At 67.1% G+C, this 56,829-nt stretch carries 53 protein-coding genes (2 of these 53 running past the window's edge); 17 read left to right on the forward strand and 36 right to left on the reverse strand.

Annotation, left to right across the window (positions count from 1 at the left end; all coding sequences use genetic code 11):
* A protein-coding gene (locus EDF74_RS07090; protein ID WP_123729402.1) for an isocitrate lyase/PEP mutase family protein crosses the window boundary here: on the forward strand, positions 1-439 show its 3' portion. The gene continues 386 nt to the left of window position 1, outside the view; 439 of the gene's 825 nt are visible here — the last part of the coding sequence; its start codon lies beyond the left edge, outside the window; the stop codon is at positions 437-439.
* A 6-nt stretch (positions 440-445) separates the two neighbouring features.
* Here the strand turns inward: EDF74_RS07090 and EDF74_RS07095 are convergent, their stop codons facing one another.
* Entirely contained in the window at positions 446-766 is a 321-nt protein-coding gene (locus EDF74_RS07095) for a DMT family transporter (RefSeq protein WP_123729403.1), read from the reverse strand.
* Positions 763-1,134: a DMT family transporter gene (locus EDF74_RS07100; RefSeq protein ID WP_123729404.1), complete on the reverse strand. Its 372-nt coding sequence runs from the start codon at positions 1,132-1,134 to the stop codon at positions 763-765. The genes EDF74_RS07095 and EDF74_RS07100 overlap by 4 nt, the downstream gene beginning before the upstream one ends.
* 109 nt (positions 1,135-1,243) lie before the next feature.
* On the opposite strand from EDF74_RS07100, the gene EDF74_RS07105 reads away from it, so the two are divergent.
* Positions 1,244-2,107, forward strand: a complete 864-nt coding sequence (locus tag EDF74_RS07105) for a LysR family transcriptional regulator (protein ID WP_123729748.1) — start codon at positions 1,244-1,246, stop codon at positions 2,105-2,107.
* Between the two features lie 121 nt (positions 2,108-2,228).
* On the opposite strand, the gene EDF74_RS07110 is transcribed toward EDF74_RS07105, so the two are convergent.
* From EDF74_RS07110 to EDF74_RS07125, 4 genes are all read right to left on the reverse strand, one after another.
* Complete coding sequence (locus EDF74_RS07110; protein WP_184997105.1) at positions 2,229-4,772, reverse strand: autotransporter outer membrane beta-barrel domain-containing protein; 2,544 nt, start codon at positions 4,770-4,772, stop codon at positions 2,229-2,231.
* 395 nt (positions 4,773-5,167) lie between these two features.
* Positions 5,168-6,088, reverse strand: a complete 921-nt coding sequence (locus EDF74_RS07115; RefSeq protein ID WP_123729406.1) for a M14 family metallopeptidase — start codon at positions 6,086-6,088, stop codon at positions 5,168-5,170.
* A 63-nt stretch (positions 6,089-6,151) separates the two neighbouring features.
* A complete protein-coding gene (locus EDF74_RS07120) occupies positions 6,152-6,808 on the reverse strand; it encodes an SDR family oxidoreductase (RefSeq protein WP_123729407.1) in 657 nt (218 codons plus the stop codon).
* Between the two features lie 78 nt (positions 6,809-6,886).
* A complete protein-coding gene (locus EDF74_RS07125; protein WP_123729408.1) occupies positions 6,887-7,351 on the reverse strand; it encodes a (R)-mandelonitrile lyase in 465 nt (154 codons plus the stop codon).
* A 199-nt stretch (positions 7,352-7,550) separates the two neighbouring features.
* Between EDF74_RS07125 and EDF74_RS07130 the strand changes: the two genes are divergently transcribed.
* Entirely contained in the window at positions 7,551-8,444 is an 894-nt protein-coding gene (locus EDF74_RS07130) for a LysR family transcriptional regulator (RefSeq protein ID WP_123729409.1), read from the forward strand.
* Positions 8,445-8,457: 13 nt separating this feature from the next.
* On the opposite strand, the gene EDF74_RS07135 is transcribed toward EDF74_RS07130, so the two are convergent.
* Together EDF74_RS07135 and EDF74_RS07140 are read right to left on the reverse strand one after the other, a co-directional pair.
* On the reverse strand, positions 8,458-9,435 hold the full coding sequence (locus EDF74_RS07135) for a zinc-binding dehydrogenase (protein WP_123729410.1): 978 nt from the start codon (positions 9,433-9,435) through the stop codon (positions 8,458-8,460).
* 52 nt (positions 9,436-9,487) lie between these two features.
* The gene (locus EDF74_RS07140; RefSeq protein ID WP_123729411.1) at positions 9,488-10,258 is read right to left on the reverse strand and encodes a hypothetical protein; all 771 of its coding nucleotides are present in this window, start codon (positions 10,256-10,258) and stop codon (positions 9,488-9,490) included.
* A 116-nt stretch (positions 10,259-10,374) separates the two neighbouring features.
* Between EDF74_RS07140 and EDF74_RS07145 the strand changes: the two genes are divergently transcribed.
* The gene (locus EDF74_RS07145) at positions 10,375-11,715 is read left to right on the forward strand and encodes an Nramp family divalent metal transporter (RefSeq protein WP_123729749.1); all 1,341 of its coding nucleotides are present in this window, start codon (positions 10,375-10,377) and stop codon (positions 11,713-11,715) included.
* Positions 11,716-11,800: 85 nt separating this feature from the next.
* On the forward strand, positions 11,801-12,634 hold the full coding sequence (locus tag EDF74_RS07150; protein WP_123729412.1) for a class I SAM-dependent methyltransferase: 834 nt from the start codon (positions 11,801-11,803) through the stop codon (positions 12,632-12,634).
* 43 nt (positions 12,635-12,677) lie between these two features.
* On the opposite strand, the gene EDF74_RS07155 is transcribed toward EDF74_RS07150, so the two are convergent.
* Genes EDF74_RS07155 through cyoA form a run of 6 tightly spaced genes read right to left on the reverse strand, consistent with a single transcriptional unit; the run spans position 12,678 to position 17,622 of the window.
* Positions 12,678-13,235, reverse strand: coding sequence for an SCO family protein (locus EDF74_RS07155; RefSeq protein ID WP_123729413.1), 558 nt, complete (start codon positions 13,233-13,235; stop codon positions 12,678-12,680).
* Complete coding sequence (locus EDF74_RS07160) at positions 13,232-13,714, reverse strand: copper chaperone PCu(A)C (RefSeq protein WP_123729414.1); 483 nt, start codon at positions 13,712-13,714, stop codon at positions 13,232-13,234. Before EDF74_RS07160 ends, EDF74_RS07155 begins: the two co-directional genes overlap by 4 nt.
* The gene (gene cyoD, locus EDF74_RS07165; protein WP_121036963.1) at positions 13,711-14,034 is read right to left on the reverse strand and encodes a cytochrome o ubiquinol oxidase subunit IV; all 324 of its coding nucleotides are present in this window, start codon (positions 14,032-14,034) and stop codon (positions 13,711-13,713) included. Before cyoD ends, EDF74_RS07160 begins: the two co-directional genes overlap by 4 nt.
* A complete protein-coding gene (gene cyoC, locus EDF74_RS07170; RefSeq protein WP_123729415.1) occupies positions 14,031-14,669 on the reverse strand; it encodes a cytochrome o ubiquinol oxidase subunit III in 639 nt (212 codons plus the stop codon). The genes cyoD and cyoC overlap by 4 nt, the downstream gene beginning before the upstream one ends.
* On the reverse strand, positions 14,666-16,645 hold the full coding sequence (gene cyoB, locus EDF74_RS07175; protein ID WP_123729416.1) for a cytochrome o ubiquinol oxidase subunit I: 1,980 nt from the start codon (positions 16,643-16,645) through the stop codon (positions 14,666-14,668). The genes cyoC and cyoB overlap by 4 nt, the downstream gene beginning before the upstream one ends.
* Before the next feature lie 2 nt (positions 16,646-16,647).
* Entirely contained in the window at positions 16,648-17,622 is a 975-nt protein-coding gene (gene cyoA, locus EDF74_RS07180) for a ubiquinol oxidase subunit II (protein ID WP_123729417.1), read from the reverse strand.
* A gap of 190 nt (positions 17,623-17,812) precedes the next feature.
* Between cyoA and EDF74_RS07185 the strand changes: the two genes are divergently transcribed.
* On the forward strand, positions 17,813-19,180 hold the full coding sequence (locus EDF74_RS07185; RefSeq protein WP_123729418.1) for a PLP-dependent aminotransferase family protein: 1,368 nt from the start codon (positions 17,813-17,815) through the stop codon (positions 19,178-19,180).
* A gap of 19 nt (positions 19,181-19,199) precedes the next feature.
* Here the strand turns inward: EDF74_RS07185 and EDF74_RS07190 are convergent, their stop codons facing one another.
* Positions 19,200-19,469 (reverse strand): hypothetical protein, encoded by a 270-nt coding sequence (locus EDF74_RS07190; RefSeq protein WP_121036968.1) that lies wholly within the window; start codon positions 19,467-19,469, stop codon positions 19,200-19,202.
* 173 nt (positions 19,470-19,642) lie between these two features.
* Here EDF74_RS07190 and EDF74_RS07195 point away from each other — a divergent pair, with 173 nt between their 5' ends.
* On the forward strand, positions 19,643-20,242 hold the full coding sequence (locus EDF74_RS07195; protein WP_123729419.1) for a TetR/AcrR family transcriptional regulator: 600 nt from the start codon (positions 19,643-19,645) through the stop codon (positions 20,240-20,242).
* A 96-nt stretch (positions 20,243-20,338) separates the two neighbouring features.
* A complete protein-coding gene (locus tag EDF74_RS07200) occupies positions 20,339-21,016 on the forward strand; it encodes a type 1 glutamine amidotransferase domain-containing protein (protein ID WP_123729420.1) in 678 nt (225 codons plus the stop codon).
* A gap of 61 nt (positions 21,017-21,077) precedes the next feature.
* On the opposite strand, the gene EDF74_RS07205 is transcribed toward EDF74_RS07200, so the two are convergent.
* The 3 genes from EDF74_RS07205 to EDF74_RS07215 all read right to left on the reverse strand — a co-directional run bounded on the left by EDF74_RS07205 (position 21,078) and on the right by EDF74_RS07215 (position 23,798).
* On the reverse strand, positions 21,078-22,385 hold the full coding sequence (locus EDF74_RS07205) for a PQQ-dependent sugar dehydrogenase (RefSeq protein ID WP_123729421.1): 1,308 nt from the start codon (positions 22,383-22,385) through the stop codon (positions 21,078-21,080).
* The gene (locus tag EDF74_RS07210; protein ID WP_123729422.1) at positions 22,382-22,798 is read right to left on the reverse strand and encodes a DUF2231 domain-containing protein; all 417 of its coding nucleotides are present in this window, start codon (positions 22,796-22,798) and stop codon (positions 22,382-22,384) included. Before EDF74_RS07210 ends, EDF74_RS07205 begins: the two co-directional genes overlap by 4 nt.
* Positions 22,799-22,868: 70 nt before the next feature.
* Entirely contained in the window at positions 22,869-23,798 is a 930-nt protein-coding gene (locus EDF74_RS07215; protein WP_123729423.1) for a LysR family transcriptional regulator, read from the reverse strand.
* Positions 23,799-23,945: 147 nt separating this feature from the next.
* Between EDF74_RS07215 and EDF74_RS07220 the strand changes: the two genes are divergently transcribed.
* A complete protein-coding gene (locus EDF74_RS07220; protein WP_123729424.1) occupies positions 23,946-25,103 on the forward strand; it encodes an alkene reductase in 1,158 nt (385 codons plus the stop codon).
* A 73-nt stretch (positions 25,104-25,176) separates the two neighbouring features.
* On the opposite strand, the gene EDF74_RS07225 is transcribed toward EDF74_RS07220, so the two are convergent.
* Positions 25,177-26,748, reverse strand: coding sequence for an arylsulfatase (locus tag EDF74_RS07225; RefSeq protein ID WP_123729425.1), 1,572 nt, complete (start codon positions 26,746-26,748; stop codon positions 25,177-25,179).
* Positions 26,749-26,851: 103 nt separating this feature from the next.
* Positions 26,852-31,630 (reverse strand): ATP-dependent helicase, encoded by a 4,779-nt coding sequence (locus tag EDF74_RS07230; RefSeq protein ID WP_123729426.1) that lies wholly within the window; start codon positions 31,628-31,630, stop codon positions 26,852-26,854.
* Between the two features lie 249 nt (positions 31,631-31,879).
* Here EDF74_RS07230 and EDF74_RS07235 point away from each other — a divergent pair, with 249 nt between their 5' ends.
* Positions 31,880-33,667, forward strand: coding sequence for an FAD-dependent oxidoreductase (locus tag EDF74_RS07235; protein WP_123729427.1), 1,788 nt, complete (start codon positions 31,880-31,882; stop codon positions 33,665-33,667).
* A gap of 18 nt (positions 33,668-33,685) precedes the next feature.
* Here EDF74_RS07235 and EDF74_RS07240 read toward each other — a convergent pair whose 3' ends face one another.
* Positions 33,686-34,870 carry a pyridoxal phosphate-dependent aminotransferase gene (locus EDF74_RS07240; protein ID WP_123729428.1) on the reverse strand — a complete coding sequence of 395 codons (1,185 nt, stop codon included), beginning with the start codon at positions 34,868-34,870 and terminating at the stop codon, positions 33,686-33,688.
* Positions 34,867-37,542 carry a TonB-dependent receptor plug domain-containing protein gene (locus EDF74_RS07245; protein ID WP_123729429.1) on the reverse strand — a complete coding sequence of 892 codons (2,676 nt, stop codon included), beginning with the start codon at positions 37,540-37,542 and terminating at the stop codon, positions 34,867-34,869. The genes EDF74_RS07240 and EDF74_RS07245 overlap by 4 nt, the downstream gene beginning before the upstream one ends.
* 425 nt (positions 37,543-37,967) lie before the next feature.
* Here EDF74_RS07245 and EDF74_RS07250 point away from each other — a divergent pair, with 425 nt between their 5' ends.
* The 5 genes from EDF74_RS07250 to EDF74_RS18215 all read left to right on the forward strand — a co-directional run bounded on the left by EDF74_RS07250 (position 37,968) and on the right by EDF74_RS18215 (position 42,460).
* Positions 37,968-39,860: a DUF885 domain-containing protein gene (locus EDF74_RS07250; protein ID WP_123729430.1), complete on the forward strand. Its 1,893-nt coding sequence runs from the start codon at positions 37,968-37,970 to the stop codon at positions 39,858-39,860.
* A gap of 155 nt (positions 39,861-40,015) precedes the next feature.
* The gene (locus EDF74_RS07255) at positions 40,016-40,798 is read left to right on the forward strand and encodes a DUF2092 domain-containing protein (RefSeq protein WP_123729431.1); all 783 of its coding nucleotides are present in this window, start codon (positions 40,016-40,018) and stop codon (positions 40,796-40,798) included.
* A gap of 455 nt (positions 40,799-41,253) precedes the next feature.
* Positions 41,254-41,421: a DUF6515 family protein gene (locus EDF74_RS18285; protein WP_221180332.1), complete on the forward strand. Its 168-nt coding sequence runs from the start codon at positions 41,254-41,256 to the stop codon at positions 41,419-41,421.
* Complete coding sequence (locus tag EDF74_RS07260) at positions 41,418-42,236, forward strand: transporter (RefSeq protein ID WP_123729432.1); 819 nt, start codon at positions 41,418-41,420, stop codon at positions 42,234-42,236. The genes EDF74_RS18285 and EDF74_RS07260 overlap by 4 nt, the downstream gene beginning before the upstream one ends.
* A gap of 47 nt (positions 42,237-42,283) precedes the next feature.
* Positions 42,284-42,460, forward strand: a complete 177-nt coding sequence (locus tag EDF74_RS18215) for a hypothetical protein (RefSeq protein ID WP_184997109.1) — start codon at positions 42,284-42,286, stop codon at positions 42,458-42,460.
* A 15-nt stretch (positions 42,461-42,475) separates the two neighbouring features.
* Here the strand turns inward: EDF74_RS18215 and EDF74_RS07265 are convergent, their stop codons facing one another.
* From EDF74_RS07265 to EDF74_RS07310, 10 genes are all read right to left on the reverse strand, one after another.
* Positions 42,476-44,638 (reverse strand): patatin-like phospholipase family protein, encoded by a 2,163-nt coding sequence (locus EDF74_RS07265; protein ID WP_184997111.1) that lies wholly within the window; start codon positions 44,636-44,638, stop codon positions 42,476-42,478.
* A gap of 125 nt (positions 44,639-44,763) precedes the next feature.
* A complete protein-coding gene (locus EDF74_RS07270) occupies positions 44,764-45,903 on the reverse strand; it encodes an outer membrane protein assembly factor (protein WP_260232203.1) in 1,140 nt (379 codons plus the stop codon).
* A gap of 155 nt (positions 45,904-46,058) precedes the next feature.
* Positions 46,059-46,607 (reverse strand): DUF4136 domain-containing protein, encoded by a 549-nt coding sequence (locus tag EDF74_RS07275; RefSeq protein ID WP_123729435.1) that lies wholly within the window; start codon positions 46,605-46,607, stop codon positions 46,059-46,061.
* A 75-nt stretch (positions 46,608-46,682) separates the two neighbouring features.
* Complete coding sequence (locus tag EDF74_RS07280) at positions 46,683-47,216, reverse strand: hypothetical protein (RefSeq protein WP_123729436.1); 534 nt, start codon at positions 47,214-47,216, stop codon at positions 46,683-46,685.
* 1 nt (position 47,217) lies between these two features.
* Positions 47,218-48,042 carry a DUF2092 domain-containing protein gene (locus EDF74_RS07285; protein WP_123729437.1) on the reverse strand — a complete coding sequence of 275 codons (825 nt, stop codon included), beginning with the start codon at positions 48,040-48,042 and terminating at the stop codon, positions 47,218-47,220.
* Between the two features lie 35 nt (positions 48,043-48,077).
* Complete coding sequence (locus tag EDF74_RS07290; protein ID WP_184997113.1) at positions 48,078-49,067, reverse strand: SphA family protein; 990 nt, start codon at positions 49,065-49,067, stop codon at positions 48,078-48,080.
* Positions 49,068-49,110: 43 nt separating this feature from the next.
* Positions 49,111-49,488 carry a DUF1622 domain-containing protein gene (locus tag EDF74_RS07295; RefSeq protein ID WP_123729750.1) on the reverse strand — a complete coding sequence of 126 codons (378 nt, stop codon included), beginning with the start codon at positions 49,486-49,488 and terminating at the stop codon, positions 49,111-49,113.
* Positions 49,489-49,530: 42 nt separating this feature from the next.
* Positions 49,531-50,457 carry a formylglycine-generating enzyme family protein gene (locus EDF74_RS07300; RefSeq protein WP_123729439.1) on the reverse strand — a complete coding sequence of 309 codons (927 nt, stop codon included), beginning with the start codon at positions 50,455-50,457 and terminating at the stop codon, positions 49,531-49,533.
* A complete protein-coding gene (locus tag EDF74_RS07305; RefSeq protein ID WP_123729440.1) occupies positions 50,454-50,966 on the reverse strand; it encodes a YidH family protein in 513 nt (170 codons plus the stop codon). Before EDF74_RS07305 ends, EDF74_RS07300 begins: the two co-directional genes overlap by 4 nt.
* 23 nt (positions 50,967-50,989) lie before the next feature.
* Positions 50,990-51,394, reverse strand: coding sequence for a hypothetical protein (locus tag EDF74_RS07310; RefSeq protein WP_123729441.1), 405 nt, complete (start codon positions 51,392-51,394; stop codon positions 50,990-50,992).
* A gap of 147 nt (positions 51,395-51,541) precedes the next feature.
* On the opposite strand from EDF74_RS07310, the gene EDF74_RS07315 reads away from it, so the two are divergent.
* Positions 51,542-52,723 (forward strand): hypothetical protein, encoded by a 1,182-nt coding sequence (locus EDF74_RS07315; protein ID WP_123729442.1) that lies wholly within the window; start codon positions 51,542-51,544, stop codon positions 52,721-52,723.
* Positions 52,724-52,733: 10 nt separating this feature from the next.
* Here EDF74_RS07315 and EDF74_RS07320 read toward each other — a convergent pair whose 3' ends face one another.
* The 4 genes from EDF74_RS07320 to EDF74_RS18220 all read right to left on the reverse strand — a co-directional run bounded on the left by EDF74_RS07320 (position 52,734) and on the right by EDF74_RS18220 (position 55,041).
* Entirely contained in the window at positions 52,734-53,141 is a 408-nt protein-coding gene (locus EDF74_RS07320; RefSeq protein WP_123729443.1) for a response regulator, read from the reverse strand.
* A 116-nt stretch (positions 53,142-53,257) separates the two neighbouring features.
* A complete protein-coding gene (locus tag EDF74_RS07325; protein WP_123729444.1) occupies positions 53,258-53,908 on the reverse strand; it encodes a response regulator transcription factor in 651 nt (216 codons plus the stop codon).
* Positions 53,909-54,070: 162 nt separating this feature from the next.
* Positions 54,071-54,451: a helix-turn-helix domain-containing protein gene (locus EDF74_RS07330; RefSeq protein WP_184997115.1), complete on the reverse strand. Its 381-nt coding sequence runs from the start codon at positions 54,449-54,451 to the stop codon at positions 54,071-54,073.
* Positions 54,448-55,041, reverse strand: a complete 594-nt coding sequence (locus tag EDF74_RS18220) for a hypothetical protein (RefSeq protein WP_184997117.1) — start codon at positions 55,039-55,041, stop codon at positions 54,448-54,450. Before EDF74_RS18220 ends, EDF74_RS07330 begins: the two co-directional genes overlap by 4 nt.
* A 189-nt stretch (positions 55,042-55,230) precedes the next feature.
* Here EDF74_RS18220 and EDF74_RS07335 point away from each other — a divergent pair, with 189 nt between their 5' ends.
* On the forward strand, positions 55,231-56,829 hold the 5' portion of the coding sequence (locus tag EDF74_RS07335; RefSeq protein ID WP_123729446.1) for a sensor histidine kinase. The gene runs 87 nt beyond the window's last position; only the first 1,599 of its 1,686 coding nucleotides appear in the window; the start codon lies at positions 55,231-55,233; its stop codon lies off the right edge, out of view.

The following is a 56,829-nucleotide window of genomic DNA, read 5'->3' on the forward strand; positions in this document are numbered from 1 at the left end:
GGACGACGCGGTAGCACGGGTACGTGCCGCCCGCCACGCGATCAACGCGTCCGGCGAAGATGTGCTGCTGATCGGCCGCGCCGAGAACTTCTTCGTCGGTCGCCCCGACCTGGACGATACGATCAGCCGTCTGCGTGCCTATGCCGAGGCCGGTGCGGACTGCCTGTACGCGCCGGGCATCACCACCCGCGAGCAGATCGAAACGGTGGTGGCCGCGGTGGCGCCACGCCCGGTCAACCTGCTGGTGGGCAGCGCGCTGCCGTTCACCCTGCAGGACATCGCCGGCATGGGCGTTCGACGTGTCAGCGTAGGTGGTGCGATGGCGCGGACCGCATGGGGCGGGATGATGCGGGCCTCGCAGCTGCTGATGGACGAAGGCCGCTTCGACGGGTTCGCCGATGCGGCCTCCGGGGCGGTGCTGAATCAGCTGTTCCGCTGATCGGAATCAGGGGCTCGACAGCACCACCACCGCACCGGTGACCAGCGCGATCCCCACCCAGCCGATCGGGCGCAGGCGGTTGCCGAACAGCACGCGCCCGCAGAGGGCCGTGCCGATCACCCCGATGGCACCCCACATCGCATAGGCCGTGGCCAGGTCCATCGTCTTGACCGCCTGGCCAAGCAGCGCGAAGGCGATCCAGACCAGCGCGATCGCGGCGAAACCCCACGCTGGCTTACGGAAGCCGTCGGATTTGGCCACCATCATGTTGGCGGCGATGTCGATCAGTGCCGAACACAGCACAAACAGGAAGGCGGTGAGGTTCATGACGTGTGCGCCTCGCCGAGGGTGACGCAGACGATGCCGACCGCCGCCATCACCAACCCGATCATCTGCTGCACGGACAGGCTGTCCTTGAACACGAACATGCCGACCAGCGTCAGCAGGGTCAGGCCCAAGCCTTCCCACACGGCGTAGGCCACGCCCACCGCGATACCGCGCACCGACAGCGCCAGGAAGTAATAGGAAATGGCCAACGCCACGGCCATGACAACATAGCCTGCATAGCCCCCATGACGGGCGGCATCGGCCATGAACGAGGTGCCGACCACTTCAGCGACGATCGCGACGGTCAGGCAGGCCCAGGCGATCAGACCGCCACGGGCACGGGGTTGCGAATGCACCTGTGTGTGCATGGAAAGCTCCTTGATTGCGGCCGGGGCATGACACCCAAGCGACGCGCCCATTATCATCGCCTTTTCCATCAGACCCAAGATGGAACCCATCGGCAAAGGCGATACATCCATGCGTTACAGCCCCGAATCCCTGCACGCGTTCGTGGAAGCGGCTGCACTTGGCTCGTTCTCCGCCGCCGCGCGCCGCCTGAAAAAGACCCAATCGACCATCAGCACGGCGATCGCCACGCTGGAGGCCGATCTTGGCCTCACCCTCTTCAACCGCAGCGGCCGCTATCCGGTCCTGACCGAGGACGGCCGCAAGGTGCTCGGCCATGCGCAGGAAATCCTCGCTGCCGCCGACCGTCTGGAGCAGCTCAGCATCCGCTTGGCGGATGAGGTAGAGCCACGCCTGAGCCTGGTGTTTTCAGACATCTATCAGCTCAATCCGGACCAGCATCTGCTGCGCCGGTTCGAACAGCGTTTTCCAGATATCGAACTGGAGTGGCTGGATGCTGAAGGCAGTGACGTGCTCGATGTGGTGCAGCGTGGGCGTGCCCATCTCGGGCTGATGCCGCATCAGCCGGCCTACCCGTCCGAACTGGCGGTGCGCGCCCTGCCCCTGCGCGCAGAGATGGCGGTGTTTGTTGCCACCGGTCATCCGCTGGCCGCACTGCACGCGCCGGAAGAATCCCACCTGGCCAGCCACCGCCAGATCTGCCTCAGCGGCGATGCGACGCGCGAGGGCCACGCGCGCGGGCGCACGTGGTCGGCCTCGGACTATTTGATGGTGCTGGAGATGGCCGAGGATGGCTTCGGATGGGCCGAACTACCGCGCGCGCTGGTGGCGCGGTACGGCAGGGGCATGCTGGTCGAACTGCCCTTGCCCGGCTGGCCGCGACTGGTCTCTACCGATGCGGTGTGGCGCAAGGACGCACCGCTGGGGCCAGCGGCGCTGTGGTTGCTGGATCAGTTTCAACTGCCGGCACCTTGATACCGCTCAGAACAGCACATGCCACGCAGCCTGCATGGCACCCCGTATGAGCGCACCGCTTGCAGACACGCGCTGATCGGGACAGCAGGGCACCTACCGTGCCCTGCCCGTCCTGCATCGATTACCAGGCGCGACGCAGACCAATCTGGCCCGCCACTTCCCTGTAGCCACCATCGCCACGCTGCACGCGCATATCGCCCCATGCCGACCACTTGAGGCCGAGCTTGAGCTGTGCACCGGCCTGCGCTTCATAGCGGTTGGTCGGCAGCGTCGCACTGATCCGCTCGCCATCGAACAGCAGCGAGTTGCCATGGTCGCCGCGCAGCCAGTTCACCGCGAAGAACGGCTGCACCCGGTTGCCGATGGCGTTGTCGTGCCCGAACAGGCGTACGCCGACGCGCGACTCAAGCCCACCCGCACGGCCGTCCTGGACGATCGTGCCGTTGGCTTCCTGCAACGTGTCGCCCTTGTAGTCGGTGTAGGTCAGCTGCACCTGCGGCTGGATGAACCACGCGCTGCGCTCCCGGTTGACCAGCGTCCAGCTGTAACCGGCTTCCAGCGACGCAGCACGGGTGGTGGCGTCGTACTTTTCCTTCGCCAGTGCCTCGCCCTGCACTTCATTATCGAAGCGCGCGTACTGCAGCCAACCGTCCACGTAGGCGCCGGTGCTGTCATTGGCACGCTGCACCCAGGTGCCATAGACACCCACCGCATCGCCCTTTACCTTGCCGCGCGTGCTGTAGCCGGTCACGTTGGACACGGCCTGCGTGTCTGCACGGCCGCTGGCCAACATCACACCGATCTGGCCACTGCTGGTGGTGCCCCAGCGCGCCACATCACTGCCGATCTGCAGCACGTTGCTCTGGCTGCGCGCATCGATCTGACCCAGGACATCGCCGTGGACCTGATCACGGGCCACCCGCACCCAGGCACCGGCACGCTCGCCATCGAAGGCCCGCTCGCCGCGGTCATGGGCGCGCTGCTGGAACATGCGTGTGGCGATCGCCTGATTGGCGAGGTACGCGCCGGGTTCCGGGCGCAGGACCGGTACCGGGTCGACGGGATCGACCGGACCCGGACCGGGGTCCGGATTGGGATCCGGATTGGGGTCCGGATTCGGATCAGGGCCCGGACCAGGGCCAGGACCCGGATCGACCGGCGTGCAGGCAGGCAGCGTCGGATCGAGATCGCACGGATCTCCGGTGTAGGAGGATCGCAGGTACCAGCCACCGTCACCCGGTGTGCTCACACCGCCTTTGTAGAGGAAGTACTCGTAGGCACCGCCTACTGCGCGGCCGGACAGCGCAAACGCTGCATCCGACGCACCGGCAACCGAAATCAGCTGGATGCCTTCCACCGTCTGTGCGCCAGTTCCCCCGATGTTGTTGACCGCGATGTTGCCGCTGCCCGTGGTGTTGCCGCCCACCACCAGCTTGTCCGAGGGCGAGGTGTCATCGCCCAGCGGGCTGTTGAAGACCAGCGTGCCGCCGTTGACGGCGAAGTCGCCCGCGACCGTCACCGTCTTGTAGCCCGGCGACGGTGCGGCAAAGGCCAGCGTGCCCGAGCCGATATCCAACGTGCCGACGGTGGAATCGGCGGTGACATCCCAGCGGGAGGTATCGGCGAGTGCCATGGAGGTCACGTTGGTCAGCGCACCGGCGAGGCTGGCGTTGTTCTGGAAGCTGAGGTTGGCCGTATCGGTGACACCCGCAATGACATTGCCGACCAGCGCAGAATCGTCCACCCGCAGATTTGCGGTCTGGCCCCCGGAGACGTCCAGCAGATTGCCATTGCCCCCCACCAGCGACGAACCGTTGCGCACGTCGATATTGGCGGTCCAACTGGCCGGGAGGGTGCCCAGCGCCATCACGATGGCCGCGCCGTTCTGACCGACGATGCTGGAGCGATCAACCAGCAGCGTGACGTCCGCCGGCCGACCGGCCGTGTTGAACGTCATGATGCGCACGCCGCTGTCGATACCGGTCACCGTGGTGCCGTTCAACAGATTTGCCGTGCCGCTGAGATGCACCAGTCCATGGCCACCTGTCAGTGGATTGGTGCCCACTGCCTGCACCGCGGTGAGTTGGGTGTTATCGAACGTCACGGTGCTGCCCGAAGCGACACTGGCCCCCAGCCCGACCCCGGTCATACTGCTGTCGGCAACGCTTACAGCGCTGCCTTCGGCAGCGGCGAGGGCCCTGCTCACCGACGAGGTGACTGTGGCGTTGGTGACTGCCAGCGTGGTCTGGTTGGCCGTGATGGCGTTCGTGCTGCCGGCGTTGACGTTGACAGTGCTGTTGCTGAGGGTCGCATCGGACGCCATGAAGCGCACGGCGCCGGTAATCGTTGAACTCTCTATCTGCGTCGCCGTAAGTTGCGCGAGGATCGTCGGCCCTGAGGGCGCCGAGCTGGCGATCACCGCGCCATTGATGTCCAGTCGTGAGTTCTGCGCTTCGATCCAATCCGATTGTCCGCCGGGATTGATGGTCAGCAGTGCATTGGAGCGCAACGTCCATGTTTCCGGCACATCGCCCGGGTTGACGGTGGCGCTGCCACCTACCAGAGATCCAGCCAACACGGCCGGCGAACCCACCAGCAGGGCCAACGCCACGGCGCCGGCGAGTCTCCTGGGCACGCGGGATTGCGCAAGATCAGGATGCGACATGATGAAATCCTCGAGATGATCAGTGGGGGGCCAATCTCCCGATAGGCCTGACTGCCGCGATGCTCCGCGTTTCGATATGGGACTTCTATGCAACTTGTCCGAAAGCTTGCCTGCGTTCGCCGGCATTCACTTGGGAGTCAGATCGCCGCAGGCGGTCGCCTACACTGCTTCTTCGCATTGTGAAGCACGTGTGTAGGTGCAAGCACAGGGCGGCCAGAAGCACTGGTTCGTCACCGCCGGGAGGGCATTTGGTCGCGCTGGAACGACCCAGGCGGGCAATGGATGAACGAGTGTCGGCCGCAGGCAAAACATGCCTGCCGACTCCCGATGCGCGCTCGGCGTACAGGTTTGGCCATCAGGCCGGAAAGGTCCGGCGGCGTTGCCGCCGACCGGGCTCAGGGATGCGCCAGCGCGTAATCGATCGCCGCGCAGATCGCCGCCACCTGCGCGTCATCGCACTGCTGCGGGGTGGCGCGCGGGCTGTCCGGATACACCTCGGTGGTGGTGGTGTATTTCGCGCCGCTGACGCTGGCGCACAGGCCCAGCTTCTCCAGCGGATATTGGATGACACCCGGGGCCACTACGGGCGAGCCGATGATCTCGCCCTTCTCATCCGCCGGGGCGATGTGGGTCACCCGCTCGACGGCGGCATTGACCGCGGTCTGGAAGGCCGGTTGCGGGTTTTCAGTGTCATCGACCAGATAGAAACCATCCGGGATCAACCCCGGCTCGAACGGCTTGCCGTCGCGCGCGGCCAGCGCCGGGCGGAACTCGGTTTCATCGGTGTCGGTGGTTTCGTGCAGATCGATATGCATCACGATGCTGCCGCGCAGGGGGGCGACCAGGGCGATCAGCGCCGCCGATTCGGCGGCCGGGCTGTTGGCCATGAATGAGCGGTTCGGATCGATCGCCTCGGCGTTCCAGCGCTGGATGCGCTCGTAGCCCCACGGGCTGACGCAGGGCACGACCAGCAGATTCGCACGGCCAGCGTACCCAGCCGCGCGGGTCTGCAGGAACTGCAAGGCGCCCTGCACGCCACTGGTTTCGTAGCCGTGGATGCCACCGGTGACCAGCACCGTCGGCAGTGCGGCGTTCCAGTCGCGGCTGCGCACGGCGAACAGCGGGTACTGGTCCGGCGCGTAGTCGAGCGTGCCGTACTGGGTCACCTCGAAGCTGCCGCGGAGCGCCTCGACGGCCGGCAGTACGTCATCGGCATAGCGGCGCTGCGCCACCTGGCGAGCGCGCCACTGCGCCTTCTCCGCTGCGCCCCAGGGCTGGCCGGGGGTGCCGATGGGATAGAAGGTCGCATTGGTCATGGCGTGCTCGTCTGCTGCAGGGTGGAAATGTGATTTTACCATTGCCGCACACGGCGGCCCGGGTTACGCCCTGCCAAGCTGCGCGACCGCCTCGTCGACCTGCCGGTCGCCTTCGGTCAACTCGATGATCGTGCGCCGCACCTCGGAATGCTCCACCAGCGACACCAACGTGGCGGCCACATCCGCACGTGGCACATCGCCGTACGCGATCGCCGGGCCAGCCGTGACGCGGCCGGTGCCCGGCGCATCGCTCAAGGTGCCGGGGCGCAGGATCACCCAGTCCAGATCGGTCGCGGCCAGATACACATCGGCGCGCTTCTTGACCGTCATGTAATTCTCGAAACCCTCGCCCATGTCCTTGTTGCGGCCCGCTTCCGGGAATGCCGAGACCAGCAGGAAGCGGCGCACGCCCGCCTGCCGGGCGGCATCCACCGCGAGCTCCAGGCCGCGGCCGTCGATGGCGTTCGTCACCTCCACCCCTGCGCCACCGGCACCGGCCGTGAAAACAACCACGTCACTGCCGCGCATCTGGCCGGCCAACGTGTCCACGTCGATAGCGGTGAGATCACCGCTGACCGGCATTGCGCCGAGGTCGCTCAGTTCAGCGCCCTGCTCGGCGCGGCGATGCAGCGCACGTACGTGATGCTGTTTGTCGGCCAACTGCTTGACCAGGTGACGGCCGACCTTGCCGGCCGCGCCGACGATGAAAACGGTACTCAAGACGGTTCTCCTGTTTCGATCCGGCTGTGAGGGTACGCAGGTGGATGTGACACGGCCGTCCCCATCGCGGGGCCTGGTTCAGTTGCCGCTGTACTGCGCGTCGCTGACCTGCTCCATCCACGTCACCGGTGAGCCATCGACCGCTTCGGCGATCGCGATATGCGTCATCGCGGTGGCAGCCTTGGCACCATGCCAATGTTTGACGCCCGGCGGAATCCAGACGATGTCGCCCGGACGGATATCGCGCGCGGGTTTGCCCCATTCCTGCACGCTGCCCACCCCTGCGGTGACGATCAGGGTCTGACCCAGTGGATGGGTATGCCAGGCGGTGCGTGCGCCGGGCTCGAAGGTGACGGTAGCGCCGCCGACGCGTGCAGGGGCATCAGTCTGGAACGGCGCATCAATGCGCACACGACCGGTGAAATAGTCCGCCGGGCCGGCCGCCGAAGGGGCGGTGCCTGCGCTGGTGATGCGGATCGGTGCCGTTTCGGCGGGTACGACGGCGGCCATCGAAAGCGACAGTGCGGCAGTGAACAGGTCCATGGAGGCCTCTCCTGAAGGAACGGCGGCGCCCGCCGGGGACACCCACTGTAGGCCTGCCCCCGCGCGGGCACTAGCCGCCCCGATCGGCATGCAGCCATAACCGCAGCTCATCAATCACGAAACAAAGCCGCTTGAGTTCATCAGTCGGCCGCGCTCATCATGGGCGCGCATGACTGCCATGCGCTGTTGGCCCTGCCCCATGGCCCGCGAGAATTTCAACGATCTGCAGGTGTTCGTCACCGTCGCGCGCGAGCGCAGCTTCACCCGTGCCGCGGCGCAGCTGGGCGTCTCGCAGTCCGCGCTCAGCCACACCGTGCGCGGGCTGGAAGAGCGCCTCGGCGTGCGCCTGCTGACCCGCACCACGCGCAGCGTCTCCATGACCGAGGCCGGTGAACGGCTGTACGACACCGTCGCACCGCGCATGCGGGAGATCGAGGCCGAGGTCGCCGCGATCAGCGAGTACCGTGACCGGCCCGCTGGCACGATCCGCATCACCACGGCCGAGCATGCCGCCAACACGCTCGTGTGGCCCCGGCTGTCCGCCGTGCTGCCCGCCTACCCCGATCTGCATGTGGAACTGACCATCGACTATGGCCTGGCCGACATCGTCGCCCAGCGCTACGACATCGGCATCCGGTTGGGTGGCCGCGTCGCCAAGGACATGATCGCAGTGCCGATCAGCCCGCCGCTGCGCATGGCCATCGTGGCCAGCCCGGCCTACTTCACGACGAACACCGCGCCGCAGCTGCCGGCCGACCTGGCCGCGCACAACTGCATCGGCCTGCGCCTGCCTACCCACGGCGGGCTGATGGTGTGGGATCTGGAGAAGGACGGCGAGGAAGTGAACGTGCGCGTGGATGGCCAATGGACCTTCAACGGCAGCAGTGCGATCCATCGCGCGGCGCTGGCCGGTGCGGGCCTGGCCTATCTGCCCGAGGACATGGTGCTTGATGACATCACCGCCGGTGCGTTGCGGCGTGTCATGGAGGACTGGTGCGATCCCTTCGATGGGTACTACGCCTACTACCCCAGCCGCCGGCAATCCTCGAGCGCCATGAAGGTCGTTATCGAAGCACTGCGCGCGGACCGGTAACGCCGACCGTTGGTCAGGGGCGCAGCAGCACCTTGCCGTTGCGGCCCGGTTCCAGGCTGGCCTTGGCGGCATCGGCCACCTCATCCAGCCCGAACACGCCGTCCACCGGCAGGCTCAATCCACCGCGGGCGGCGAGCTGCAGCAGTTCGCCAACGAGGCGACGCTTGTCTTCCGGCGCCATCGCCTGGCTGACCTTGCTGCCCCAGAAGCCCTTCACCGTGGCCTGCTTGAAGATCACATCGCCCGAGCTGAGCTGCATCGGCTCGCCGGTCATCGAGCCGAACGACACCAGCGTGCCGCCGTCGCCCAGCAACGTCATCAGCTCGCTGCTGGCGCGTCCGCCAACCGAATCCACCGCGGCGGCGATCGAGGCCTTGCCGACCTTGGCCTGCACCTGGGCCATCCAGTCAGACTGCGCGGTGGAGATGGTGTGGTCGATGCCGAGGTCGGTCATCTCGGCCACGCCGGCATCGCGCCGCACCAGGTTGATGCAGTGCACCCCACGCGCCTTGGCCAGCATCGCCAACGCCTTGCCGACCGCGCCATTGGCGGCGTTCTGGAGAATCCACTGGCCTTCCTTCACCTGCAGGAATTCCAGCAGCATCAGCGCACTGAGCGGCATGGCGATCAGCTGCGCGGCGGTGTTGTCGTCGATGCTGTCCGGCATGGGGATGACCATCCGCGCCGGCGCGATGAAGTACTCGGCCCAGGTGCCATGCACCGAGGCAGCGCTGACCCGCTGGCCGACCTTCAGGCCGTCGACGCCCTCGCCCAGCGCGTCGATAACGCCGGTGCCTTCGCTGCCACCAATAGCGGGAAGCTCGGGCTTGTAGCCGTACTGGCCACGCACGGTCCACAGGTCGTGGTTGTGGATGGGGGTGAGCACGGTGCGGATGCGCACCTCACCGGCAGCGGGGGCCGGCTGCGGCACATCACCGCCGTGCAGGACCTGGGTGGGATCGCCAAAAGTGGTATGGATCGCAGCGCGCATCAGTGGCGCTCCTTCATCACGATGTTCATGGGGGGGGCTCCTGCAGAAAAAATCAACGACGATGACGGTGGGCGGCGGCGATCGCGCGCGGCTGGCGGTACGCGCGTACGCGCAGCCACACGGTCTGGATCACCACGATGATGATCAACACCAGCGCCAGGGTGGCGATGTTGGCCGCGCCCGGCAGGTCCCAGCCGGACTGTTTGACGTACATGCCGGCCAGCGCCCAGATGACGGCGGCTGGATAGGCGAAATGCCCGCGCAGCAGCTGGTTGACCACCAGCACCAGCAGGGTAGCCAGGACCAGCAGCACCAGGCTCCAGCCAAGCATGTTGTCGGTCGGCAGCCAGCGGTAGGCGACGATCACCTGGGCGGTATTGAGGTAGGCCGCCAAGGACAACCAGCCGGCATGCAGTCCGAGCGGGTAAGCCGCCCAGGCACGCTGCCCGCCCGGGGCGGTGATCGGCGAGGCGCGGTAAGCGGCTACGATCAGGCAGAGCAAGGCGGCCCAGATGATGGCCAGCGCCGGCAGGAACCATTGGTTGGAGAACACCGGCATCCAGGCGGCGGTCAGCGCGAAGCCCGCCGCGGCCCACGGGCGCACCCCGGTGATGTCCGGCTTGCGCAGGCGCAGCTGCCAGAACCCGAACAGCACATCCCACAGGAAGATCACGCCCCAGATCGCGAAGGCGTACCCGGCCGCGACCAGCAGCGTCGGGTACTGGTCGGAGATTGCACCGTTGGTCGGGCCGAACATGCCGGTCTGTGAGAACCACGCCACCACGGGCATGGCCAAGGCGGCCAACAACACGATCCAACGCATGCACCCACTCCAGCTGAAAAGAGCGGTGACGATACGCGGTTCAGGGTTAAGGCGTTGGGATGCCTCAGATTGCAAAGCCTTAGTAACTTAGCCTCTGCTATATTGCGGCCGTGGACATCCAGCGCCGCCCCGAGCATCCCCCCGCCTGGCCCTCATCGACCGGGCACACCCCCAGCCTGGGCGAAATGAACGCCAGCGTCGCGGTGCCTACGGACGGCCACTGGTGGTTCCGCCTGCTGGCGTTCCTCGGCCCGGGCTACATGATCTCGGTCGGCTACATGGACCCCGGCAACTGGGCCACGGACATCGCCGGAGGCGCACAGTTCGGCTATCTGCTGCTCTCGGTGATCCTGCTCTCCAACCTGATGGCCATCGTGCTGCAGGGACTCTCGGCACGCCTGGGCATCGCGACCGGGCGCGATCTGGCGCAGGCCTGCCGCGCTCACTACTCGCGCCCGGTGAACCTCGGGCTGTGGCTGCTGTGCGAGATCGCGATCATCGCCTGCGACCTGGCCGAGGTGATCGGCACCGCGATCGCATTGAAGTTGCTGTTCGGCATCCCCTTGCTGGCCGGCGCGATCATCACCGCGGTGGACGTGGTGCTGGTGCTGCTGCTCATGAACCGCGGTTTCCGCGCCCTGGAAGCCTTCGTGATCGCGCTGCTGCTGGTGATTTTCGGTTGCTTCGCGATCCAGATGGTCATCGCGGCGCCGCCGCTGCAGGCAGTGCTGGCCGGGTTCATTCCGCATGCGCAGGTGGTGACCGATCCCAAGGCGCTGTACCTGGCGATCGGCATCATCGGTGCCACCGTGATGCCGCACAATCTGTACCTGCACTCCTCCATCGTGCAGACCCGCGCCTATCCGCGCACCGATGCCGGGCGCCGCAGTGCACTGCGCTGGGCGGTGACCGACAGCACCATTGCGTTGATGCTCGCACTGTTCATCAACGCCTCGATCCTGATCCTGGCCGCCGCCGTGTTCCACGCGCAGGGCCGCACCGACGTGCAGGAGATCGAGCAGGCGTATGAGCTGCTGGCGCCGATGCTCGGTGTGGGGCTGGCCTCGACCCTGTTCGCGGTCGCCCTGCTTGCCTCAGGCATCAACTCCACCGTGACGGCGACGCTGGCCGGCCAGATCGTGATGGAGGGTTTCCTCCGCCTGCGGATCGCACCATGGGCGCGGCGGCTGATCACCCGCGGCATCGCGATCGTCCCGGTAGTGGTGGTGACCGCGATCTATGGCGAGCAAGGCACCGCGCGCCTGCTGGTGTTGAGCCAGGTGCTGCTCTCGATGCAGCTGCCGTTCGCGGTGGTGCCGCTGGTGCGGTTCGTCTCGGACAAGGGCAAGATGGGAGCACTGGTGGCGCCGCGCTGGCTGATCGTGCTGTCGTGGCTGATCGGCGGCCTGATCATCGTCTTGAACGTGAAACTGCTCGTGGATGTGTGGCGGGGCTGAGGCCTGGCCACTTGACCTCAACGTTGGTTGAGGTGGCACAGTGCAGCCTCCTCATCCCACTGGCAATGCCAGACCGAGCCCTGCAATGACCGACACCTCGCAGCATGCGTTATGGAATGGCCCGGCCGGTGAGGCCTGGGTGGAGGCGCAGCGCATCCTCGATCAGATGTTCGCACCGCTCGCCACCCACCTGCTGGAGGCGATCCCACCGGGCGACGATCTGCACGTGCTGGACGTGGGCTGCGGGACCGGCGCGGTGGCGCTGGCCATCGCCGGGCAACTGGGTCCGCAGGGGCATGTCACCGGGGTCGACATCTCCGCCCCGATGATCGCCTTGGCGCGTGAGCGCGCGCAGCGAGCCGGGCTGGCAGTGGACTTCATCGTCGCCGACGCGCAGCAGCATGTGTTCGCAGCCGGGAGTCTGGACCGGATCGTGTCGCGCTTCGGCGTGATGTTCTTCGATGACCCCGTGCAGGCCTTCGGGCAGTTGCAGCGCGCCGCCAGACGGGGCGGCGTGCTGCACGTCCTGGCCTGGCGCGGGCCGGACCAGAATCCCTTCATGACCACGGCCGAGCGCGCGGCCGCGCCGTGGTTGGCGTTGCCGCCGCGTCAGCCCGAGGCACCAGGACAGTTTGCGTTCGCCGATCGCGCGCGGGTCGAGCGCATCCTGAAAGACAGCGGCTGGGAAGATATCGAGGTGCTGCCGCTGGACGTGATCTGCCGCATCGACCGGGCGGACCTGGCTACGTATGTGGCGTTGCTGGGGCCGGTCGGAAGCGCGCTGAGGGGGACGGATCTGGATGGAGCAACCCGCACACAGGTGCTGGAGGCGGTCATGGCGGCGTTCGCACCCTTCATCGAAGGCGATGCAGTGACCTTCACCGCAGCCTGCTGGGAGGTGCGGGCGCGGGCGTGGTGAGCCGTTGCGGAGGGGCACCGGCCCACGGCCGGCACCCCGGGCGTCATGGCAGCCGCATGCGCAGCTTCTCCACGATCGCCTGCTCGCTCATCGCGTACCCGTATACCTCCTGCAGTTGCCCGTCGGCACCGAGCAGGAACCACGATGCCGTGTGCTCGAAGGTGGCCGTCTCGCCTTCGCCGACCCGGCGATAGCTCACGCCCAGGCTCTCGGCGATGGCACGGGTGCCCGCCTCGTCGCCGGCCAGGCCCAGGAATGTCGTATCGAAGGCGGACAGGTAGTCGCGCAGATGCGCCGGGGTATCACGCTGCGGATCCACCGTGACAAAGGCGACCTGCAGGTCATCGGCGGCGGGCCCGAGCAACCGCTTGATCTGCACCGCCTTGACCAGGCTCAGCGGACACACTTCCGGGCAATGGGTGAAGCCGAAGAACAGCAGCGTCGGTTTGCCCTGCAGATCCCGTATCGCGAGCGTGCGCCCGTCGCTGCTCTCCAGCTTGACCGCCCCGAGTGCCGCCTGGCCCATCACCGGTAACTGGCCGTCGGCGCAGCCGACCAGCAGCGCCGCCGCCACGACGCTTGACGCCAACCAGCGCTTCATTTGGCCCCTCCATGCGGGATCAGGCCATCGCGCACGGTGAAGTCCACCACCTGGTCTGCGCTGCGGGCAAACGTGAGCGTCACCCTGACCGCCTGCCCCACCGACAGCGGCCGCTTCGGGGTCAGCAGCATCAGGTGATAGCCGCCCGGCTCCAGCGCGACCGTGCGACCTTTCGGCAGGGCCAGCCCTTGAGGCAGCGCCTGCATGCGCATCACTTCACCGTCCATGCGCATGGCATGGACCTGCACCTCGGCGAAGGCTGAAGAGGTGGCCGACAACAGGCGGTCGACGCCACCACCGTTATGCAGTTGCACGTAGCCGGCCGCCACGTTCGCGGCCGGCGGTGGCAGGCGGATCCACGGGGCGCTGACCGACACCGTTGCCGCGGTGCGGGTCTGCGGGGCCGCGGCCACCACCGGCATCACGGAAACGGACAGGACCAGTGCGATCAGCATGGCACCGCAGCGTGACCAGCTCATGGCGCGGCCGACATCTGCATCGGCATCATGTTGAGGTTGGCGTTGTGCATCACCCACAGCGAGCCGGCCACCACGATGGCGATCAGGAACGCGGTGCACAGGAAGATGCCGGTGTTCTCGCGCTGGCTGCGCCCTGCCCCGATGTGCAGGAACAGCACCAGCTGGGCGACCAGCTGCACCACGCACAGCACCACGATGGCGGTCAGACGCAGCGGCTGCGGGACCAGATCGGTCATGACCACGCCGAACGAGGCACCGGTGAGCACCAGGCACAGCAGCAGGCCGAGGATGTAGCCCTTGAGGGTGGCGTGGCCGCTCATACGAACTCCCGCAGGTAGACGAAGGTGAACACACAGATCCAGATCAGATCCAGGAAGTGCCAGAACAGGCTCAGGCAGGCCAGGCGGCGACGCACGATGCCGTCCAGGCCGAACTTGAGCACCTGGTGGATCATGATCGCCAGCCACAGCAGGCCGAAGGTGACGTGCAGCCCGTGGGTGGCCACCAGCGTGAAGTACGCCGACAGATACGCACTCACGTCCGGGGTGGCGCCTTCATGGATCAGCTCGGCGAACTCATACAGTTCCATGCCGATGAAGACCGCACCGAGCACACCGGTCAGGGCCAGCCAGCCCACTACCTGGTTGCGCTTGCCGGCCTGCATGCCGAGCATCGCCAGGCCAAAGGTGAAGCTGCTGAGCAGCAGCACCACCGTTTCGGAGAGCACGAAGCCAAGCTTGAACAGTTCCTTGCCACTGGGGCCATCGGCCGTCCCGTTGAGCAGCACGCCGAAGGTGGCGAACAGCACCGCGAAGATCAGGCAGTCACCCATCAGGTACATCCAGAACCCGACGACGGTCTTGTTGCCGTCGTCGTGGTGCTCATGGGCGTGGTCGTGATGACCAGCCGCGAGCTGCCCGTGCTGCGTGGCAGCGGTCAGGGTATCGCCGCTCATGCCTTGGCTCCTTCCATCTGCGCGACGTGCGCGTCTTCGATGCGCTTCACCTCGGCGGCGGGCACGTAGTAGTCCACATCACGGTCATACGAGCGCAGCACGAAGGTCGCGATCACACCGATCAGGCCAATGCCGGCCAGCACCCACATGTGCCAGACCAGGGCGAAGCACAGCACCAGGCTGAACACCGAGATCACCACACCCGACGCGGTATTGCGCGGCATGTGGATGTCTTCGTAGGTGTCCTGGCACTGCCAGGCACGGCCGTGCTGCTTGTCGTCCCAATGCTGCTCCAGCGAGGTGATCGCCGGCAGCGTGGCGAAGTTGTAGAACGGCGGCGGCGAGGACGTGGCCCACTCCAGGCTGCGCGCATTCCACGGGTCGCCGGTGAGATCCATGTTGGCCTTGCGGTCACGCACGCTGACGTAGAACTGGATGAACATCGCGGCGATACCCGCGGCGATCACCAGCGCACCGATGGCCGCCACGATCAGCCACGGCTGGTAGCCCTCCACGCCGTAGTGGTTCATGCGGCGGGTCATGCCCTTGAAGCCCAGCACGTACAGCGGCATGAAGGCCAGATAGAAGCCGACCAGCCAGCACCAGAACGAGATCTTGCCCCAGCGCTCGTTGAGGGTGAAGCCAAAGGCCTTCGGGAACCAGAAGCTGATGCCGGCCAGGCAACCGAACACCACGCCGCCGATGATCACGTTATGGAAGTGCGCGATCAGGAACAGGCTGTTGTGCAGCACGAAATCCGCACCCGGGATCGCCAGCATCACGCCGGTCATGCCGCCCAGCGCGAAGGTGACCATGAAGCCGATCGTCCACAACGTCGAGGAGTGGTAGCGGATCCGCCCGCGGTACATGGTGAACAGCCAGTTGAACAGCTTCACCCCGGTGGGGATCGAGATGATGGAGGTCATGATGCCGAAGAAGGCATTGACGTTCGCACCCGAGCCCATGGTGAAGAAGTGGTGCAGCCACACGAAGAACGACAGGATGCCGATCGACGACGTTGCATAGACCATCGAGCGGTAGCCGAACAGCGGCTTGCCCGAGAACGTGGCGATGATCTCCGAGAACGCACCGAAGCACGGCAGGATCAGCACGTAGACTTCCGGGTGGCCCCAGATCCAGATCAGGTTGACGTACATCATGGCGTTGCCGCCGGCGTCATTGGTGAAGAAGTGCATGCCGAAGTAACGGTCCATGCTCAGCAGCAACAAGGTCGCGGTCAGCACCGGGAAGATCGCCACGATCAGGATGTTGGTGATCAATGCGGTCCAGGTGAACACCGGCATCTTCATCAGGTCCATGCCCGGCGCACGCATCTTGAGGATGGTGACGATGAAGTTCAGGCCGGTCAGCGTGGTGCCGATGCCGGAGACCTGCAGTGACCAGATGTAGTAGTCCACGCCCACCGTGGGGCTGTACTCGATGCCGGACAGCGGTGGATACGCCACCCAGCCGGTCGCGGCGAAATCACCCACGAACATCGACAGCATCACCAGCACCGCACCCACCGCCGACAGCCAGAAGCTGAGCGAGTTGACGAACGGGAATGCCACGTCGCGCGCGCCGATCTGCAGCGGCACCACGATGTTCATCAGGCCCACGATGAGCGGGGTCGCCACGAAGAAGATCATGATCACGCCATGCGCGGTGAAGATCTGGTCGTAGTGCTCCGGCGGCAGGTAGCCGGCGCTGTCATTGGCGGCGATGGCCTGCTGGGCACGCATCATCAGCGCATCGGCGAACCCACGCACCAGCATGACCAGGGCCAGGATGATGTACATCACGCCGATCTTCTTGTGGTCCACCGAGGTGATCCACTCGGTCCAGAGGTAGCCCCACTTCTTGTAGTACGTGATGGCCGCGATGATCGCCGCCCCCAGCAGCAGCGAGCCCGCCAGCGCCGACATGATGATCGGGTCGTGGTAGGGAATCGCTTCGAGGTTCAACTTTCCAAGCACAATCAGTTCTCCGCGGTACGGCTGGCAGGTGCGGCCAGGCTCACGAGTTGGGTTTTCGCGCCGGGTTCTTCACCGGGCAGGCAGATTTCGTCGTCGGGCATGCCGCCATACCGGCGCAGGATGCTGTCGAACAGACCGGTGTCCACGCTGGCGAAACGCTGCATCGGTGCGCCATGGGTCGGCTTCTCCAGTTCAGCCAGGCGTGCCTGGCCCAGGTGCTGGGCAGTGCCACGCGACTGTGCCAGCCATTGCTGGAAGTCCGCCTCGGTCATCACCCGCGCATCGAACTTCATGTCCGAGAAGCCCGCGCCGCTGTACGCCGAGGACATGCCGGCATAGGTGCCGGGCGTGTGCCCGATCAGATGCAGGCGACTCTGCATGGCCGGCATGGTGTACACCATGCTGCCCAGCTGCGGCACGAAAAAGGCGTTCATCATCGACTCGGAGGTCAGCTTGAACGCAACCGGCGTATCGACCGGCATCACCAGCTCGTTGACCGTGGCCACGTTGTGGTCCGGATAGATGAACAACCACTTCCAGTTGAGCGAGACCACTTCCACGCGCAGCGGCGCCTTGTCCGATTCGATCGGGCGGTACGGGTCCAGTGCGTGGGTACTCTTCCAGATCAACACGCCGAGGACGACCACGATCAGGCACGGAATCGTCCACACCACCACTTCGATCGCGGTGGAATGCGACCAGGTCGGTGCGTAGGTGGCCTCCTTGTTCGACTCGCGGTAGTGCCACGCGAAGTACAGCGTGAGGATGATCACCGGGATCACCACCAGGAGCATCAAGCCGGTGCAGACCAGGATCAGCTGCATTTCCTGCTCGGCGATGCTGCCCATGGGGTTGAACAGCTCCAGGTTCCTGCAGCCTGTGAGCAGCGGCAGCAGCGCTGCCAGGCCGAACCAGCGTCCGGCGCGGGCTCGACCGGCCAGCGTGGCGCGGCGAGCGGAGTGTGTAGCGGGGTTCATGCGTGACGGCCCTTCCAACGCAGTGCCGGGCCGGGCGGCCCGGATCATGAAAAGTGGCGAACACCCCCCTGCATGACCGATGTGCATGGGGGGTGCCCGCCGCAGCCGCGTACGTTAGGCAACGACATGATCCATACATGATGCGACACACTGTCGCAGCCGCTCTCCCCAGCGCGCGTACCATGCGCGCATGGAATGGAGCTCCCTCATCGTCGACGGCCACGGGCCCGTCTACCTGCGCATCGTGCAGGCGCTGGAACGTGCGGTCTGGTCCGGTGCGCTGCGCCCCGGCCAACGCCTGCCTGCACAGCGCGCGCTGGCGACCGAACTGGGCGTGGACCTCACCACGGTGACCCGCGCGTTCAACGAGGCGCGCACGCGCGGGTTGATCGATGCACGCGGCCCGCTGGGGTCGTTCGTCGCGCCCCCCAAGGTGGAACTGGCGCAGCTGGTGGACCTGAGCATGAATCTGCCGCCCAGCCCCGGTGGCGGCCAGGTCGCGGACATGCTGCGACGTGGCCTGTCCTCGGTGCTGACCCGCAGCGATGCGGGCAATCTGATGACGTATCACGTCGGCGGCGGCAGCCGCGCGGATCAACTGGCGGCGCAGCAGTGGCTCAAGCCGATGCTCGGGAAGGTGGATGCCGAGGCACTGGTCGTCACCGAAGGCGCGCAGGCCGCGCTGTCAGCCCTGCTGCTGGCGCTGACCGACGCCGGTGACACGATTCTGTGCGAGCCGCTGGTCTACCCGGGCCTGCTGCATGCCGCGCGGGTGCTGCAGCGTCGCCTGCAAGTGGTCGAGTGCGATTCGCACGGCATGCGCCCGGATGCACTGGCGCGTGCCGCGAGGAAACACAGCGCGCGGGTGGTCTATCTCAACCCGACCGCACAGAACCCCACGGGCCACACGCTGCCGCAGGAACGCCGTGAAGCGCTGGCCGAGGTGGTGCGCGCGCAGAATCTGCGATTGATCGAAGACGACCCTTACTGGCTGCTGGAGAACCAGGCCCCTGCCCCGCTTGCGCTGCTGGCGCCGCAGCACACCTGCTACATCTCCACGCTGTCCAAATGCCTGAGCCCGGGCCTGCACACCGGGTTTGTGCAGCTGCCCGATGGCGTCTCGCGCCAAGGCGTGCTGGATGCCCTGCGCGCGGTCAACCTGATGGCGCCGCCATTGATGAACGCACTGGTGACGCAGCTGATCCTGGATGGCTCCGCGCAGGCGATGCTGAAACTGGTGCAGGACGAAGCCGCCGAGCGCCGCTATCTGGCGCAGTCGGCGTTGTCGCCACGGTTCCTGCAGCACTGCGCGGGCGTACACGCCTGGTGCCGCCTTCCCGCGCACTGGACCGATGCCAGCCTGACCCACGCCGCACGGCTGCAGGGCCTGGGCATCGCACCGTCATCGGCATTCACGCCGGAGGGCGTGGCGATCAACGATGCGGTGCGGATTTCATTGGGTGCCGCCGCCAACCGCCAGGAACTGCACCGGGCGCTGCGCCAGCTGGATCAACTGATGCATGTGGCGGCGGCGGAAAGCACGGGTTGGACGGTATGACGCCAGCCTACCGGCCCACTCAGCCCGAAACGGCTTTGGCCTGCTTCCACACGGCCTCAAACTGACTGGCGGTGATCGCGTCATCCGAATCCAGATCCAGCCAGGACAGCGGCTGATCGGACAGCGGAAAGCGTTCATCGGCCTGTCCGGTTTTGTCGGCCCAGACCAGCACGCTGCGGTAGCTCTCCACCTGCCGCACGATCACATCGCCCTGCGCCTCGAGGTAGATCGTGCCGTTGCCGATCTCGGATTCTGCGGGGTGCTTGTAGTGTTTGCGGGGCGTGCTCATGGCGGGGCGATATCTGGCAAGGAAAATGGGGCCGGGGAATATACCTTGATCTGCCCCCTCCCCGTCGGCAATCGCCGCCCGGGGACGGGGTAGTGCCGGCCGCTGGCCGGCTTCCCGTAAACCACGCAAGCAGACACTAGACGACCGGTCTAATCAGGCGTACAGTGGCGTCCATGAACTCCCCCACCGCCAGCTCCCCGGTTCGCGACACCCTCCTGACCACCGCCCAGCGGATCATGAGTGCCAAGGGCTTTTCCGCGGTCGGCCTCAACGAGGTCCTCGCCGCGGCCGGGGTGCCCAAGGGTTCGTTCTACCACTACTTCGCCTCGAAGGAAGCCTTCGGCGAGGCGATGCTGGAGGACTACTTCACCGCCTATCTCGCTGATATGGACCGTATCTTCCGTCAGCCTGGGCAGACCAAGGCCGAGCAGCTGGAAGCCTACTTCCGCGCCTGGCAGGACAGCCAGTCCTTCGAGGACTGCCAGGGCAAGTGCCTGGCTGTAAAGCTCGGTGCCGAAGTGGCGGACCTCTCCGAACCCATGCGGACCGCACTCCAGCGTGGCACCACAGGGATCACCGATCGGCTCGCACATGCGATTGCAGCGGGTGTCGCTGACGGATCGGTGACAATCCAGGACCCGCCCGATGCTGTCGCGCGCAGCCTGTACCAGCTGTGGCTCGGGACCAGCATCATGGTCAAGATCGCCCGCAGCACCCGCCCGTTCGACGACGCCGTGGCGTTGACCGCCCGCCTTCTGCATACCGCCCCCTGACAAGGGGGATGTCTCGCGCACGCCCCCATCGGCGTGTTTTTCTCGGCCCCATCACTAGACGACCAGTCTAATCAAGCACCCACAGGAGCATCACCCATGAACGTCCTCATCGTTCTGACCTCGCACGACGAACTCGGCACCACCGGCAAGAAGACCGGTTTCTGGCTGGAAGAGCTGGCCGCGCCCTACTACACCTTCAAGGATGCCGGCGCGGAGATCGTGCTGGCCTCGCCCAAGGGTGGGCAGCCGCCGCTGGATCCCAAGAGCAACGAGCCGGACTTCAAGACCGACGCGACCCGTCGCTTTGAAGCCGACGCCGATGCCAACGCACAGCTGGCCAACACCGTCCGCCTGGACAGCGTCTCACAGGCCGATTTCGACACCGTGTTCTATCCCGGCGGCCATGGCCCGCTGTGGGACCTTGCCGAAGACGCCCACTCCATTGCCCTGATCGAGGCGTTCATCGCCGCCGGCAAGCCGGTCGCGCTGGTCTGCCATGCCCCGGGCGTGCTGCGTGACGTCAAGACTGCCGAGGGTGCGCCGCTGGTGCAGGGCAAGAACGTCACTGGCTTCACCAACACGGAAGAAGAAGGCGTGGGCCTCACCGACGTGGTGCCCTTCCTGGTCGAAGACATGCTCAAGGCCGCAGGCGGAACGTACTCCAAGGGCCCGGACTGGGGTTCCTATGTGGTTACCGATGGCCTGCTGATCACCGGCCAGAACCCCGCCTCGTCTGCAGAGGCGGCCCAGGTCCTGCTGAAGCAGTTGCGCTGAAATAACAGTGAAATAACAGGGACGGAGGTAGTTATTAATTACCTCCGTCCCCGTTAAGAGGTTACTGAGCGCCGTCGCGGGTGACCCGCCAGATGGTGTTGGAGAGGTCATCGGCGACGATCAGCGCGCCACGCGGGTCGACCGTGACGCCCACCGGGCGGCCACGGGTCTTGCCGTCTTCGCCGAAGAAGCCGCTCACGAAATCGATCGGCTCGCCGGCCGGACGGCCATTGCTGAAGGGCACGAACACGACCTTGTAGCCGACCGGGGGATTGCGGTTCCAACTGCCATGCTCGCCCACAAACACGCCATCGGCAAACTGCGTACCCATCACCTCGGACGAGAAGGCCACGCCCAGTGCCGCCACATGCGAGCCCAGTGCGTAATCCGGGGCGATCGCCGAGGCGACCTTCTCCGGGTTCTGCGGCATCACGCGGCGATCCACATTCTTGCCCCAGTAGCTGTAAGGCCAGCCATAGAAGCCGCCCTCCTTCACCGAGGTGAGGTAATCGGGCACGAGGTTCGGGCCGATCTCATCGCGTTCATTGACCACGGCCCACAGCGTGCCGGTGCCCGGCTGGATCGCCAGCGCGGTGGGATTGCGGATACCGGTGGCGTAATCCTTGTGCGCACCGGTGGCCACGTCGATCTGCCAGATCCGCGCGCGATCGATCTCCACCGCCATGCCGCGTTCGGTGATGTTGCTGTTGGAACCGATACCCACGTACAGATAACGGCCATCGGCGCTGGCGGTCATCGCCTTGGTCCAGTGGTGGTTGATCGCCGACGGCAGATCGGTCAGCTTGACCGGCGCCGCGCCCGCCTTGGTCTGCCCTTCCTGATAGTCGAAGCGCACCACCGCGTCCTGGTTGGCCACATAGATGGCATTGCCGATCAGCGCCAGGCCATAGGGCGCGTTGAGATTGTCGGCAAACACCGTCTTCAGTTCATAGGTGCCGTCGCCATCGGCGTCGCGCAGCAGGGTCAGTCGATTGCCACTCTTGACCGAGGTATTGCCCTTGGCCTTGATCTTGCCGGCAATCACATCCTTCGGCTTGAGCGCGGGCGCGCTGCCGCCGCGACCTTCAGCCACCAGGATGTCGCCATTGGGCAGCATGAGGGTCTGCCGCGGGATGTTCAGATCGGTGGCGATCGCCGAAATGCGGTAGCCCTTGGGCACCGTCGGCAAGGTATCGCCCCACTGCGCCGGCTTGGCGATGGTCATGTCCGGCATCAACCCGCGATGCGGCGCGGGCATCTCCGGGCTGCCGCCGTACTGGTCAAGCGGGGGCGCCTTGCTGCTGCAGGCCGCCAGAGCGACCGCCAGCGCGGACAGCGAGAGGATCCGGAGCGTCGTCTGGCGGCTCATCGCACACCTCCCACGCGCAGGCTGGACAGTCCCACCCAGGTGGCGATCAGCGCCAGCACTGTCAGGATCACCGAGAGCACCAGGCCCGCCGGCATCACCGCCCACGCGTCGCGCGCGTGGTGGAGGCAGTTGATGAAACCCACGCCCCAGGTCACCGCCAGAATCACGACATACGCCAGGTTGCGGCTGCGACGGACCAGGCCGACGATCCCGCACAGCAAGGCGAGCGTTGTCATCACCATCGCGCCGATCAGCAGCCAGGAGGCAAAGTTCGCCCACTGGATCTCGTACGTGCTCCAGTACGCGTAGTCGGCCAGCAGCGCCGCCAGGAACAACGGCAGCACCCCGCCCAGTACAGCGGCGTGGAAGGGATGGATGACCCACGATCGGGTCAGGACAACGGTCGAAGCCATGGTGGTCTCCTGGTGAGGGGCGAATCTCACCCGATCCTGCCATCCCCGGTGTGATGGGGGTGCCCATGACTCACCGATCAGCACGATCCCAGTACGGCGGCGATCCGATCGCCTCGGTGAGGAAGGCCGACACCTCGCGCACCTTGCGTGAGCGCAGTCTGTTTTCTGGCGAGAGCAGCTGCAGATACACCCGTTCGGATTGCGGGGAGAACTCCCAGTCGCCGAGCAGCGTGACCATGCTGCCACTGTGCAGCGTTTCTGCGTTGAACAGCCAGGTGGGGAACAGCACCACGCCACGCCCGGCAATGGCCGCCGCCAGCAGCGCTTCGGCATTGTTGCTGCGCAGGGGGCCGGTCACGTTCACCGCCTTGAACGGCACCTCCGGCGAGGAACGGAAGTACCACTTCTGGATGCCCAGCTGCCCTTTGTAGACCAGACATTGATGCTGCAGCAGGTCCTCCGGCACCACCGGCGTGCCATGCGCGGCAAGGTAGGCCGGGCTGGCGGCGAGGATGTTGCGGTGGGGCGCGATGACCTTGCCGATCAGGCCCGAATCCATCAGCAGCCCGACCCGGATGATGATATCCACGCCTTCCTGGACGGGATCGATCAGCGTGTCGGTCAGGGTCAGCTCGACGATCAACTCGGGATACCGCGCCTGCAACGTATTGACGATGTGTGCGATGTGCAGCCGCCCCAGTGACTCGGGGGCGTTGATGCGGATCAGGCCCCGCAGCTCGGCATCGCGCCCTTCCAGCTGCCCGACCGCGTCATCGAGCAGGTCCACGGCGTCTCGCACCTGCTGATGGAACTGCTCGCCCGCTTCGGTCAACCGCACCGCCCGGGTGCTTCGGTAGAACAGCTGGTGCCCCACGTCCTGTTCAAGCGCCGCGATGAAGCGCGACACCGATGAGGCTGGCACCCGGTACTGGCGCGCCGTGGCCAGGAAGCTGCCGGTGGCGGCGACGGTGAGGAAATAGCGGAGGGCTTTGAGCTGCATGGCGGGCGCCTTGGAATCGTGATTGCTGTTTCAGCAATAGTCATTTGCCGAATAGCCGCATTGTGGCCGATATAGCACGCCCATACGATGAAGTGAAGCGCATGGCGAACCCGCCACGCCCCCCCCCTCGCCCCCTCAGGAACCCCCATGAGCTCCCTTTTCAATACATTCGACCTCGCGGGCATCCCGCTGCGCAACCGCGTGGTCATGGCCCCGCTGACCCGTGCACGCGCCCCGCAGGATGCCGCCGATGAGCGAACTGCCCTGTACTACGCCCAGCGTGCCACCGCCGGCCTGATCGTCAGCGAAGGCACGCCCATTTCCCGAGAGGGCCAGGGCTACCTGTTCAATCCCGGCATCTTCACGGCCGAGCAGATCGCCGGCTGGCGCCTGACCACCGATTCGGTCCATGCGCTGGGCAGCCGGATGTTCGCGCAGATCTGGCATGTCGGGCGCGTCTCGCACCCCACCATCCAGGCCAACGATGCGCGCCCGGTCAGTGCCAGTTCGAAGCTGCCGGTCGGCGCCCAGGCGTTCGGCTATAACGAGCAGGGCCAACCGGCGCTGGTCGCCGCCCCGGCGCCGCGCCAGCTGGAGACCGAAGAGATTCCGCGCATCGTGGCGGAGTTCGCGCAGGCAGCCGCCAATGCCATCGAGGCCGGCTTCGACGGCGTGGAAATCCACGGCGCCAACGGCTACCTGCACGAGCAGTTCATCAATCCGCAGGTGAATGACCGCACCGACCAGTACGGTCCGCAGTCGCTGGACAATCGCCTGCGCTTCACGCTGGAGGTGATCGACGCCGTGGTCGCACGTATCGGCGCCGCACGGACCGCCATCCGGCTCTCGCCCTATGGCCAGTTGTTCGACATGCCGCACTACCCGGAAATCGACGCCACCTATACCGCACTGATCCAGGCGATCGGGCAGCGTGGCCTGGCCTACGTGCACCTCATGGACCAGTCCGGTTTCAAGGTCGGCCAGAAATCGGTCGATGGCGCTGGCGATTCGGGCTTCAGCGGCCTGTTGCGCACGTTGAAGCCGCACCTGCCCGGGACCGCCCTCATCCTTGCCGGCGGCATGACCCGTGAGCGGGCCGAGCAGCTGATCGATGCGGGCCTGATCGACCTGGCGGCCTTCGGCACTCCGTTCATCAGCAACCCGGATCTGGTGGCGCGCCTGCAGAACGGCTGGCCGCTGGCGCCCGCCGATCGGGACACGTTCTATGGTGGCGGCGCCACCGGGTATATCGACTACCCGGCGTACGCCCCGACCCACGCACAGGCAGCCTCCGAGGCCGCCTGACGGAACGGACACGCGAACGGGGGGACATTCCGTCCCCCCGTTTGTGGATCCGTCTACGCGATGGCCGCAGCCGCTACTTGCCCGTCACCGCTTCCTGCAGCTTCTCCACGGCCTGGTCGGCCGTGAACGTGTTCGGCTTCTGGATCTTGGGGAAGTCCACGAACGTCTCGTTGAATTTCGTGAGCAGCGCGATCGCGCCGTACACGATGTAGACGTGGTTGATGTACCAGTCCCAATAGGTATTGGAGGTCACATCCGCGAACTCGTACGGATCGGTGCGCAGGTTGTAGATCTTGGGGATGCGCATGACCGTGAACGGTTCGCCCCACAGCTGCATCGTGCCTTTGCAGCGTTGCTCGATGAAGGTCACCTTCCAGTTGTCGTAGCGGATGCCCAGCATGTCGCCATCATCGGAGATGTAGACGAACAGCTTGCGCGGCGACTTTTCCTCCTTGCCGGTGAGATACGGCAGCAGGCTGACGCCGTCGATGTGGTTCTTGTAGGTGCGCCCGATCGCCTTGACCCCTTTCTTGAGGTCGTTGACCACACCTTTGTTGCCCGCCAGTTCCAGGAAGGTCGGCAGCCAGTCATGGTGCTGGACGATCTCGTTGGACACCGAACCCGGCTTGATCTTGCCCGGGTAACGCACCACCAGCGGAATCCGGAACGCGCCTTCCCAGTTGGTGTCCTTCTCACTGCGGAACGGCGTCATGCCGCCATCCGGCCACGAATTGCGGTGCGGCCCGTTGTCGGTGGAGTACACCACCAGGGTGTCTTCGGCGATGCCCAGTTCGTCGAGGTAATCGAGCAACGAGCCCACGTTCTTGTCGTGGTCGATCATCGTGTCGTGATACGGCGACTGCCAGCGCCCGGCCTGCCCCAGGCTTTCCTTCTTGGTATGCGTGATCAGGTGCATGTGGGTGAAGTTGACCCAGACGAAGAACGGCGTGTCGTCGTCGTTCGCCTTCTTGATGAAGCCCTTGGCGCGGTCGGCGAAGTCGTCATCGCAGGTCAGCATGCGCTTGCGGTCCAGCGGGCCGGTGTCTTCGATCTTCTGCTTGCCTACCTTGCCCCAGCGCTTCTGGTCGGTGCTGTCCTCTTTGTCGGTGGCGAAACTGTGGATCACACCCCGCGGCTTGATCGTCTCGATGAAATCGCCGAACTCGTCCTTGGGGAAGTAGTCGTACATCTCCGGCTCTTCTTCGGCATTGAGGTGGTAGAGATTGCCGTAGAACTCATCGAACCCATGGTTGGTGGGCAGCATGTGGTTCAGATCACCAAGATGGTTCTTGCCGAACTGCCCGGTGGTATAGCCCTCGTTCTTCAGCAGCGCGGCAATGGTGACGATCTTCTCGTTCATGCCGACCGGCGCGCCCGGAATGCCCACCTTCGACAGACCGGTCCGCAGCACGCTCTGCCCGGTGATGAAGGAGGACCGGCCGGCGGTACAGGACTGCTCGCCGTAGGAATCGGTGAAGAGCATGCCTTCGTTGGCGATGCGGTCGATGTTCGGGGTCTGGTAGCCCATCAACCCGCGCGAGTAGCAGCTCAGGTTGGAGATGCCGATGTCGTCTCCCCAGATGACGAGGATGTTGGGCTTCTTTGTGGATGAACTGGGCTTCTTCTTTGCGGATGAGCTGGCCATGCACTTCTCCGACGACGGTGGTGCTCAATAGTCCGTGTCGGTCATCGTCGCGGCCAGCGTGTTTCTACTTAGACGGCGTCAGTAAGTCTTCGCCTCCCCCTGCTCACCCTTCCCAGCTGATGCCTTTTGGCGCACTGGAAAAACCGGCGGCCCGCAGCGCATCCATCAGGCCATCGCGTCGGGCCGGCGCAGCGTCGATCAGCTCCACGGTGAACGAGGTGCGCCGGCCCCGCCGCAGTGCGGCGGCCAGCGCGTGCGCCGCGGCAGCCGTCGTGCCGGCCAGGGACACATCGTCCGCATCGAAGAACGTCAGCAGCTGGCGGCCCCCCTGGGCCAGGTACATCAACAGGCGCCCACCGCCGATCACCACCACGGCGCCGGCACGTCGCACCGGCCGGACCGCCGAGCCGTGCACCGGCCAGGGCACCACGGTACCGAACGGGTTGGCGGGGTCCACCGCGGACAGCCCGATCGCCACCTCGCCAGCCCCGGGCCGCAGGGCATCGGCGACGCCACGCAGTCGATCCACGATCAGGCGATCGGCGAACTGGGCCCCGCCCAGCCCGTCCACGAAGCGCCCACGCAGCACCCGTCCCGCATCCTCCATGCCGCGATACACCTGTTGCAGCGCCGGGAAGCCGCCGGCGATCCCTTCGGCCATCGCGGCCCCGCGGGTCACGATGCCGTGCCGGTCCAGCAGGCCCTCGGCCAGCGCCACCGCGCGCGCCGTGTCACTGATCGCCTCACGCTGCAACAGCGACCAGCGCCCGGCCAGCGCGGGGGCCGCAAAGCTGGCGATCACGGCCGGCGCGCCGTCGGCCAAGGGCGTGTCGTGCATCGGGATGCCACGGACGCGTCGACCGCGCCGCGAGGCGCGCGCGACCCGCGGCCGTGGCGCGCGGCCCCCGGCCATGCCGCGCAGCGGCGCCCACAGATCCGTGGTCAGGTGCCCCGACCAGGCCAGGCCCCACAAGGCGTCGTGCAGCTGCGCGGCGGTGATCTCCATCGGCGGGTAGCCGGCCCGCACCCCGTGCGTGCCCACCGCGGTGACCAGCTGGCGCGCGAAGTACGCGCCCCCGTCGGCCAGCACCTGCAGCAGCGCGTCCTGCAGCGGTGACAGCGCGCTTGCCCCCGCAAGCGCGGGCAGCGTTTCTGCCGCGAATTCCTGCAGGTGCAGCGAGACCAGTCCGTCCTCCTCACCGAGCCGCCCGTGCCCGGCCCACACCACGGTGCCCGTAGCGAGCAGCTCATCGAGCATCGCCGGCGCGTAATCGACCACGCGCGCGGGCAGGACCTGCTGTTCCCACACCGACGCCGGCAGTGCCACGCCCGCCAGCAGGTCCACCACGCGCAGCACGCCGTCGATGCCCTCCAGCGCACCCGGCCCGCGGTGAGTGATGCCACGTGCAGCCCGTTCGGCATCGGCCAGCAGCCCATGCCGCTCCAGCAACAACAAGGCATAGGCGTCGCGCGTGACCGGCCGGGTCGCCTCGCGTGCCGCCTGCAGCGAGCGCACCCGCAGCCGACGGAACACCGCCTCACCCACCCATTCGTGACGGGCCAGCGGCGCCGGCTCGGCGGCCTCGCCGAGGGCCTCGGCGTCGCGACGCGCCACACCGAAACGACCCTTGAGCAGCCTGCCCTGCGTCTCCAGCTGCGTGAGTGCCGCATCGGCCACGGCCACGCCCAATCCGAACGCGGCCGCCACCTCGGCCGTGGTGAACGGCGCATGGGTACGCGCATATCGGCCCAGCAGCTCGCCCAGCGGGTCCGATGAGGCCTGCAGGAAGGTCTCGGGGATGCCGCGCGGAAGGGTGACCCCCAGCGCATCGCGCAGGCGCGCGGCATCTTCGATGGCCGCCCAGTGCAGGCGGCCGGAGATCTGGACCTGGATCGCACGCCGCTCCACACAGAGATCGTGCAGATGCCCAGCAGGATCGTCATCGACCCGCCGCAGCGCCATCGCTTCATCGGTGAGCGGGCCCAGTTCGCGCAGCAGATCGGCCGCCCCTTCCTTGCCGCGCGCCTGGCGGTCGCGCGCCAGGCGCTGCAGCTCGCTGCCCACCTGCTCCACCACGGCCGCATCCAGCAGTTCGCCCAGATCGACCTGGCCGAGCAGATCCCCCAGCAAGCCGCTGTCCAGTGACAGCACCGACGCGCGTCGCTCGGCCAGTGGCACATCGGTGCCGTACATGAACTCGGCGACGTAGCCGAACAGCAGGTTCGCCGCGAACGGCGACGGCACCTCGGTGGTGACATCGGCGATCGCCACGCGGCCGTCGGTCAGCCGCTGCATCAGCGCCCCCAGCGCATCGAGATCGTAGACGTCCTGCAGGCACTCACGCGCGGTCTCGATCAGGATCGGGAACTCGGGATACCCCTGCGCGATGGCCAGCAGTTCACCGGCGCGCAGGCGCTGCTGCCACAGCGGCGAGCGACGACCCGGCGTGCGCCGCGGCAGCAACAACGCACGTGCGGCACATTCGCGGAAGCGCGCGGCGAACAGGGCCGAGCCGCCCACGGCGCGCGTGACGTCGCTGCGCAGCCGCTCCGGCTCGAACAGGAACAACTCCGCCCCCGGCAGGCGCCCCTCCGCGTCGGGCAGCCGCGCGATGATGCCGTCGTCGCTGGCCACCACCGCCGGATCCACCCCCCAGCGTTCGCGGATGCGCGCGGCCACCGCCAGCGCCCAGGGATCGTGTACGCGCCGCCCATAGGGGGAATGCAACATCAGCCGCCAGTCACCGGCCTCATCGCGGCAGCGCTCCAGCACCAGCGTGCGATCGGTGGGCAGCACGCCGGTGGCCTCACGCTGTTCGGCCAGCAGACCGGCGATGTTGGTGATCGCGTTGTCCGCCAATCCGCAGGCCTGCAGCCGCTCCCGCAGCCCGGCCGGCATGCCCGCTTCGGCAACACCGGCATCCAGCGCACCGATGAAGGCACCCACCGCCTCGCCCAGTTCGGCCGGGCGCCCCACGCCCTCACCGCGCCAGAACGGCAAGCGCGCCGAGCGCCCCGGCGCGGGGGTCACCACGACCTGATCATGGGTGATCTGCTCGATCCGCCACGAGGTGGCGCCCAAGGTGATCACATCGTTGACCCGTGATTCGTGGACCATCTCCTCATCGAGCTCACCGACCCGGCGCGACCCGGCACGCTCCTCGCCTTCCGGAAGCACCACACCGAACATGCCGCGGTCCGGGATGGTGCCACCGCTGGTGACCGCCAGCTGTTTCGCGCCCGGCCGCGCGCTCAGCGCACCGGTGTCGCGGTTCCAGACCAGCCGCGGGCGGAAGCCGGCGAAATCATCGGAGGGATAACGCCCGGCCAGCATGTCCAGGGTGGCATCGAACGCGCTGCGCGGCAGCGAACGGTACGGCGCGGCACGCCGTACGCGCGCATACCAGGCGTCCACGTCCAGTGTCTCCATCGCCGCGGCGGCCACTGTCTGCTGGGCCAGTACGTCCAGCGGATTGCGCGGCGGATCGATCGCTTCGATCTCACCGGCCAGCATGCGCTCGACCGCCACGGACGCATCGATCAGGTCGCGCCGCGTGCGTGGGTAGACCAGGCCAGTGGAGATGCCCCCGACCTGATGGCTGGCCCGCCCCACCCGCTGCAGCGCACTGGCGACCGAAGGCGGCGCGGCGACCTGGATCACCAGATCAACCAGCCCCATGTCGATGCCCAGCTCCAGGCTGGAGGTGGCCACGACACAGCGCAGCTCGCCGGACTTGAGCGCCTGTTCGATCTCGCGGCGCTGTTCCTTGGACACCGAGCCATGGTGCGACCGGGCGATCAGCGCGTCCGCTCCGGCGGCCCGCCCGGCGGTGCCGCCGTTGAACGACCCGTAGTGCTCGGGGGCAGCCGCCGCCGTCGAGGCAAGCGACGGGAGCTGGCCACGGGCGACACGGTCGGCATGCAGTTCATTCAACCGGGCAGTCAGCTTTTCGGCCACGCCCCGTGAGTTGGCGAACACGATCGTCGAACGTCGCGCCAGCACCTGGTCCAGGATGCTGGCCTCCACATGCGGCCAGATCGAGCCGACCCGGCCGGCGGAGGCGGGTGCATCGGCGACAGCGGGATGCGGCGGAATGTCGGCCATGTCCTCGACCGGCACCACGATCCGGACTTCCAGCGCCCGCTGCGACGGCGGATGGACCACGCTGACCGGACGGTCGCCGCCGAGGAACCGCGCGACCTCCTCCACCGGGCGCACCGTGGCCGAGAGCCCGATGCGCTGCGCGGGCACCTGCAACAGGGCATCCAGGCGCTCCAGGCTCAACGCCAGGTGGGTGCCGCGCTTGCTGCCGGCCACCGCGTGGATCTCATCGATGATCACGGTATGCACGTCGCGCAACGTCTCGCGCGCCTGTGAGGTGAGCATCAGGAACAGCGATTCGGGTGTGGTGATCAGGATGTCGGGCGGACGCCGCAGCAGCCGCGCCCGCTCCGCCGGGGTGGTGTCCCCGGTCCGGATCGCGACGGACAGGGTGACCGCTGGATCGCCGCGTCGCTCGCGTTCGGCACTCACCCCCTGCAGGGGCCTCTGCAGGTTGCGCTCGACATCGGCGCCAAGCGCCTTGATCGGCGAGAGATACAGCACACGGGTGCCGCGCTTGGTGGATGTCGCCGTCGCCGGCCGCCCACCGCTCTGCTGCTCACCGCTGCGGAACAGCTGGTCGATCGCGTGCAGGAACGCGGCCAGGGTCTTGCCTGAGCCGGTCGGCGCGATGACCAGAGTGTGCTGGCCGGCGCTGATCGCCGCCCAGGCATGGTCCTGCACTGGCGTGGGCGCAGCGAAGGCTGCCGTGAACCAATCGCGCGTGGCCGGGGTGAAGGTGGCCAGTGCGCCGGGGGCGGGGTCGTTCGAGGTGGGCATGGATCCGGATGTCGTGGGGCGCTCGCCCAGCGACGGCCGCGAGCGCAATGGAACCAGACTAGGGTATGCCGCGTCGGGCATCCGTCAATCGGCGCGGGACCGACGTGTCTGCGGCTGGCACCGCCCGCCCCTGAGTCCCCGCCACTCGTCCCTTCATCACCGACATCCGGCCCCAGGCCAGGGCCCGCGGGCCTCTGCGGGAACACACTCGCTGGCATCAACCACGCTGCTGCCGCAGGAACCACCCTCATGAAACGACGCGATTGCCTCAAGGCCGGGCTGACCCTGCCGCTGCTGCCGATGCTGCTCAAGGCCGGTCCTGCCGTCGCAGCGACGCGTGCGAGGGTCCGGCCCGGCGCTGCGGGGTGGCCGGCTGCCGCCGACTGGGACCAGTTGTCGCGGGCAGTCGGCGGTCGGCTGTCGGTGCCGCAGTCCCCCTTTCTCGCTGATGCCGCCACCCGCGCCGCCGCGCTGGAGCAGCTGCAGAATCCGTTCTTCCTCGGCGATGCGCCCGCGCTCACCCAGACCAGTGGTTACTTCGGCGCATGGCGGTCAGTACCCAGCGCGAAGGTGGTGGCCGCCGCCAACAGCGCCGATGTGGCCGCGGCGGTGAACTTCGCCCGCACCCACCGCCTGCGGCTGGTGGTCAAAGGCGGCGGGCACAGCTATCACGGCACCTCCTGCGCGCCGGATTCGCTGCTGGTCTGGACCCGCGCGATGAAGGAGGTCGAGCTGCACGATGCCTTCGTCGCCCACAACGCCCGCCCGGGCACGGCGCCGCAGCCGGCGGTCAGCGTAGGCGCCGGGGCGATGTGGATCGACGCCTACGACGCGGTCACCACCCGCGGCGGGCGCTATGTCCAGGGCGGCGGCTGCACCTCGGTGGGCGTGACCGGCCTGGTCACCGGCGGCGGCTTCGGCAGTTTCTCCAAAGCGCATGGCACGGCCGCGGCCAGCCTGCTCGAAGCCGAGATCGTCACCGCCGACGGGCAGATCCGCACCGTCAACGCCGACAACGAGCCAGACCTGTTCTGGGCCTTGAAGGGCGGCTGCGCCGCGAGTTTCGGGATCGTCACCCGGATGACGCTGCGGACCCATGACCTGCCCGATACCTTCGGCGGCGTCTCCTGCCAGATCCAGTCCAGCGACGACGCCAGCTGGCGGGCACTGGCGGCGGAGATGCTCCGCTTCTACCGCGACACGCTGTGCAACCCGCACTGGGGTGAGCAGTTCACCTTCAAGGACACGCGCCGGCTGTCGATCTCGATGGTGTTCCAGGGCCTGTCGCGCGACGCGGCCGAAGCGACCTGGACGCCGTTCCTGGACTGGATCCGCGCCCGGCCGGCCTACACCATCACCGAACCCTTGCAGGCACTGGCGATGCCGGCCAGAGACTTCTGGGACGCGGACTTCTTCCGCCAGCACGCCCCTGCCCTCATCGCCGAGGACACCCGCGATGGCGCCTCCTCCCGGCACATGCTGTGGAAGGGCGACCAGGGCCAGGTGGGCTGGTTCCTGCATGGCTACGCATCGGCGTGGCTGCCGTCGGGGCTGCTGGACGATGCGCAGCGTGAGCAGGCCGCCGCCGCGATCTGTGCGGCCGCCGATCACATGGATGTCGGCCTGCACTGCAACAAAGGCCTGTTCGGTGCGCCGGCGGCGGCGCTGGCCGCCAGCCGCGACACGGCCACCCATCCGGCCGTGCTGGACGCCTTCGCGCTGGCGATCATCGGTAATGCCAGCGGGCCGGTGTATCCGGGCCTGGGGCGCACGGTGGATGAGCCCCGGGCACGCCGGGGCGCCTTGAACGTGGCGCGCGCCTACCAGGCCCTGAGCGTGGTGGCGCCCTCGGCCCCGGCCTATGTCTCGGAGAGCGATTACTTCCAGAAGGACTGGCAGCAGGCGTTCTGGGGGCCGAACTACCCACGGCTGCAGGCCGCCAAGCGCCGCTACGATCCGCAGGGCCTGTTCGTGATCCATCACGGTGTGGGCAGTGAGGACTGGAGCGCGGATGGCTTCGAGCGCATCGGCGGCTGACGGCGCGTCGGGCAGCGTCTACGCCGCCGCCCCATTCTGGGCCTTGCCCAGCTGGGCGAGCACGCTGCGCAACGCCTGCTGCGCACGCCGGTTCTCCGCCGGCGTGCCGACGGTGATCCGCACCCAGGTGTCATACGGGGCGAACACACGGGCGATGCGCACGCCCTGTTGCAGCAGCCCGGCGGCGACGGCTGCATGGGGGTGCCCGGTATCGACGAACACGAAATTGCCGGCCGCTTCGGTCGAGCGCAGGCGCAGCCCACTCAGGACCTGCTGCCAGTGCTGCCGCTCGGCCGCCACGCTGCGCCGGACCTGGGCCACGTGGGCGGGATCGGCTAGTGCCGCTGATGCAGCGGCCAGCGACAACTGGTTCTGCGCGTGCGCGCCGCCGACGCCGCGCTGGCGCAGTGCCTCGGCGAGCGCCGCAGGCACCAGCGCATACCCGACCTGCAGCCCGGCCAGGGCATGGATCTTGCCCAGCGTGCGGAACACCACCACGTTCTGGCCCTGCCGCAGCAGGCGCACCGCGCTCAACGTGGCGGCATCCTCGCGGTAGTCGAGGTACGCCTCGTCGACGATCACCAGCGTGCGCGCCTGCGCGGCGCTCACGAAACGATCGAACTCGGCCCCGGGGCTCAGCGTGCCGGACGGGTTGTGCGGATTGACCACGAACAGCGCGCGGGTATCCGGCGCGATCGCCGCCAGCAATGCGGGCAGATCATTCTCCAGCCGCGCGTTCAACGGCACTTCCACCGCCCGGCCGCCAAAGGGCCTGGCCGCATCCACCAGGGCGCCATACCCGGGCACGCTGTAGATGAAACCTCCCGCGCCCTGGTTCAGCGCCAGATGCTGGCCGAGGGCTTCCAGTACCTCACCGACGATGACCTGTTCGGGCGCGACCCCTTCCAGCGTGGCGATCTGGCTCTGCAACGCCTGCAGCTGCGCGGCGCTGACATATCGCGGTGCCTCCGCCAGCGCGCGCTGTAACGCGGGCCCGACCCGAGGGGACGGGCCGTAGCTGCTTTCATTGAGGTCCAGCCGCAGCAGGTCCGTGGTGCGTCCGGCGGCCGTCACGGCGGGCGGCGCAGCGGATCCAGCGGCCGGCGCCAGCGCGACGGCTGCGGCACTGGTCAGCCCGGCGCGCAGCCAGTAGCGGCGCTGCGGGTCGGCAGGCAGGTGGCCTGCAGTCGTGGAACGGGTCATTGGAAACGCGCCTCCAGGCGTGCGTAGTAGTAGGTGCCACTCCAACCGAACGGCGACAGCTCGCTGTACGGGAACACGCCAAAGGTGTCCGCGCCGGAGACCTGTGGGGTGGTGGCGATGTTGCGGGTGGGATAGGTGTTGAAGAGGTTGTTGGCGCCCAGCACGAGAGTGACCGTGTCGGTGGCGCGGAAGGCGATGTCCAGATCGGTGACCCAGCGCGCCTCCAGTTTCTGGATCACGTCGACATTGCCAGCACTACCCGCTTCGGTCGGCAGCGTACGGAACCGGGTCGAGCCCTGCGCAAAGGCGGCGACATTGGCCGCGCTCTGGTTGGTTGCCGCCACGCCTTCGATCTCACCGTAGCGGTGCATGCCGAGGTGGATGCCCCAGCGGCCGACATCCCAGCCAAGCGCGAGCGTCAGGTTGTCGCGCGGCTGGCCTTTCTCCACGCGGGTGCGCTCGGTGACATCGAACAACGGCGTGCGCACGCCGAGCGCGGTGAGCTGCGCAGGGGTCGAGGCGACGTGGGTCAACTCGGTCTTGTTGCGGTTGTAGGCCACGGTGGCGGTGAGCCTGCCATGGTCCGCCAGCTCCCAACGGTAGCGCGCGGAAGCGTCCACGCCGGTGGTGCGGGTATCGGCGGCGTTGCTGAAGTAGCGCACGCTGGTCACGCCGGGCGAGCCCAATGCAGCCAGGTAGTCACGGATCGCGGTGGACCCGGCCGCATCGACGAAGTTGCTGGAGAGGAAGATCCGATCGTCGATGTCGATCCGGTACACATCCACCGACGCGCTCAGTCCGCCGATACCCCAGGTCAGACCGGCCGTGACATTGGTCGCCTGCTCCGGTTCCAGCGAGCGCGCCCCCAGGGCACGCGCTTCCACCGTATCCACCGGTGCAGTGCGCACCAACACATACTCGGGCACCCCGGTCACCGCGTTGTTGAGCGTGCGGCTGCTGGTCGAACTGAAGTACTGCTGGGCCAAGGCCGGCGCATGGAAGCCGGTGCTGACCGAGGCGCGCACCGCCACCCCGCCATCGAGCTGGTAGCGCAGGGCCAGCTTGCCGTTGGTGGTGCTGCCGAAATCGCTGTAATCCTCCCAGCGCCCGGCCAGCGAGACCAGGAAGCGATCCGTCACATCGGTTTCCGCTTCGGCGTAGGCGGAAACGTTGTGACGGTGATGGTTGCCGGCGTCCGCCGGCTGGATGCCCGCGAAGCCCTGCGAGCCGATCGTCGGCACCGCACCAGCCAATGGGCCATCAAGCACCCGCGCCGGGCCCCACACGTATGCGTTCAGCTCACCGGGCGAGATGCCGTAGGTGTCGCGGCGGAACTCCGCTCCGATCGCCAGCCGCAGGGGCGCATGCCAACCCAGCTCGATACTGTTGTTGGCATCCAGATTGGTGGTCCACTGCGAGGCCTCCAGCGCACCGTTGTAGAAGGCCGTCGGGCTGTCCGCACCCAGCGTGGCGTTGAGCGTGTTGCGGGTACGGTAGACCAGCTTGTTGCGGCCGTAGACACTGCTCAGGTCCCAATGCCAGTCGCCGAGCAGACCTTTGATGCCTGCGCCGAGCGAGGCGTTGGTGCTCTGGGTATCGACCCATGGCAGGAACCCGTCCGGGTAGATCGCGCGCACGTTCTCGACCTGGCCAGCGCGGCGCAGGGAGGCGTTGGAACTGCCCTCGCTTACCCCGTAGCCGCCGAAGGCATACGCCTCCAGTCCCTCGGCCCAGGCGAGCGGCTTGCGCAGGTTGCCGAACACGGTCTTTTCCACGGTGTCGGCCGAGTCGGCGAAGCGCCACAGGGCATCGCGGTCGAGGGTGGCTTCGCGTGGGTCGGCCACGGCACCCGCCGCCGCGCCCCCGATCGGGGCCAGGCCGGTGCCGGACCCGAAGGTCCCCGACGGCGCCACCGGCGCACCATTGCGGCCGATCCCGAAGTACTGCTGCCGGGTATCGGGCAACGCGCGGTTGGCGCCCTTGCGGTCACGATAATCCCAGGTGAGGTGCAGACCGCCGCCATCGGCGAAGGCGACGCCGGTGTCCAGGGCGACGGACGTGGTGCCACCGCCGCCATCGCGGGTGGTGCCGCGGCTGACCCGCCCTTCGAAGCCGGCGTCCTCGCGCAGCACGATGTTGATCACCCCGGCAATCGCATCGGAACCGTACTGGGCAGACGCGCCATCACGCAGCACTTCGATCCGCTCGATCGCACTCACCGGGATCGCATTGAGATCCGTGGAGACCGCGCCCTTGCCCACCGTGCCGCCGGTGTTGACCCAGGCACTGGCATGCCGGCGCTTGCCGTTGACCAGCACCAGGGTCTGGTCCGGCGAAAGCCCGCGCAGCGTCGCCGAGCGGATGTGGGTGTTGCCATCCGGGGTGGTCGGGTGCGGGAAGTTGAACGAGGGCAACAGCGACTGCAGGATCTGGCTGATATCGGTGTAGCCGCTGCTGCGGATGTCCTGCGCGCCCAGCACATCGATCGGCACCGGCGATTCGAGCACGGTGCGGGCCTGAGTGCGGTTGCCGAGGACGGTGAGCTGGTCGAGCTGGGTGACTCCCGGCGCACTTGCCGCGGTTTGAGCATGGACCGGAACGGCGGTGAACAGGCTGGCAAGCACGGCGACGGACAGACGGCGACGTCGCAGCACGGTGGCGCGAGGATTCATGGTGGTTTCCGCAGAGGTCGGGCGTTACGCCCGAAGAAGACGATGAGGCGGCGCAGGCGGTACGTCAGCGGCGACATCGCCGTGGCAGGTACGGAGCAGGCAAGGCAGGTTCCCCCAGGTGACCTGGAGGCACTTGTTGCAAACTTGTTGCAGAGCGTCAATCCACCGTGGGGCGTGCCCCCGCGCGGGTGGAATGGCGTGCAGGACCGCCACCGATCAAGTGCTTGATTTGATTCACTGGGGCCCGTCTTTTTACCGAGAACGCCCTTACGCACGGGCATATCCACATAGCCAACGGTGCTCGGGCAAGGCACCGGAACGCAGGATGCATCCAGCCGGCTGCGCACGCGTGACGATCGATACGTGCGCTGGCGTACGTGCTGGCGTAGCCTGCGCGCAGCCTGCCCGCCAACGGAGATCGCCCTGTGATTCCGACCACGCCCGCCCGCCGATTCCCCGCCCTGCTCGCACTCGCCATCGCCGGGACCCTCACGCTTGCATCCGCCGGGGCGCATGCGCAGGCGCCGTCCACGGCAACCACACCGGCCACCACCTCGTTCAACGCCCTGCTCGATGCGCAGACGATGGCCGCGATCAACGCCGATCCGGAACTGCGCACGATGCTCGGCATCAGCGGCGATGCGGGCGGTGATCTGTCCGGCCAGCTGACCGACGTCTCGCTGGCCCGGCGCGAGATCAACCGCCGCTTTCTTGTCGACAACCTGGCGCAGATCCGTGCATGGAAGGGCGCACCGCTGGACCCGCAGCAACGCCTCAGCGACGGCCTGGCGCGCTGGTTCTACCAGACCCAGATCGATCTGATGGCCGTGCCATGGGCCGCGGCCTGGTTGCCGGTCGGCGGCAGCACCTACGCGATCGACCAATTGTTCAGCCTGCCGGTCAACCTGCCACAGTTCATGGACAACCAGCATGCGGTGACCGACGACACCAGCGCCCGCCGCTACATTGAACGGCTGCAGGCGATGGGCACCAAGCTGGACCAGGTCCGCGCCAACGTCGACATGCAGGCCCGACAGGGCGTGGTACCGCCGGCGGTTGCACTGGAAGGCGCGGCCAACCAGTACCGTGCCCTGCTGAAACCGGCGCCGCAGGACAGCCTGTGGGTGCAGTCATTGCAGCGCAAGCTGGACAAGGTGCCGTCCATCCCGGCGGCCCGTCGCGCTGAACTGATCGCGCAGGCCACCGCTGCTGTGCGCGACGCGGTGAACCCGGGGTATCAACGCCTGCTCGACAACGTGCAGGCCACGCTGGCGACCCATCCCGGCAACAACGGCGTGTGGGCACTGCCCGAGGGCAAGGCCTACTACGATGCGGCCCTGCGCTGGTACACCAGTACCGACCTGGACGCCGATGCCATCCACCAGATCGGCCTGCGCGAAGTGGCGCGGCTGGACACGGCGATGGATGGCCGCCTGAAGCAGCTGGGCCTGCACGAGGGCAGCGTGGCCGCCCGCATCGAACAGCTACGCAAGGACCCACGCTACCTGTACGAGGACAGCGACGCCGGCCGCAGGCAGCTGATCGGCGACATCGAACAGCGCCTGCGCGCTCTCGATCCGCTCCTGCCAACCTACTTCGGCCATCTGCCGACGCAGAAGCTGCTGGTGCAGCCGGTACCCACGCACATGCAGGCCACCTCGCCCGGCGGCTACTACTACCCACCGGCGATGGACGGCTCACGGCCGGGCACATTCTTCATCAACCTGGGCGACATCACCTCCAATACGCGTTGGAGCATTCCCACCCTTACCTATCACGAGGGCTCGCCGGGGCATCATTTCCAGATCTCGATCGGCCAGACCCTGACCGAGCTGCCGATGCTGCGCCGCAGCCTCAATCCGAGTGCGTTCAGCGAAGGCTGGGCGCTGTATGCCGAGCAGCTGATGTCCGAGACCGGTGTGTACCGCGATGACCCGGCCGGAGATCTGGGCCGTCTGCAGGCCGAGATGTTCCGCTCGGTGCGGCTGGTGGTCGACACCGGCCTGCATCGCAAACGATGGACACCCGAGCAGGCCATCGCCTACATGCAGGACAAGACCGGCATGACCCCGGCCGATGTGCGCATCGAGGTCTACCGCTACCTGGTGCAGCCGGGTCAGGCCGCCTCCTACAAGATGGGCCAAATGCGGCTGCTGGAACTGCGCGAGCAGGCACGCCGGGAGCTGGGCGACCGCTTCGACATCCGTGCGTTCCACGACCTGATCCTGGGCAACGGGGCGATGCCGATGACGGTGGTCAGCCAGGCCGTGGACGCCTGGATCGCCGCCGGCGGACCGGCCTCCACCCGGACACCGTGAGGCCCCTGCGCAGGTGCCGGCCGCTGGCCGGTGCCTGCGTATAAATACCTAGCGCGCTACCGTGTAACTCCGGTTGTCCGCCGCGTGGGCGGTGCGCAGAGTGTCAGCAGGGTCGGCCCGTCGCGCGCCCCACCGACGACACTCTGGAGACTGTCATGCCGCGCACCTCATCGAGCCTGCTGTTGGCGCTGGTCCTGGCCGGACCGCTGCTCCTGCTTCCTCCCCCGCTTGCGGCGCAGCCCGCGGCGGCCAGCGTTGATCCCCAGGCCGTACAGGCACTCACGCGCATGGGCGCGGCCGTGCGCGCGCTGCCGCACTTCAGCCTCAACGCCACCACCAGCACCGAGTACGTGCTCGACGACGGCCAGAAGATCGCCCTGCCCGGCACCGTCGCGTACCGCGTGCTGGGACCGGACCACTTCTTCGTGGAGATCCAGAGCGAGGACCAGCACCGCCAGCTGTTCTACGACGGCAAGGCGCTGACGATCTACTCGCCGCGGCTGAAGTACTACGCCACGCTGGATGGCCTGAACAAGAGCAGCCAGGCGCTGTTGACCGAATCGGCGACGACCTATGGCATCGAGTTGCCGCTGGCCGATCTGTTCCTGTGGGGCACGCCGGCGTTTCCGACCGATCAGCTGCAGTCCGCGCTGCGCATCGGCAGCGCCCGGATCGGCGGCGAGGCAACCCAGCACTACGCCTTCCGGCAACCCGGGGTGGATTGGCAGGTCTGGATTTCCGACGCGACCCACCTGCCCCGCCAGCTGGCGATCACCAGCCACAGCGATCCCGCGTTGCCCACCTACCAGGCCACGTTGAACTGGGATACGCGGCGCACGGTGACCGCCAAAGAGCTGGCGTTCGATCCCAAGGGCGCGACGAAGATCGTGTTCGTACCGGTCGCGCTGGCCGTACAGACCACTGACCGGGAGAACTGAGCATGGACCGTTCCGCTTGCCTGCGCGCCGCGCTGGCCCCGGCCCTGATGACCCTGATGCTCGGCGCCGCGCTGCTGCCAGCCGACGCCGACGCGCGCCCCGGGCTGCGCGGTTTTGCCCACCCCTCGATCGCCCATGCCGGCGGCTTCGGCGGAGGTGGCATGCCCCACGGCGGCGGTGGATTCACCCCGCACCCGCCGGGGCCTGGCCCCGCCCCGCATCCCGGCCCGGGCCCGCGCCCGGAGCCGGGCCCGCATCCTGGCCCGGGTCCCGGTCCCCACCCTGCTCCGGGGCCGGGACCCGGGCCGGGACCTCATCCTCCAGGACCTGGACCCGGTCCGGGCCCAGGACCTGGTCCTGGCCCCGGGCCGCATCCGCCCGGGCCACCCCCTCCGCCGCCCCCGCCGCCGTACTGGGACCATCCCTTCTGGGATGCCGCCGCGTTCACCGCAGGCGTGGCCGTCACGTCGGCCGTGATCGGCTCGATCGTCTACTCGCTGCCGGTGGACTGCAGCACGGTCGTCGTCAACGGCATCGGCTACCAGCAGTGCGACAACGCCTGGTATCAGCCGCGCTATGCGGGCACCACGGTGCAGTACATCGTCGTGGATGCGCCGCGATGAGGTGTCGGCGGCATCCGGCCTGGCTGGCGCTGCTCGCCCTGCTGGGTGCCGCGCCCCTCGCCGCACAGGAGGCGCCGGCCGGGTCGGCGTCCTCCGACGACATCGCACGCAAGCTCGCCGATCCCGGCGCGGCGCTGATCTCCGTGCCGTTCCAGTACAACTACCAAGGCTCGGTCGGGCCTGGCGGCGACGCGCACAACCAGCAGTTGAAGATCCAGCCGGTGATTCCCTTCGTGGGCGAGAACGGCAAGTTCATCCTGCGCCCGATCCTGCCGCTGAGCTGGAACCAGTTTCCGCGGGACAAGCACGGCACCGGGGACCTGTTCGTGCAGGGGTATTACATCCCCAAGACCGCGGCGGAAGCGCACGGCACCGAATTCGGCTACGGCTTCGCCGCGCTGCTGGATACCGCCTCGCACGACAGCCTCGGTACGGGGAAATACTCACTCGGCCCCGCCTTCATCCTGGTCCACAAGACCAAGGCGTGGACGGTGGGCGCGCTGGCCAACCATGTCTGGTCCGTTGCCGGCGATGATGACCGCGAGGATGTGAGCAGCACCAGCGTGCAGCCGTTCGTCACCCGCAATCTGCCCGATGGCTGGTCACTCAGTGTGACCTCGGAAACCAACTACAACTGGAAGGCCGCCAGCAGCGATGCCTGGACCGTGCCGCTTGGCGCCACCGTGTCCAAGGTACTGCGCGTGGGACATACCCCGGTCAGCGTGGGTGTCGGCGGCTTCTACAACGTGGACCGGCCCCAGTACGCCAGCCGCTGGACCGCGCGCCTGACCGTCACCCTGGTGTTCCCCGAATGAATCCGGCGCGGTGTACCGCGCGCCCTGCAGCGGATGGAGAGACCTTCATGCACGGACATCCCTTGATCTGGATCGTCAGCCTGTTCGTGCTGCCGCTGGTGGCAGCGCTGGTGCTGAGCCTGTTCGTCCGCCACCGCGGCATCAGTGCGAATGCGGTGCTGGCCTGGTTCGTGATCGTCTGCTGGTGCGGCGCGCTCGGGGTGATCCTGTCGCAGGTCTGGTGACCTGCGCTGCCGGCATCACAACGACTGCCCGAGTTCAATGAAGATCACGTTCCGGCCGCCTTCGCGGAAGCCCATGCCGAAGATCAACGGCCCGATCCAGGAATCGAAACCCAGGAACAGGCTGCCGTTCCAGATGCCGTCACTCAGTGACATGTCGCTGCGCCGCTGCCAGGCATTGCCGTATTCGACCGTGCCGCCGACCTGGGCCGAGCGCCCGAGCAGCTTGCCCAGTTCATAGGTGTAGCCGGCAAAGCCCAGCGCGTAATCCTGGCCGGTCAGTTCGTTGTGCTGGAAGCCCGCAAGCCGCCACCGCCCCCCCAGCCGGTACAGGTTCTGCACCGGTGCCTGGCCCGAGGAGGTGACGTGGTAGCGCAGCCCCAGCTGCACCGCATGCTTGCCGAAGGACTTGGCCGCAACAGCATCCAGGTCCAGCTGCCCGAACCGGGCGTCAGCACCCAGCCCGGGGCTGGATTGATAGGTGCCTGCATTGACCAGATAGCCGTCACGCGGGAAGTAGAGGCTGTCGATATCGTCCAGCGTTGCCTGCGCGATCCATGCCCCTTCCTCGAAATCCACGCGCGGAATCGATGGGTCGCCGACCTCGATCTTGGCATTGCCCCGGTAGCGCTCCACGCCGGCGGTGAGTGCCAGCACATTGGAGACATTGCGCACCACCGCCACCGTCGCACCGGTGCGACGCACACGGTAGAGCGCGGTCTTGTTGCCGTCATCGTCGTACAGATTGAAGCTGCGGGTCTGGAATCCGCCGCCCACCTGGAACGCATACCGGCCCTGCAGATCGAAGGGGTGGTAGTACTGCCCGGTCAAGGCCGGCTCATTGCCGATCTGCAGCACCACGCGCGCTTCGGCGCCATAGGCCGACAGCGGCGAGAACAGCAGGCCCGCGCGCAGATTGCTCTGGTGGCCGCCTTCCAGATCGTTGCTCAGGCTGAGCCCGGCCTCCAGATAGGCCGGCCCATTGGGCTTGGCATACGCGGAGACGACCACCCCGGTGCGCCCGTCGCGCTGCTTGACCTCGTAATTGATGCTGGCCAGCGTGCCCATGCCGTAGGCACGCAGCACCCCATCCTGCATCACTGCGACATCCAGCGGCGCGCCGATCTCGACCGGAAAATAGGACAGCAGCAACGCATCGGCATAGCCGGTGTGGTTGTCGACCTCGACGAACGCGATGCGGTCTGTACCCACCGGCCGCTCACGCTGCGCGCGCTGCAGCACAAGACGGTCGTACGTCTCCGGCGGCTGCGCGAAGGCGAGCAGTGCCGGGGCGGCCCGCTCCGCTGCCATCTGGCCGATCTGCAGGGCCTCGGGTGCCTTGTCGAAATCGCCGGTCGCCACCTTGCCGGTCAGGTCCGGAGCGATCAGCAGATCCTGCTGGCCCAGGCTGTCCAGCTGCTGCTGCGCGCTGCGGGTGGTCAGGAATCCGCTGAGCTGGCTGATCACATCCACCAGGCTGGCATCGCGATCGAGTGCGCTCAGCGGCGTGCCCACGTCGACCGCGATGACCCGGTCAGCGCCCATCGCGCGCACCACGTCGATCGGGACCTGGTTGGACAGCCCGCCATCAAGCAACACCTGATCGTGGATCACCACCGGGCGGAAGATGCCCGGCAACGACATGCTCGCACGCATCGCCATCGCCAGGCTGCCTTCAGCAAGTACCACCGGTTTGCCGGTATTGATGTCCGTGGCCACGGCCCGGAACGGGATCGGCAGGTCATCGAAGCGGCCACTGACCCGGCTGCCGCCGGTCGCGCGCTCGAACAGCGCGATCAGCTTTTCGCCTTCGGAGACCCCTGCGGCAAGGGCGACTGCCTTGCCCTCCCCGCCCAGCCCGATGCCGATCGGCGCCAGCTGGGCGTAGTCATCCGCCTTGCGCCGCAGCGAGCGATCCCGCCGCGGCAGGGTGTCGGTGAACAGGTTCAACCATTCGGTGCTCAGGACGAGCTGCTCGATCTGCGCCGGGGTGGAGCCGGAGGCATACAGTGCGCCGACCAGCGCGCCTGCGCTGGTGCCGGCGATGCAATCCACCGGGATGTGCAGCGCTTCGAGCTGCTTGAGGATGCGCACATGCGCGATGCCCCGGGCGCCGCCGCCGCCGAGCGCCAGGCCGATACGGGGCCGGGTGTCGCCCGGGGCGCGCTCACCACAATGCATGGCCCCCTCCTGCATGACCACGGGCACGGCGGGCTCGGCGGCCTGCAGCCGCGATATCGTTCCGGCCGCGCACAGGCAGAGAACCGCAAACCCGGTGGCGCGTGGTCTGCCTCGGCCGGTACGCATCAGCGCCATGCGCTGCCGACCTGGATGTAGAACGTGTCGTCCTCCGGACCCCAGGCGTAGTCGACGCCGACATGCATGCCCAGTTGACGCGCGATCAGGTACCGCACCCCCGCGCCCTTGGACACCTGGCTGGCGCCATCGCCGAAACTGTTGTGGCGCCCCCAGGTGCGGCCCGCACCCACGAAACCGATCAAGGCCCAGCGCTGCGTCAGGTTCCAGCGCAGTTCGCTCTCCAGCACCGCCGCGCGGGTGTCCTGGTAGCGGGCCGAGCCGATGCCGCGCAGATCGATGTACGGCAACCGATAGAACGGGATGTCGCCGTTGGCCCAGCGCGCATCGAGGCGACCGCCCAGCACGAAGTGTCTGCCCATCGGCCAGTAGCTGTACGCATGCCCGCGATAGCTCTGGAACGTGGCATCGCTGCCGATGCCGGGCAGGTAGAAATTGCCCTCGACCATGCCCAGCCAGCCGCTGGACGGGGTGAACGGGTTGTCGCGCGAGTCGTACTCCAGCGACAGACCCAGCCCGGAGCTGCGCTTGGACAACTCGAACGGCTGGAAGCGATCGCTGTCGGAGGCGACATCGAAGCCGACGTCCAGGTCCATGTAGATCCAGGCCAGCCCAAGGTAGAGATCGCGGTCGCCAAGGCGGCGGAAGCCCTGCTGGAATGACATCAGGCCGTCCATGTTGTACTCGATCTTCTGCGCAGGCAGCAGCGTGCCGGGCGTATAGAACCCGAGATTGAACGAGGCCTTGGCCACGCCCCCGCGGTAGCGCCAGCGGTCATCGTCGAAATGCAGCGATGCACCCACGCCGTAGGCCTCGCTGCCGTTGGAGGTGCGCATGGCGCCGCCGCCGTAGATATCGGGCGTCACCATCTTTGGCGCGCCATCCTCCCCCGCGGTGCTCGCGGCCGCGGGACGATGGAAAAATGCCAATGCAACGCCGCCGCCATTGCCGACGGCCGGGTCGGTGATGATGATCGGCACCGGCAGGAAGCCGCGATGCTCCAGCAGCCAGCGTGACATGTCCAAGCGTCCGTCTTCGGCGTCACGGAACATCCCGGCGTTCGTCGGCGTCGCGGCCACCGGTGCCGTCGCCGCGGCATCCGCCTGCTGCGCCGGCACAGCCCACGGCATCGATGCACCCAGCAACACAAGCAAGCGGACGGCATGGCCGATCGGCACAGGGCACCTCAACGGAAGGGTGTAGAGCGCGGGCACGTGCCGGTGGGAGGGGGGAGCCCGGCACGGGCCCACGCGGGTAAACGCGTTTCAGGTCGTGCCGCGCGGGATCAGCGCGCCGCGGTCGCGCCCGGCGGGAAGCCGACGAACAGCTTGTCCAGCCCGGCCTCCACTGCCGCGTTGACCTTGTCCGGCGAGGTCGGCACGGTGCCGCTGGCAGTGCCGCGCCATACCGCCTGTTTGGTCTTGGCATCGAACATGTCCACGACCAGCGTGCCCACGTCATAGGTATGCACGGTGGTGGTGGCACTGCCCATGGCCATGCCGCCGCCCCAGCCACCGCCGCGCCAGCCCCATCCCCCCATGCCGGTGCCGCTGTAGAAGGTATCCAGGGTCTGCTTCTGGCCGGTGGCGATATGCGCGGCCAGCGCGATGTCGCCGTTCGGGGCTTCACGCAGCCCCTTGGCCTGCAGGCGTGCGTTGATGCCATCGATGATGCGCTGCTGCACCAACGGCGAGCTGGCCTCGGGCTTCAGCGCCCAGGTGTAGGTTTTGTAGGACGCGAAACTGGCCGACGGATCGAAATCGGTCTTGACGGTCGGTGTGGACGCGCAAGCGACCAGGGACGTGGCCAGGACGGCGATGGCAAAGGCTTTCATGACGCGAGTCTCCAAGGCATGGATGGAAAGACGCGCTGCGGTCGCAGCCGTCCTGTGACAGGTGGAACAGGCGGATCAGCGGGGTGGATTGATCACCACGTACTGCACCGTGGTGCCGGCATAGCGCGGTTCGTACCAGACGTTGCCGCACTGTTGGTACGCCATGCCGTTGATCACGGTCGTCACGCAGCTGGGCGGCACCGAATTGACAATCGAGCCGATCACCGCCGAGGTCACTGCCACACCGGCGGTGACGGCCGCTGCGGTGGCGAAGGGATGATCGTCCCAGTGGTTCCAGTGATCGTCGTGGTAGTTGACGTCCACGTTGACGTTGCGGTTGACGTTGCGGTTGACGTTGCGGTTCACGTTCCGATCGACGTTGCGGTTGTTGTCGATGTTGCGGTTCACATTGCCGCCGCGATTGATGTTTCCGCCCTGGGCGCGCTGCGCCGGGCGATTGATGCTGGTGTGGGCGCTGGCACGTGCGCCACCGCCATGCAGACCGGCGCGCTGCGCGCTGGCGGGGGTGGCGACCATGAGCAGGACCAGCATCAGGACCGCTGCAAGCAATGAAGACGCCACGAAGAAACGTCCGATCACGATACGCATCTCAGTTCTCCTGCTCTGCATCGACAACGGCCACGGCGACCGGAACAAGTTTGATCCGTGACGCGTCTGCCGGCGGCTTGAACGCGAACGCCGCAGCTGGCACGGGGGTTCGGGTATCCCACCGAAGCTGCGCGCGATACTGCGGCAGCGCCGGGTCATCCAGCGAGGTGATGATCAGCTTCTTCGGCAGCGACGTGGCCTTGCTCACCCACAGCTGCCAGTCCACACCATCCTGCTTGAACGCATACTGCTCGATCGCTTCGCCGTCGACCGTGCCACCGCCGATATGCAGCGCGCCGCGGATCGCGGTCTTGGGCGCCTTGTCGGTGCCCCACAGGAACATGTCGGCCAAGGGCATATCGATGCCGTAGCGGGTGGACGCGTCTTCGACCAGCTCACCCAGCGTGCTGCTCAGCCCCTCCACCTGCGCGTAGTACTTCAGTCGCGGTGCGTACACCGACAGCGCCTTGCCGTCGTAGAACAGCTGGCGCAACTGGCGATCACTGCGCAGCTCCAGGAACAGCTGGTTCGGTGCGCGCACCTTGTAGGTCACCACCCCATCCAGCTCCACCTTCTGACCATCGTCCAGCACGATTTCCGTGCTGGCATCGGAGGTCAGTGAGAACTGTTTGAGCGCACGCAGTGCGGCGCCCATGCGGTCCAGCGCGGCGAGTGCCTCCGGGTCGCGCTCCGGCGTGGCGGCAGCCGTGGCAGCGGCAGGCGGGACTGGCGCTGCCGGGGTGCGTGCAGCGCCGTGCGCGGCCGGCGCCGAGAGCGCCAGAAGCAGGCAGCTCGTCCATACAGCGCAAGGGGATGCAGGTGACATGACGAGGACTCCATGAAAGGGGGGCACGGCGCAGCTCAGAAGCCGCCGCTGATGGACAGGCTCCAGGGATCACCCTCGAAGCGGTTCTTGACGCTGAATTCACCGATGTAGCGGAACGACACGTCCAGGTGCTCGCCACCGGACCACTTCTTGCCGTAGGTCAGGGCCGGGCCCAGGCCGAAGGCGCGCCCCTTGAATCCGTTGAGGCGGTCAGCGGTGTCACCTTCGTCGTCCTGCAACTGCTGGATCCAGCCGCCGGCCGCGCCAAAGCCCCAGCCACTGGGCGTGCGCTTGACCAGCAGCACATCGGTACGCGCCACCACGCCGTTCTTGTAGTCGGTGTCGTCATTGCGCCCGTACCAGTCCAGGGCGCCCAGCACGCTGAACTCCAGCGTCCCTTTCTGGAACAGATGCGTGTAGCCGACGCTGGGCGACACGGTCCAGACGTTCATGCCGGGGTTGGCCAGGCGGCTGGGGTCGTACTTGGCGGTCGGTGCGTACACATACACGCCGAACGAGACATGCTGCACCGGGTCGATGTGGTAACCGGCGATGACCGGCGCGAAGTACACGTCGAACAGGTTGGACGCACTGTCCTTGACCTGCCGCCGTCCGCCCAGCGGGCCTGTCAGGTTGGCGGTCACATCGGCGGTGACATACGGCACGGTCAGCATCGAGGCGAAGTTCCACTTGCCTGCCTGGGTCGGCCACACATACACGCCGGTGGCGGCGGTCAGGCTGACGTCGGCCTCCAGGCCGAGCGAGATCTGCCCGGCGATCGGTGCCTGTCGGTTGCCGCTGATCTTGCCGTCGTAATGGATGTAGCTCAACGACCACTGCATGCCCGGCTCGGGCGGGATCACACCGGCATAGGACGTGATCTGCATCCCGGTGATGGAGCGCCCCATCGCACCCTCGGTCGCGCCTGCAGGCACCGCCGCCAGCGCAGCAAGCAGAGTCAATGCGACCGCAAAAGGCGTGGGCCGGCGGGTGTGGCGGCGCGGTTTCAGGACAGGGATGGTCATGGCGTGGCCCTCCAGAGCGGACACGGTTGCGGGGTCATGGACGTCACGGTGGGCCGGGTACGGCCTGGCGCTGGTGCTGGCGCTCGCGCACATCGGCGATGTCGCGTTCCAGGAAGTAGTTCAGGAAGGTGCGGATCACCGCGATCGCCGCCAGTTGTCCGATCGCGTCCCAGCTGGTGTAGATCGAGGATTCGATGATGTCGGCCGCCAATTGCATGGTGAGACCTGCGACCAGCCAGCGGCCGTAGGACAGCCACAGTTCGCGCCGCTCCACATTGGTGGGATGGCCACGCAGCGCCAGGCGCAGCGCGTTGACGAACACCACCGCAGTGGCCAGGGTGATCAGGGCCAATGCCATCGCATCGATGATCACCACCACAGGCTCGGTGAGCGCGACCAGCCACGCCTTGAGAGGAGACATCATCGGAGCTCCGGTAACGGGGTCGATCCTGGCCGGCGCGGTTCATCCGCGCTCCACGCAACGGAAACCCAGATGGCAGGTGGCGGTATCGATCGGCTGCGCCATGCGCGCCGCGGGCCGATAGCGCTTGCAGTAATCCGGCGCGCACAGGTGCGAGCCGCCTTTCATTACCCGGCGTGGGACCGCGCTGCGATCGCGCGGGTCGTGGCTGCGTTCGCGCAGCCCCCCTCGCGGATTGTCGATCGCGCAGCACGGTCTGCTCTGCAGCTGGTCATGCTGCTGGTACCAGTCGCTGGTCCACTCCCAGACGTTGCCGATCATGTCGTACAGCCCATACCCGTTGGGTGGGTAACTGCCGACCGGCGAGGTCCAACGGTACCCGTCCTCATCCAGACTGTGCCAGGGAAACTCGCCCTGCCAGGTATTGGCCTGATGGCGCCCCTCCGGGACCAGACTATCGCCCCAGGCGAACTCACCGCTGTCCCGGCCACCGCGCGCGGCGAACTCCCACTCCGCTTCGGTCGGCAGATCCTTGCCCATCCAGTGCGCATACGCGAGCGCATCGGCGAAGTTCACCTGCACGACCGGATGATCGTCCAGGCCCTGCAGGCTCGAGGCCGGTCCGCGCGGGTGTCGCCAGTCCGCGCCGGGGAGGTAGTGCCACCAGTTATGCGTGTTGCCCAGGTCGACCGGGTGCGCCGGTTGCACGAACACCACCGAGGCTGGCTGCAGCAGTGCCGGATCGGCACCGGGGTAGTCGCGCGGATCGGCGGCCTGCTCGGCAGCCGTGACGTGGCCGGTCGCGCGGATGAAGCGGGCGAACTCACGGTTGGTCACCGGGTAGCGATCGATGCAGAACCGCCCTACCCGCGCCTTGTGCGCGGGTCGCTCCTCGGGATAGTGGTCGTTGGAGCCCATACTGAAGACCCCGCCGGCCAGCTCGATCATGCTATCGGCCACGACACTCATGCGAACGGCGCCACGTTGAAGGTCATGCTGACGATCGCCAGCAGGCCCAGCAGCCACAGCAGGCCGGCGGTGATCAGGGTCAGCGAGATCGGGTAGTGACTCTCCCCGTGGATCAGGCCTTCGCGAATCATCTCCTCGCGCTCGGCACGCAGGCCCTGCATGTAGCGGATGTGGTAGATGATCCCGAGGGTGAGCAGGACCATGCCGAGACCAACCAGGGCGATGCCGAAATTGCGCGGGGCGTGCGGGCGCAGCCCGACCCCGGGCACCTCCAGCATGTGGCCGAAGAACTGGTAGATCGTGAAGCCGAAGCCGATCAGCGACAGCGCCGTGCGGATGATCGACATCAGCGTGCGGTCCGCGCTCATGCGCGTGCGCTGGAATGACATCCCGGTGCGACGCGAGGAAAGCTCCATCGACGTGGCATCGGCACCGCCAAGCAGGTTCTTGGCCTGTTCGATGGTGAGCGCGCGTTCGGTCAGCTGCTCGCGGGGGTCCTGGGCACTCATCGGCGGGTCGTCTCGTGAGGGTGTCATTTACGGTGCAGGAAGTAGCTGGCGATGCGGGTGATCGGGCCGCGCAGGATCAGATACGGCAGGAACCCCAGCACCACCGCGATGACGAACGCCTCGACCGGATACTTGAAGCCGCCGAACATGCGGAACTGGTAGATCACATCCATGCTGACCCCGAGCAGCAGAATGCGGGCAGTCGCGGTGACGCCTTCGCGCCAGGCGACCAGACGGTCACCGGCCGAGCTGTGCGCCATCAACCAGGCATAGGGCGCCTTGCCGGCCTTGGCGTCCTTGATGCCATCGATCAATGCTGCGATCAGCGCCATCGTCGGCTGCAGGAAGAAGCGGAAGGTCATGGGGCCGTCCGCGCGATCGATCATGTCGGTCCAGAAGCGCGTCAGAATATCGATCACCAGGAGCATGGGCGGGATCCTTGCGTCAGGGCTCCAGCTTGGGCGTCGCGCGTGCGCTGCACAATCGAGATTAGTACTGCATCGCCCCCAGTATTTTTACTGCGTTCAACGGCTTGGAATGCAGCGCTATGCTGCCTGCTTCCGATGTCGTGGGGCATGCCGACGATGCGATCGAGCCAGCACCACTATTCCCTCATGCGCGGCGGGCTGGTGCACCGTCTGCTGCAGGCAACCGGCGCACTGCATGGCCGTGCCCGGGTGTCGCTGTGGGTGGCCGGCATCCTGCTCGTCGTGTCGTTTGGTCCCATGCTGGTGCTGGCTGCGCGGGCCGGCACGCTATGGCCACAGCCACCCCGGATGGCCCTGCTCGGCGATTACGCCACTCTGGCCAGAGTGCTGCTTGCACTGCCCTTGCTGGTCATCGCGGCACCACGTTCGGACGCGTTGTTGCGCAATGCCTTTCGCCAGCTGACCCACAGCAGCCTGGTTCCGGCCCGGCGCCAGAAACGCATGGATGCCCTGCTCGCCAAGGTCCGACGTTGGCGCGATGGCTGGCTGCCCGAAGCGCTCTGTGTACTGATCGCATGGGCCCCGCTGTCGTTCGGGGGTGACAGCGTCAGCCTGCTGCCAGGGGTAGCGGACTGGCGCCTGGAGCACGGTGTCCTGACCGCGGCCGGCCACTGGTACGAGTGGGTCGCGGTGCCGCTGTTCCGCCTGGTGGCCCTGCTGTGGCTGTGGCGCTTCGTGCTCTGGACATGCGTGCTCTGGCGCCTGCCACGCAGCGGCCTGGTGCTGCACGCCGAGCATCCCGATGGGGCCGGTGGGCTGGCCTTCCTCGGCCTGGCGCAGGAACGCTTTGCGGTCCTCGCGTTGGCGGGCGGGCTCCTGCTGGCCGGGGCCTGTGTCAACCACGTGCAGTACCTGGGCAACAGCCTTTACGACCTGCGGCACCTGCTTGCCGGGTATGTCATCGCCGCCACCCTGTTCCTGCTCGCGCCGTTGCTGCTGCTGATGCCGACGATGATGCGGACCAAGCGCCACGCGCTGTACCACTTTGACGCGCTGGGCAATCGCGCCGCCGACCTGTTCGACCGGCGCTGGCCCTCGGCGCAGCCACCGGATGCGGGCAGCGGGTCCCTGCTCGATCATGGTGATGCCTCGGCGTTCGCGGATTTCAGCGGCGTCTACAAGGGGCTGGCGTCGATGTCGGTGCTGCCGATGACGCGCTGGAACGTGCTGTGGATCGCCCTGCACGCGATCCTTCCCCTGCTGCCGCTGGTGCTGTTGGCGATGTCGGTGGACGAACTGGCGCGCAAGCTGATCGGCATCCTGGTCTAGGCCAGCGCTGTCAGCGCCGACGCAGGCCGCGCAGCGAGCGCGATACGAACGCTTCGCCCTTTACGGCGGCCGCAACGGCCTGCAGCAGGTCATCGCCCGCATCGGATTTGAGCACATAGCTGCAGGCGCCCAAGGCCATCGCCTGGGACACCATCTGCGGTTCGGCGTGGACCGTGATGAACACCACGCCCAGCACCGGCCGCTGCAGCCGCAGTTGACGCGCGGCCTCCAGGCCGTTCAATTCCGGCATGCCGATGTCGGTCACCACGACGTCGGGCAGCATGCTCTGCGCCGCCTGCACGAGCGAGGCGCCGTCCTGGACCAATCCGATCACCTGGAACTGCTGGGCAAGCAGGCCGCGCAACTGGCGTCCCATCGCGCATCCGTCTTCGGCCAGCAGCACACGGACAGCATTCATCGCATTCGCCCGTTCGACGCCTGTTCCGATGGTGTGGGGCGGGCGCTACGGGAACAAGGGCAAAACAACCGGACACGGGCAAGTAAATCTACTTGCCCGTGTCCGGCGCGGCCTGTTCAGTGACGGATCAACCCTTCCAGCTCGGCCTTGCGGACCAGCTCCAGCGTGCCGTGCACACCCAGCTCCTGCATGATCGCGTACTTGTGCGATTCGATCGTGCGCACCGACACGCCCAGTTCGTAGGCGATCTGCTTGGAACGCAGGCCGCGGGCCACGTACTCCAGGATTCGCAGCTGCTTGTCGGTCAACACATACTGAGAGCGGCCGGACGCCACGATGGCGTTGGCGGCCAGCGTCGGGGTGACATAGGTCTGGCCTTCCATCACGCCATTGATCGCCCTTACCAGCTCGTCGCCGGCCGCGCTTTTGAGGATATAGCCGCGCGCACCTGCACGGATCGCCTCGGCAGCCATGCTCGATTCGTCATGCATGGTCAGGAACACGAACGGTGTCAGACACCCTTCGCTGCGGACCTGACGCATCACGTCGATGCCACTGAGGCCGGGCATGCTGATATCGGACACGACCACGTCCGGTGCCTCGCGATGCAGCGATGCCAGCAGTTCTTCACCCGACGACACCAGCACGATCGATTCGAAGCAGTCCATCAACAATCGTTCGATGCCCTGTGCGACCAGGATGTGGTCATCGGCCACGACAACTTTACGGAACGGCACAGCCACTGCCTGCGCGCATGAAACGCCCATCGCATTGCCTCCATTGGCGTCAATCATCCCCTGATTGAGTTGCAGATGCGGATCGATCCCATTGCCCCTGCAACGCGCCGAACATGCGCACATCGCCGTGATGGCGCCGTGATATTTCCCATGCGAAACAATGACATCGGACGTACTCGTTCAGTCCATTGTTCAGCGTCGCAGCGTGTCCCGCGGACATTCTCCAAAGACATTCCGGTACATGACCGAGAACCGCCCGAGATGGCCAAACCCCAACCGCAGGGCGATGTCCGTCACGCTCTGCCGTGCATCTGCCTGCAGCAGCGCACTGCGGACGCAATTGAGCCGGGCCAGCTGGTGCCAATGGCACGGGCCGTGTCCGTAAGCATCACGGAACAGGCGCTCGAGCTGGCGCTCTCCCACGCCCAGCGCCAGTGACAGGGCTCTGCTGTCGAACGGCCGATCCAGGTGGGCTTTGAGGTACTCCTCGGCACGCCGCACCACCCTGTCGCGGTGGCGCTCGAACCAGCTGCCGCCCGCACGCCGCGCCGGCCCCGCATCGGCGGCACTCACCGCATCGACGAACGCCCCAACAGCAGTGCCGACTGCGCGGCGACCTGCTCGGAGGTGACCACACCCGTCCAGCTGGCGGCCGCATCGAGTGCCTTGAACACCCCATAGCGCAACCCATAGGCCTCTGCTGGTGCCGCCGGGCGGCTGCACCAGCCGCTGCGTGGGAGCCGCAGTTCGCGCCCGATCCGCGCCACCGCTTCACGCTGCAGCACCTCGCGTGGAATCAGCAGCACGGCCCACTGCCAGCCACCGGGGCTCGGGCGCACATTGAGCTCGCTGTCCTCGGCGAACACCATCACCTGCCCGGCGGGAATCCAGCGCCCGTTGGCCCACATAGGCTGCTCGCAGGACACCGCCATCGCCAGCGCGACCAGCCCTTGGCCGAAGCTGCCGCTGGCGAAGATCGGCAGTGTGTAGGCACCGCTGTCCAGGCTGAATTCGGGAAACACCAAGCGCTGCAGGCAGGCCCGAAAATGCCCGGCCGCCAACAGCCGCTGCTCGAAGCGGGTATCACGCACCACACCCAGCAACGCATCGGCATCGAACCCATCCACGACAAAGCGACTGTACGGGGCCATCGGTTCGTCCATGCCAGCTCCTTGGGCAAGTCGGAAATCGGATAGCGTGCGGGAGGACAAGCTGTTTAGATCGACCCGATTGTGGGGCGGAAGCGACATCACGACAACCGGTCGCGCAGTATCCCCCACAAGCGTGAAGCGCATCACATCGAGACGCCTCCGCGGATCGACCCGAGCATACTCACGCCCGCCGAGGTCTACGTGCACGTCAATGCGACCGTAAAGCACATTGCTGCTGTCGATAGCACCACCGACCCGCCGGACGACACCGCCAACCCAGCCCCGTCCACACGCACCTCACCCGCGCTTCGCGTCACCCTCACGCTGGTGGCGCCGCTGCTGCTCGGCTGCCTGCTCGGGCAGCTGCTGCCGACCCTCGTCCAGATGCCCGGCTTCCGCCTGCACGTGCTGTGGATTCCAGGACCGTTGCTGCTCGGCTGGCTGTTGTTCACCCCGCGCGCGCAGTGGCGCGCCTGCATTCTTGCCGCCTGTGCGGGCACCGCGCTGGCCTTTGCCTTCGCCCCGTTTCTGGGCCTGACCCACCTGATCGCCAGCGCGGGCGAGTTCGCGCTGGTGATCGGTGTGGCATGGCTGGTGCTGCGTTGGCGTGGGGATCGTGCGCCGTTGGAGGGCTACCGCGATATCGGGCTGTTCGTGCTGGTCGGCTGTGTGGCACTGCCTGTGTGTGTGGCGCTCTGGCAGGCGGTCCTGCTGTCCGGCCATCGCACCGGCGCAGCGTCGGCTGCGATCGGTGCACTGTGGCTGTGCAGCGCGGTGAGCTATCTGCTCATCGTGCCCTGCGTGGTGAACGTCGCGCGCGTCCTGCAGACACCGGAACGGCGTGATGGATGGCAGTGGCGGACCGCGGTGATCGCGATACTGATGCTGGTGCTGCTGGGCCTGGTCTGGGGTATCGACTGGGCGGAGGGGGTCATCACGCCCCTGCTGGTCCTTGCGCCGATTCCGCTGCTGGTCTGGGCCTTGATCGTCCTGGGCGTTTCGGGTGCATCGGCCTGCATGCTCATCGTGGCCGTGCTCGGCATGCAGTTGAGCATGCAGGACATCGGTCCGTTCGCCCTCTGGACCACCGACCACAACCTGCTCACGGCCCAGGTCTGGACCCTCGGCACCGGCTGCGCCCTGTTGTTCCTCGGCGCCCTGTCGGAGCAGCGGCTGTCCAACCACCTCAAGCTGAAACAGGCGTATCGACGGCTCGGCGAAGTGACCGGACGCATGCTGGTGGTGCAGGAGGAAGAACGCACCCGGATCGCACGTGACCTGCACGACGACGTCAACCAGTCGCTGGCGGCGATCTCGATCTGCCTGAGCGCGCTGCGCAACCAGATACCCGAAACGGAGCGGCACCGTGTGATCGACCTGCAGGATCAGCTGCTGACCGTCTCCAACGACATCCGCTCCATCTCGCATGAACTGCATCCCAGCATCCTGCGCTTCACCGGCTTGGCCAGTGCACTGGATGCGTTCTGCATCAAGCGCAACGCCCGTGGCGCGCTGCGTGTCCGCTGCCGCATCGACGACCTGCCGCGGCTGCGCGACGACCAGGAACTGAGCCTGTTCCGGATCATGCAGGAGGCGGTCAACAACGTGGACAAGCATGCCCGTGCGCGCGCCGCGCAGATTCTGGTCACGGTGCGCGGCGAGCAGATGGTGCTGCGCGTGGATGACGATGGCATCGGCATGCCGCCAAGCCATGGCCCGGCAGCGCCCGGGCTGGGCATGATCAGCATGGAGGAGCGCGCGCGCCTGCTCGGCGGGACCCTGCAGGTCAGCGCCAGTCCG

The sequence above is a fragment of the Stenotrophomonas rhizophila genome (genome assembly GCF_003751305.1).
Lineage (GTDB): Bacteria > Pseudomonadota > Gammaproteobacteria > Xanthomonadales > Xanthomonadaceae > Stenotrophomonas > Stenotrophomonas rhizophila_B.

Coding starts and splice junctions, on each gene's coding strand:
- EDF74_RS07095 (WP_123729403.1), bottom strand. CDS start 766: ATGAACCTCACCGCCTTCCTGTTTGTGCTGTGTTCGGCACTGATCGAC.
- EDF74_RS07100 (WP_123729404.1), bottom strand. CDS start 1,134: ATGCACACACAGGTGCATTCGCAACCCCGTGCCCGTGGCGGTCTGATC.
- EDF74_RS07105 (WP_123729748.1), top strand. CDS start 1,244: ATGCGTTACAGCCCCGAATCCCTGCACGCGTTCGTGGAAGCGGCTGCA.
- EDF74_RS07110 (WP_184997105.1), bottom strand. CDS start 4,772: ATGTCGCATCCTGATCTTGCGCAATCCCGCGTGCCCAGGAGACTCGCC.
- EDF74_RS07115 (WP_123729406.1), bottom strand. CDS start 6,088: ATGACCAATGCGACCTTCTATCCCATCGGCACCCCCGGCCAGCCCTGG.
- EDF74_RS07125 (WP_123729408.1), bottom strand. CDS start 7,351: ATGGACCTGTTCACTGCCGCACTGTCGCTTTCGATGGCCGCCGTCGTA.
- EDF74_RS07130 (WP_123729409.1), top strand. CDS start 7,551: ATGGCCCGCGAGAATTTCAACGATCTGCAGGTGTTCGTCACCGTCGCG.
- EDF74_RS07135 (WP_123729410.1), bottom strand. CDS start 9,435: ATGCGCGCTGCGATCCATACCACTTTTGGCGATCCCACCCAGGTCCTG.
- EDF74_RS07140 (WP_123729411.1), bottom strand. CDS start 10,258: ATGCGTTGGATCGTGTTGTTGGCCGCCTTGGCCATGCCCGTGGTGGCG.
- EDF74_RS07150 (WP_123729412.1), top strand. CDS start 11,801: ATGACCGACACCTCGCAGCATGCGTTATGGAATGGCCCGGCCGGTGAG.
- EDF74_RS07155 (WP_123729413.1), bottom strand. CDS start 13,235: ATGAAGCGCTGGTTGGCGTCAAGCGTCGTGGCGGCGGCGCTGCTGGTC.
- EDF74_RS07160 (WP_123729414.1), bottom strand. CDS start 13,714: ATGAGCTGGTCACGCTGCGGTGCCATGCTGATCGCACTGGTCCTGTCC.
- cyoD (WP_121036963.1), bottom strand. CDS start 14,034: ATGAGCGGCCACGCCACCCTCAAGGGCTACATCCTCGGCCTGCTGCTG.
- cyoC (WP_123729415.1), bottom strand. CDS start 14,669: ATGAGCGGCGATACCCTGACCGCTGCCACGCAGCACGGGCAGCTCGCG.
- cyoA (WP_123729417.1), bottom strand. CDS start 17,622: ATGAACCCCGCTACACACTCCGCTCGCCGCGCCACGCTGGCCGGTCGA.
- EDF74_RS07185 (WP_123729418.1), top strand. CDS start 17,813: ATGGAATGGAGCTCCCTCATCGTCGACGGCCACGGGCCCGTCTACCTG.
- EDF74_RS07190 (WP_121036968.1), bottom strand. CDS start 19,469: ATGAGCACGCCCCGCAAACACTACAAGCACCCCGCAGAATCCGAGATC.
- EDF74_RS07195 (WP_123729419.1), top strand. CDS start 19,643: ATGAACTCCCCCACCGCCAGCTCCCCGGTTCGCGACACCCTCCTGACC.
- EDF74_RS07200 (WP_123729420.1), top strand. CDS start 20,339: ATGAACGTCCTCATCGTTCTGACCTCGCACGACGAACTCGGCACCACC.
- EDF74_RS07205 (WP_123729421.1), bottom strand. CDS start 22,385: ATGAGCCGCCAGACGACGCTCCGGATCCTCTCGCTGTCCGCGCTGGCG.
- EDF74_RS07210 (WP_123729422.1), bottom strand. CDS start 22,798: ATGGCTTCGACCGTTGTCCTGACCCGATCGTGGGTCATCCATCCCTTC.
- EDF74_RS07215 (WP_123729423.1), bottom strand. CDS start 23,798: ATGCAGCTCAAAGCCCTCCGCTATTTCCTCACCGTCGCCGCCACCGGC.
- EDF74_RS07220 (WP_123729424.1), top strand. CDS start 23,946: ATGAGCTCCCTTTTCAATACATTCGACCTCGCGGGCATCCCGCTGCGC.
- EDF74_RS07225 (WP_123729425.1), bottom strand. CDS start 26,748: ATGGCCAGCTCATCCGCAAAGAAGAAGCCCAGTTCATCCACAAAGAAG.
- EDF74_RS07230 (WP_123729426.1), bottom strand. CDS start 31,630: ATGCCCACCTCGAACGACCCCGCCCCCGGCGCACTGGCCACCTTCACC.
- EDF74_RS07235 (WP_123729427.1), top strand. CDS start 31,880: ATGAAACGACGCGATTGCCTCAAGGCCGGGCTGACCCTGCCGCTGCTG.
- EDF74_RS07240 (WP_123729428.1), bottom strand. CDS start 34,870: ATGACCCGTTCCACGACTGCAGGCCACCTGCCTGCCGACCCGCAGCGC.
- EDF74_RS07245 (WP_123729429.1), bottom strand. CDS start 37,542: ATGAATCCTCGCGCCACCGTGCTGCGACGTCGCCGTCTGTCCGTCGCC.
- EDF74_RS07255 (WP_123729431.1), top strand. CDS start 40,016: ATGCCGCGCACCTCATCGAGCCTGCTGTTGGCGCTGGTCCTGGCCGGA.
- EDF74_RS07260 (WP_123729432.1), top strand. CDS start 41,418: ATGAGGTGTCGGCGGCATCCGGCCTGGCTGGCGCTGCTCGCCCTGCTG.
- EDF74_RS18215 (WP_184997109.1), top strand. CDS start 42,284: ATGCACGGACATCCCTTGATCTGGATCGTCAGCCTGTTCGTGCTGCCG.
- EDF74_RS07265 (WP_184997111.1), bottom strand. CDS start 44,638: ATGCATTGTGGTGAGCGCGCCCCGGGCGACACCCGGCCCCGTATCGGC.
- EDF74_RS07270 (WP_260232203.1), bottom strand. CDS start 45,903: ATGCCGTGGGCTGTGCCGGCGCAGCAGGCGGATGCCGCGGCGACGGCA.
- EDF74_RS07275 (WP_123729435.1), bottom strand. CDS start 46,607: ATGAAAGCCTTTGCCATCGCCGTCCTGGCCACGTCCCTGGTCGCTTGC.
- EDF74_RS07280 (WP_123729436.1), bottom strand. CDS start 47,216: ATGCGTATCGTGATCGGACGTTTCTTCGTGGCGTCTTCATTGCTTGCA.
- EDF74_RS07285 (WP_123729437.1), bottom strand. CDS start 48,042: ATGTCACCTGCATCCCCTTGCGCTGTATGGACGAGCTGCCTGCTTCTG.
- EDF74_RS07290 (WP_184997113.1), bottom strand. CDS start 49,067: ATGACCATCCCTGTCCTGAAACCGCGCCGCCACACCCGCCGGCCCACG.
- EDF74_RS07295 (WP_123729750.1), bottom strand. CDS start 49,488: ATGTCTCCTCTCAAGGCGTGGCTGGTCGCGCTCACCGAGCCTGTGGTG.
- EDF74_RS07300 (WP_123729439.1), bottom strand. CDS start 50,457: ATGAGTGTCGTGGCCGATAGCATGATCGAGCTGGCCGGCGGGGTCTTC.
- EDF74_RS07305 (WP_123729440.1), bottom strand. CDS start 50,966: ATGAGTGCCCAGGACCCCCGCGAGCAGCTGACCGAACGCGCGCTCACC.
- EDF74_RS07310 (WP_123729441.1), bottom strand. CDS start 51,394: ATGCTCCTGGTGATCGATATTCTGACGCGCTTCTGGACCGACATGATC.
- EDF74_RS07315 (WP_123729442.1), top strand. CDS start 51,542: ATGCCGACGATGCGATCGAGCCAGCACCACTATTCCCTCATGCGCGGC.
- EDF74_RS07320 (WP_123729443.1), bottom strand. CDS start 53,141: ATGAATGCTGTCCGTGTGCTGCTGGCCGAAGACGGATGCGCGATGGGA.
- EDF74_RS07325 (WP_123729444.1), bottom strand. CDS start 53,908: ATGGGCGTTTCATGCGCGCAGGCAGTGGCTGTGCCGTTCCGTAAAGTT.
- EDF74_RS18220 (WP_184997117.1), bottom strand. CDS start 55,041: ATGGACGAACCGATGGCCCCGTACAGTCGCTTTGTCGTGGATGGGTTC.